General features: G+C 58.1%; 56 protein-coding genes and 10 pseudogenes (1 of these 66 running past the window's edge). 29 read left to right on the forward strand and 37 right to left on the reverse strand.

Annotated elements, in window-relative coordinates:
* Positions 1-611: 611 nt before the first annotated feature.
* From FHT78_RS28295 to FHT78_RS28365, 15 genes and pseudogenes are all read left to right on the forward strand, one after another.
* On the forward strand, positions 612-812 hold the full coding sequence (locus FHT78_RS28295) for a hypothetical protein (RefSeq protein WP_183749869.1): 201 nt from the start codon (positions 612-614) through the stop codon (positions 810-812).
* A 132-nt stretch (positions 813-944) separates the two neighbouring features.
* Positions 945-1,199 (forward strand): hypothetical protein, encoded by a 255-nt coding sequence (locus tag FHT78_RS28300; protein WP_183749870.1) that lies wholly within the window; start codon positions 945-947, stop codon positions 1,197-1,199.
* 86 nt (positions 1,200-1,285) lie between these two features.
* Entirely contained in the window at positions 1,286-1,660 is a 375-nt protein-coding gene (locus FHT78_RS28305) for a hypothetical protein (RefSeq protein ID WP_183749871.1), read from the forward strand.
* Positions 1,661-1,945: 285 nt separating this feature from the next.
* Complete coding sequence (locus FHT78_RS28310; protein ID WP_183749872.1) at positions 1,946-2,224, forward strand: hypothetical protein; 279 nt, start codon at positions 1,946-1,948, stop codon at positions 2,222-2,224.
* A gap of 719 nt (positions 2,225-2,943) precedes the next feature.
* The gene (locus FHT78_RS28315) at positions 2,944-3,210 is read left to right on the forward strand and encodes a DUF1488 domain-containing protein (RefSeq protein WP_183749873.1); all 267 of its coding nucleotides are present in this window, start codon (positions 2,944-2,946) and stop codon (positions 3,208-3,210) included.
* 733 nt (positions 3,211-3,943) lie between these two features.
* Entirely contained in the window at positions 3,944-4,897 is a 954-nt protein-coding gene (locus tag FHT78_RS28320) for a class I mannose-6-phosphate isomerase (protein ID WP_183749874.1), read from the forward strand.
* Entirely contained in the window at positions 4,894-7,176 is a 2,283-nt protein-coding gene (locus tag FHT78_RS28325; RefSeq protein WP_183749875.1) for a glycosyltransferase family 4 protein, read from the forward strand. Before FHT78_RS28320 ends, FHT78_RS28325 begins: the two co-directional genes overlap by 4 nt.
* 30 nt (positions 7,177-7,206) lie before the next feature.
* A complete protein-coding gene (locus FHT78_RS28330) occupies positions 7,207-8,505 on the forward strand; it encodes a glycoside hydrolase family 130 protein (RefSeq protein WP_183749876.1) in 1,299 nt (432 codons plus the stop codon).
* A gap of 387 nt (positions 8,506-8,892) precedes the next feature.
* Positions 8,893-9,126, forward strand: coding sequence for a DUF4167 domain-containing protein (locus FHT78_RS29720; RefSeq protein WP_210278581.1), 234 nt, complete (start codon positions 8,893-8,895; stop codon positions 9,124-9,126).
* Positions 9,123-9,628: pseudogene (locus FHT78_RS28340) on the forward strand (fatty acid desaturase); the annotation flags it as partial. The gene FHT78_RS29720 and the pseudogene FHT78_RS28340, both read left to right, overlap by 4 nt.
* 291 nt (positions 9,629-9,919) lie before the next feature.
* On the forward strand, positions 9,920-10,129 hold the full coding sequence (locus FHT78_RS28345) for a cold-shock protein (protein WP_183749878.1): 210 nt from the start codon (positions 9,920-9,922) through the stop codon (positions 10,127-10,129).
* A gap of 605 nt (positions 10,130-10,734) precedes the next feature.
* Positions 10,735-10,872, forward strand: coding sequence for a hypothetical protein (locus FHT78_RS28350; protein WP_167078042.1), 138 nt, complete (start codon positions 10,735-10,737; stop codon positions 10,870-10,872).
* 889 nt (positions 10,873-11,761) lie between these two features.
* Positions 11,762-12,217, forward strand: coding sequence for a response regulator (locus FHT78_RS28355; RefSeq protein ID WP_183749879.1), 456 nt, complete (start codon positions 11,762-11,764; stop codon positions 12,215-12,217).
* 163 nt (positions 12,218-12,380) lie between these two features.
* Positions 12,381-12,560: pseudogene (locus tag FHT78_RS29520) on the forward strand (integrase core domain-containing protein); the annotation flags it as partial.
* A 176-nt stretch (positions 12,561-12,736) separates the two neighbouring features.
* Positions 12,737-13,765: an IS110 family transposase gene (locus FHT78_RS28365; RefSeq protein ID WP_183749881.1), complete on the forward strand. Its 1,029-nt coding sequence runs from the start codon at positions 12,737-12,739 to the stop codon at positions 13,763-13,765.
* Between the two features lie 760 nt (positions 13,766-14,525).
* Here FHT78_RS28365 and FHT78_RS29840 read toward each other — a convergent pair.
* The 4 genes and pseudogenes from FHT78_RS29840 to FHT78_RS28375 all read right to left on the reverse strand — a co-directional run bounded on the left by FHT78_RS29840 (position 14,526) and on the right by FHT78_RS28375 (position 15,668).
* Entirely contained in the window at positions 14,526-14,867 is a 342-nt protein-coding gene (locus tag FHT78_RS29840) for an HAD family hydrolase (RefSeq protein ID WP_348644773.1), read from the reverse strand.
* Positions 14,844-14,992 (reverse strand): annotated as a pseudogene (locus tag FHT78_RS29525) (D-alanine--D-alanine ligase A); the annotation flags it as partial. The gene FHT78_RS29840 and the pseudogene FHT78_RS29525, both read right to left, overlap by 24 nt.
* A gap of 142 nt (positions 14,993-15,134) precedes the next feature.
* Positions 15,135-15,386: a hypothetical protein gene (locus FHT78_RS28370; RefSeq protein ID WP_183749882.1), complete on the reverse strand. Its 252-nt coding sequence runs from the start codon at positions 15,384-15,386 to the stop codon at positions 15,135-15,137.
* 75 nt (positions 15,387-15,461) lie between these two features.
* Positions 15,462-15,668 carry a hypothetical protein gene (locus tag FHT78_RS28375; protein ID WP_183749883.1) on the reverse strand — a complete coding sequence of 69 codons (207 nt, stop codon included), beginning with the start codon at positions 15,666-15,668 and terminating at the stop codon, positions 15,462-15,464.
* Positions 15,669-15,678: 10 nt separating this feature from the next.
* Here FHT78_RS28375 and FHT78_RS28380 point away from each other — a divergent pair, with 10 nt between their 5' ends.
* Positions 15,679-15,897 carry a hypothetical protein gene (locus FHT78_RS28380; RefSeq protein WP_183749884.1) on the forward strand — a complete coding sequence of 73 codons (219 nt, stop codon included), beginning with the start codon at positions 15,679-15,681 and terminating at the stop codon, positions 15,895-15,897.
* A 162-nt stretch (positions 15,898-16,059) separates the two neighbouring features.
* On the opposite strand, the gene FHT78_RS28385 is transcribed toward FHT78_RS28380, so the two are convergent.
* Positions 16,060-16,377: a hypothetical protein gene (locus FHT78_RS28385; protein ID WP_183749885.1), complete on the reverse strand. Its 318-nt coding sequence runs from the start codon at positions 16,375-16,377 to the stop codon at positions 16,060-16,062.
* A gap of 94 nt (positions 16,378-16,471) precedes the next feature.
* A complete protein-coding gene (locus tag FHT78_RS28390; RefSeq protein WP_183749886.1) occupies positions 16,472-17,008 on the reverse strand; it encodes a hypothetical protein in 537 nt (178 codons plus the stop codon).
* Between the two features lie 154 nt (positions 17,009-17,162).
* On the opposite strand from FHT78_RS28390, the gene FHT78_RS28395 reads away from it, so the two are divergent.
* Complete coding sequence (locus FHT78_RS28395; protein ID WP_183749929.1) at positions 17,163-17,798, forward strand: hypothetical protein; 636 nt, start codon at positions 17,163-17,165, stop codon at positions 17,796-17,798.
* Positions 17,799-18,207: 409 nt separating this feature from the next.
* Here FHT78_RS28395 and FHT78_RS28400 read toward each other — a convergent pair whose 3' ends face one another.
* Positions 18,208-18,741, reverse strand: a complete 534-nt coding sequence (locus FHT78_RS28400) for a GNAT family protein (RefSeq protein ID WP_348644771.1) — start codon at positions 18,739-18,741, stop codon at positions 18,208-18,210.
* An 83-nt stretch (positions 18,742-18,824) separates the two neighbouring features.
* Here FHT78_RS28400 and FHT78_RS28405 point away from each other — a divergent pair, with 83 nt between their 5' ends.
* Positions 18,825-19,436: a L,D-transpeptidase gene (locus FHT78_RS28405; protein WP_183749887.1), complete on the forward strand. Its 612-nt coding sequence runs from the start codon at positions 18,825-18,827 to the stop codon at positions 19,434-19,436.
* Between the two features lie 168 nt (positions 19,437-19,604).
* On the opposite strand, the pseudogene FHT78_RS29530 reads toward FHT78_RS28405, so the two are convergent.
* The 5 genes and pseudogenes from FHT78_RS29530 to FHT78_RS28425 form a co-directional block, all read right to left on the reverse strand.
* A pseudogene (locus tag FHT78_RS29530) lies at positions 19,605-20,094 on the reverse strand (GNAT family N-acetyltransferase).
* Positions 20,091-20,252, reverse strand: a pseudogene (locus tag FHT78_RS28410) (DUF1778 domain-containing protein); the annotation flags it as partial. The pseudogenes FHT78_RS28410 and FHT78_RS29530, both read right to left, overlap by 4 nt.
* A gap of 451 nt (positions 20,253-20,703) precedes the next feature.
* Complete coding sequence (locus FHT78_RS28415; protein WP_183749888.1) at positions 20,704-21,132, reverse strand: type II toxin-antitoxin system VapC family toxin; 429 nt, start codon at positions 21,130-21,132, stop codon at positions 20,704-20,706.
* Entirely contained in the window at positions 21,132-21,386 is a 255-nt protein-coding gene (locus FHT78_RS28420; RefSeq protein ID WP_183749889.1) for a type II toxin-antitoxin system Phd/YefM family antitoxin, read from the reverse strand. The genes FHT78_RS28415 and FHT78_RS28420 overlap by 1 nt, the downstream gene beginning before the upstream one ends.
* 319 nt (positions 21,387-21,705) lie before the next feature.
* Positions 21,706-22,029, reverse strand: a complete 324-nt coding sequence (locus FHT78_RS28425; RefSeq protein ID WP_183749890.1) for a hypothetical protein — start codon at positions 22,027-22,029, stop codon at positions 21,706-21,708.
* A 599-nt stretch (positions 22,030-22,628) separates the two neighbouring features.
* Between FHT78_RS28425 and FHT78_RS28430 the strand changes: the two genes are divergently transcribed.
* Positions 22,629-23,405, forward strand: a complete 777-nt coding sequence (locus FHT78_RS28430) for a nucleotidyltransferase family protein (protein ID WP_312858784.1) — start codon at positions 22,629-22,631, stop codon at positions 23,403-23,405.
* 308 nt (positions 23,406-23,713) lie between these two features.
* Here FHT78_RS28430 and FHT78_RS28435 read toward each other — a convergent pair whose 3' ends face one another.
* From FHT78_RS28435 to FHT78_RS28460, 7 genes are all read right to left on the reverse strand, one after another.
* The gene (locus FHT78_RS28435; RefSeq protein WP_183749891.1) at positions 23,714-24,643 is read right to left on the reverse strand and encodes an XdhC family protein; all 930 of its coding nucleotides are present in this window, start codon (positions 24,641-24,643) and stop codon (positions 23,714-23,716) included.
* A 697-nt stretch (positions 24,644-25,340) separates the two neighbouring features.
* Positions 25,341-25,475, reverse strand: a complete 135-nt coding sequence (locus FHT78_RS29725; RefSeq protein ID WP_281412890.1) for a hypothetical protein — start codon at positions 25,473-25,475, stop codon at positions 25,341-25,343.
* A gap of 296 nt (positions 25,476-25,771) precedes the next feature.
* Positions 25,772-27,304: an ATP-binding protein gene (locus FHT78_RS28440; RefSeq protein WP_183749892.1), complete on the reverse strand. Its 1,533-nt coding sequence runs from the start codon at positions 27,302-27,304 to the stop codon at positions 25,772-25,774.
* Complete coding sequence (locus FHT78_RS28445) at positions 27,301-28,029, reverse strand: response regulator (protein ID WP_183749893.1); 729 nt, start codon at positions 28,027-28,029, stop codon at positions 27,301-27,303. The genes FHT78_RS28440 and FHT78_RS28445 overlap by 4 nt, the downstream gene beginning before the upstream one ends.
* Before the next feature lie 504 nt (positions 28,030-28,533).
* Entirely contained in the window at positions 28,534-30,648 is a 2,115-nt protein-coding gene (locus FHT78_RS28450) for a xanthine dehydrogenase family protein molybdopterin-binding subunit (RefSeq protein WP_183749894.1), read from the reverse strand.
* Positions 30,648-31,661 (reverse strand): xanthine dehydrogenase family protein subunit M, encoded by a 1,014-nt coding sequence (locus tag FHT78_RS28455; RefSeq protein ID WP_183749895.1) that lies wholly within the window; start codon positions 31,659-31,661, stop codon positions 30,648-30,650. The genes FHT78_RS28450 and FHT78_RS28455 overlap by 1 nt, the downstream gene beginning before the upstream one ends.
* A gap of 3 nt (positions 31,662-31,664) precedes the next feature.
* Complete coding sequence (locus FHT78_RS28460) at positions 31,665-32,285, reverse strand: (2Fe-2S)-binding protein (RefSeq protein ID WP_183749896.1); 621 nt, start codon at positions 32,283-32,285, stop codon at positions 31,665-31,667.
* Between the two features lie 307 nt (positions 32,286-32,592).
* Between FHT78_RS28460 and FHT78_RS28465 the strand changes: the two are divergent.
* The 3 genes and pseudogenes from FHT78_RS28465 to FHT78_RS28475 form a co-directional block, all read left to right on the forward strand.
* Positions 32,593-32,757, forward strand: a pseudogene (locus FHT78_RS28465) (transposase); the annotation flags it as partial.
* A 51-nt stretch (positions 32,758-32,808) separates the two neighbouring features.
* Positions 32,809-32,997 (forward strand): type II toxin-antitoxin system HicA family toxin, encoded by a 189-nt coding sequence (locus tag FHT78_RS28470; RefSeq protein WP_053249526.1) that lies wholly within the window; start codon positions 32,809-32,811, stop codon positions 32,995-32,997.
* Between the two features lie 5 nt (positions 32,998-33,002).
* Positions 33,003-33,443 carry a type II toxin-antitoxin system HicB family antitoxin gene (locus tag FHT78_RS28475; protein WP_183749897.1) on the forward strand — a complete coding sequence of 147 codons (441 nt, stop codon included), beginning with the start codon at positions 33,003-33,005 and terminating at the stop codon, positions 33,441-33,443.
* Positions 33,444-33,645: 202 nt separating this feature from the next.
* Here the strand turns inward: FHT78_RS28475 and FHT78_RS28480 are convergent.
* Positions 33,646-34,129 (reverse strand): annotated as a pseudogene (locus FHT78_RS28480) (GSU2403 family nucleotidyltransferase fold protein); the annotation flags it as partial.
* 72 nt (positions 34,130-34,201) lie between these two features.
* Positions 34,202-34,723 (reverse strand): MarR family transcriptional regulator, encoded by a 522-nt coding sequence (locus tag FHT78_RS28485; RefSeq protein WP_183749898.1) that lies wholly within the window; start codon positions 34,721-34,723, stop codon positions 34,202-34,204.
* A 46-nt stretch (positions 34,724-34,769) separates the two neighbouring features.
* Here FHT78_RS28485 and FHT78_RS28490 point away from each other — a divergent pair, with 46 nt between their 5' ends.
* Both FHT78_RS28490 and FHT78_RS28495 read left to right on the forward strand, forming a co-directional pair.
* Complete coding sequence (locus FHT78_RS28490) at positions 34,770-35,975, forward strand: MFS transporter (protein ID WP_183749899.1); 1,206 nt, start codon at positions 34,770-34,772, stop codon at positions 35,973-35,975.
* A 125-nt stretch (positions 35,976-36,100) separates the two neighbouring features.
* Positions 36,101-37,360, forward strand: a complete 1,260-nt coding sequence (locus FHT78_RS28495; RefSeq protein WP_183749900.1) for an MFS transporter — start codon at positions 36,101-36,103, stop codon at positions 37,358-37,360.
* A gap of 47 nt (positions 37,361-37,407) precedes the next feature.
* Here the strand turns inward: FHT78_RS28495 and ftrA are convergent, their stop codons facing one another.
* Positions 37,408-38,457, reverse strand: coding sequence for a transcriptional regulator FtrA (ftrA, locus tag FHT78_RS28500; RefSeq protein WP_348644772.1), 1,050 nt, complete (start codon positions 38,455-38,457; stop codon positions 37,408-37,410).
* A 60-nt stretch (positions 38,458-38,517) separates the two neighbouring features.
* Between ftrA and FHT78_RS28505 the strand changes: the two are divergent.
* Positions 38,518-38,898, forward strand: a pseudogene (locus FHT78_RS28505) (nuclear transport factor 2 family protein).
* A 154-nt stretch (positions 38,899-39,052) separates the two neighbouring features.
* Positions 39,053-39,529 (forward strand): gamma carbonic anhydrase family protein, encoded by a 477-nt coding sequence (locus tag FHT78_RS28510; protein WP_246715440.1) that lies wholly within the window; start codon positions 39,053-39,055, stop codon positions 39,527-39,529.
* Between the two features lie 349 nt (positions 39,530-39,878).
* Here the strand turns inward: FHT78_RS28510 and FHT78_RS28515 are convergent, their stop codons facing one another.
* A complete protein-coding gene (locus FHT78_RS28515; protein ID WP_183749902.1) occupies positions 39,879-40,217 on the reverse strand; it encodes an antibiotic biosynthesis monooxygenase in 339 nt (112 codons plus the stop codon).
* Between the two features lie 109 nt (positions 40,218-40,326).
* On the opposite strand from FHT78_RS28515, the gene FHT78_RS28520 reads away from it, so the two are divergent.
* On the forward strand, positions 40,327-41,214 hold the full coding sequence (locus FHT78_RS28520; protein ID WP_183749903.1) for a LysR family transcriptional regulator: 888 nt from the start codon (positions 40,327-40,329) through the stop codon (positions 41,212-41,214).
* Positions 41,215-41,366: 152 nt separating this feature from the next.
* Here the strand turns inward: FHT78_RS28520 and gstA are convergent, their stop codons facing one another.
* Positions 41,367-41,984, reverse strand: a complete 618-nt coding sequence (gene gstA / locus FHT78_RS28525; RefSeq protein WP_183749904.1) for a glutathione transferase GstA — start codon at positions 41,982-41,984, stop codon at positions 41,367-41,369.
* Between the two features lie 99 nt (positions 41,985-42,083).
* Between gstA and FHT78_RS28530 the strand changes: the two genes are divergently transcribed.
* Together FHT78_RS28530 and FHT78_RS28535 are read left to right on the forward strand one after the other, a co-directional pair.
* Entirely contained in the window at positions 42,084-42,941 is an 858-nt protein-coding gene (locus FHT78_RS28530; protein ID WP_183749905.1) for a LysR family transcriptional regulator, read from the forward strand.
* 213 nt (positions 42,942-43,154) lie between these two features.
* A pseudogene (locus tag FHT78_RS28535) lies at positions 43,155-43,999 on the forward strand (helix-turn-helix domain-containing protein); the annotation flags it as partial.
* Between the two features lie 63 nt (positions 44,000-44,062).
* On the opposite strand, the gene FHT78_RS28540 reads toward FHT78_RS28535, so the two are convergent.
* From FHT78_RS28540 to FHT78_RS28600, 13 genes and pseudogenes are all read right to left on the reverse strand, one after another.
* Positions 44,063-44,560 carry an RES family NAD+ phosphorylase gene (locus FHT78_RS28540; RefSeq protein WP_210289959.1) on the reverse strand — a complete coding sequence of 166 codons (498 nt, stop codon included), beginning with the start codon at positions 44,558-44,560 and terminating at the stop codon, positions 44,063-44,065.
* 110 nt (positions 44,561-44,670) lie between these two features.
* Positions 44,671-45,345 (reverse strand): XRE family transcriptional regulator, encoded by a 675-nt coding sequence (locus FHT78_RS29535; protein WP_183749906.1) that lies wholly within the window; start codon positions 45,343-45,345, stop codon positions 44,671-44,673.
* Between the two features lie 194 nt (positions 45,346-45,539).
* Positions 45,540-45,825, reverse strand: a pseudogene (locus FHT78_RS28550) (type II toxin-antitoxin system RelE/ParE family toxin).
* Positions 45,822-46,130, reverse strand: coding sequence for a type II toxin-antitoxin system RelB/DinJ family antitoxin (locus tag FHT78_RS28555; protein ID WP_183749907.1), 309 nt, complete (start codon positions 46,128-46,130; stop codon positions 45,822-45,824). The pseudogene FHT78_RS28550 and the gene FHT78_RS28555 overlap by 4 nt, the downstream one beginning before the upstream one ends.
* 244 nt (positions 46,131-46,374) lie before the next feature.
* Positions 46,375-47,268 carry an amidohydrolase gene (locus FHT78_RS28560; protein WP_183749908.1) on the reverse strand — a complete coding sequence of 298 codons (894 nt, stop codon included), beginning with the start codon at positions 47,266-47,268 and terminating at the stop codon, positions 46,375-46,377.
* A 65-nt stretch (positions 47,269-47,333) separates the two neighbouring features.
* Positions 47,334-48,311 carry a substrate-binding domain-containing protein gene (locus FHT78_RS28565; RefSeq protein WP_183749909.1) on the reverse strand — a complete coding sequence of 326 codons (978 nt, stop codon included), beginning with the start codon at positions 48,309-48,311 and terminating at the stop codon, positions 47,334-47,336.
* A gap of 43 nt (positions 48,312-48,354) precedes the next feature.
* Entirely contained in the window at positions 48,355-49,365 is a 1,011-nt protein-coding gene (locus FHT78_RS28570) for an ABC transporter permease (protein WP_183749910.1), read from the reverse strand.
* Positions 49,362-50,864, reverse strand: a complete 1,503-nt coding sequence (locus FHT78_RS28575; protein ID WP_183749911.1) for a sugar ABC transporter ATP-binding protein — start codon at positions 50,862-50,864, stop codon at positions 49,362-49,364. The genes FHT78_RS28570 and FHT78_RS28575 overlap by 4 nt, the downstream gene beginning before the upstream one ends.
* Positions 50,865-50,874: 10 nt before the next feature.
* Complete coding sequence (locus tag FHT78_RS28580; RefSeq protein WP_183749912.1) at positions 50,875-52,134, reverse strand: TRAP transporter large permease subunit; 1,260 nt, start codon at positions 52,132-52,134, stop codon at positions 50,875-50,877.
* A complete protein-coding gene (locus FHT78_RS28585; RefSeq protein WP_183749913.1) occupies positions 52,131-52,661 on the reverse strand; it encodes a TRAP transporter small permease subunit in 531 nt (176 codons plus the stop codon). Before FHT78_RS28585 ends, FHT78_RS28580 begins: the two co-directional genes overlap by 4 nt.
* A gap of 26 nt (positions 52,662-52,687) precedes the next feature.
* On the reverse strand, positions 52,688-53,695 hold the full coding sequence (locus FHT78_RS28590) for a TRAP transporter substrate-binding protein (RefSeq protein WP_183749914.1): 1,008 nt from the start codon (positions 53,693-53,695) through the stop codon (positions 52,688-52,690).
* Positions 53,696-53,754: 59 nt separating this feature from the next.
* Positions 53,755-54,792, reverse strand: a complete 1,038-nt coding sequence (locus FHT78_RS28595) for a transketolase family protein (RefSeq protein WP_183749915.1) — start codon at positions 54,790-54,792, stop codon at positions 53,755-53,757.
* A protein-coding gene (locus FHT78_RS28600; protein ID WP_183749916.1) for a transketolase crosses the window boundary here: on the reverse strand, positions 54,789-55,118 show its 3' end. 510 nt of this gene lie beyond the right edge of the window; 330 of the gene's 840 nt are visible here — the last part of the coding sequence; its start codon lies beyond the right edge, outside the window; its stop codon occupies positions 54,789-54,791. The genes FHT78_RS28595 and FHT78_RS28600 overlap by 4 nt, the downstream gene beginning before the upstream one ends.

The raw sequence follows: 55,118 nt of genomic DNA on the forward strand, positions 1-55,118 counted from the left end.
TTATGATCTGGGATATATCGACCTGGAGCAGAGAACCTTGCAAACCATCGACAACCCGTTCGGCACGAGGTTGTCACCCATGTCTTAGGTACGTTTTGTTACCTATGTCTTCGGTATGGACATCTGGACGCCCCTTCGCCTTGAAAGGAGTTGAACCCTCGACCCCGCGCCTGGGGTTGGATGGCGTCATGTCGCGGGCGAGAAAAGTGGGCGCTTGCGACACTGCGCGGCTAAGCACCGGGTACGGGCGCCTGCTGGAGCCGGCCCATTCCAAAAACTTTAGTATTCTCGCAAATAAAAAAATATTTTCCGAAAAGAGTGATAAGATGCACCTTGTAGAATAATTTTTTTGAGAGGAAAAAACATGCAATATTATTTTCCAGGTCTTACGGGAAGGCAAATCATTATGTTTCTCATCGAAACCTCAGTGCTTATAGCTGCGCTAGCTGGCGTCCTCGTTGTTACCATCCCTATGATCTGAGCCAGGATGAGGAGCGTTGAGGTGTGTCGGCCTGCGCAAAACGTCCGGGGATTCGTTCGGCCGGATACACTTGCTCGGCTCCTCGTCACCGTCCCGACTTCACCTTCAATCAAGGACTGGCGTGGAACATATGGCAGATAAAGAGCTAGACCGGCTACTCTTCGACCGGATTTGGGCTTTGGGCGCCAAGGCAGTGCAGGACAATCAAATTTCCGCGCTCGCCGACGCCACCCTCAGTACCCCTACCTTGGAAGAATATCAGAACAGCCACGGCGAACGGATGAGCGATCTTATCAAGGTCATCAAACTGGGAATCGCGCAACTCCGGTAACGCCCGTCGCTGATCCTCGTGCTTTGAGGATCAGCTGAATTCGCTCACTAACATCGCGAAGCCGTACTGCGTCCTAGTCCGTCTGTTCAGGAACCGCGCATCGCCCAACTCACACCTCAGGGAGTCTTTCAGATGAATGACCGCAGTCAGATGGCTTTCTCGCCAATCAAGCAGATGAGAAATCACCGTTCCCAGAAGAAGGATCTAAGGTTCGCCGAAAACAGGATCGACAAGATAACAAAGCTTCTTGTCACTCAGACGGCGATTGTCAGCACGCGCCGAGCCAACTGGGGATTGGCGGAAACGGACAATGCGCTTCTCGCGAGGATATGTGATAGCAGGCGTCGCGCTATGGATTACCTGTTGCGTGTCCAGGCTTTTTGCTAAGCCACCATTCGATCGAAGTCCGAAATGGTGATGGAGCTGGCGATTTCCCTTGCTGTTTATCTTGAATATAAGCGCGGGGAGACGTCATGTCGAAACTCAATCGGGTATTGTTGGTCGTAATTGTGGCCGCCCAGCCCATCATCGCGCGAACCGAGCCACTCGAAACCCTCCACCTCCAAGACCGAATCGATGTCGTGGGGCAATCGTTGGGAACCAGTCGTTACTACAAAATCACCACTAGCACATCGCGAACAGTACTGTTCTCCGTGGTTATCGATGCATTCTGTCACTACACCATGCAGAAGGGAGGACGTAGAAACCTCCAGCCACGCGCCGACACGACTCCCATCGAATTTGCGGACAGAGCTTCGGTTGCCGAAGTTTATATTCTCTCCTTTTCTCAAACTCGCCCGGCCTGGCAGGCGAGCAGACCTTGCGCCTATTCATTTTCGCTCAAATGAGGGCGGGCTTGGAGGATCAGCCGAATTGATTCGCTAATACACCTGCTCTGTGAGCCTACTGTCTAGCTTGGCCGTTTGGTACCTGTTCCGGCATCTAAGCTTCTCGGAGCCCCCCACAACCCTGGGAGGGCTCCTTTTGTTGCGGGGAGGTAGGGGGCGGCGAAGTACTAAATCCAAACGCTTGCACCAAGTAGCGAACGCCCTAGTTGGATACAAGCTCGCCCGGAGAATGGTTGTCGCCACTTCTCGGTCATCTTTCGGACGGCCCCCTTAAAGGAGCGTGCCATGTCCACCAGATCGACCTTAGGGAGTATGAGTGCTGAACGGCGGGAGGCGGTCCTGCGCTCGCTCGTATCGATGCTGCAATACTCTGCGGGAGTAGCTAAGCTTCGAGAGTATCCGAGTTGGAACGAGATGGAAGTGTTGGCCGCAGAATTATCGCGAAACGCGGCCGCCATTGCTCAGGAAACCTCGGAAGCCGCCGAAACGTCTGTCGCACAGGCCATAAGGCTTTTGAGTGAGTTCGAGTTGCATCATCCCTCCACCGATTTTAGCTTTCATTAGAGTCGCTTCATCATCCGTTGATAACCGGCCATGGGTTAGCCCCTATTGGCGACTTGCACCCAAAAGCCTTTCTGAACCATATTCTCGCGCCGACATCTTGGAGCGCTTGACACAACACCCAACGGTCAACCGGGATACTAGGGGTCGGCGTCTGCCCACTTTCGGTCCGCTGAGGAAAACCGCCTCAGAATCGTGGAGTTTTCAAAGCGACGCGCGGCACTTTATAGATACGAGCGTGGCTGGCGCTGCACGTCCGAGAGCTTGACGATTATTGCATCTTGGCGCGACTTCGATCTTTTCTATCGAGCAAATTGCTCCGCGCCTTTTTGCCCTTGTAATTCAAAATTTCAGCACGACTTAAGATATTAGTGACGGCTCTTCTTTAGGGCGCTGTCATCAAGGGTGCAAAACCTTGCCCCAACAAAGGAGGATGTAATGTCTTCCAATCCAGCAGCACCGCATGTCGAGTCCGCCGGCTTCAAGCTGGTCAGGGAAGTCTTAAGGTCCGCCGGCCTCCGGGGATCTCAGTCGGACGCGAGTCCCGACATGAAACCTGACGCCTCGCTCTTCCTCTCAGCCGCGTTCCGTAGCGGTGTGAGGACCAAATCGGCTCTCCTGCATTCTCTCGCCAACCGCAAACAGTCGTCGACACGAGTATGTCTTGATCCCCAATCGAAGGGTAGCGCTGTTGATCGGTGGCAAGATGAGGGTGGGCGCTGATGGGCATCTTGTTCCCAAACGAAGCTCGTAGTTTTGACGACAGAAATCGCTGTGTCCGTTTCACCGGATACGACGGGATGTTCGAGATCAAGTTCTATGTGGCGACCGACGTCTTGGCCTGCGAGAAATCGCATCGAAATGCCAGCGAGGCAGACTACCTGACGGCGTTCGACGCGTTGCGGCCGCGAATTTTGAAAGCTGCGACCTCTGCTTATTCGAAAGTTCGATCCAGCGCAATTACGCTGGATCTCGCGCATTTTCGTTGAGCATACAGTGATCCTGAAAGGATACGATCGTGCATCATCGAGCCAAATCAGCTCCGGCGCTAGCACCAGGGGCAGCGAAAACTGTGCTTGTGAGCGAATTTGCGAAAAGGTTTCGCCTCGGTCAGGTGGAGGAGAACCGGTTGCGGAAGCTCCTGGGCCCCATCGCTAAGGAAATAGACCTCCTCAGAAATGCCGGCGGATAGAGGCATCGGCGGTATTATCGCCGCTTCCGCTCTCCTTGCCTGCCATAGAGCATTCCATTCTCCAGACAGAAGGTGCCATCATGAACACAACAGTGAAAAGCATCACTATCGTTCGACCGTTCCAGCTTCCCGGGATGGCGCAACCTCATCCACCAGGCATCTTCGACCTACAGATCGACGAGGAGCCTATCGACGTCTCATGGGAGGCTTATCATACGACGATGACCTTGCTCCTAAGCTCCAACGGGCGCACCGAGGCTTGGCCCGTGTCGAGGGAGGAATTTGAAAGGACGCTGGCGCCGTCTATTGCGCCTTGAGCGATCTCGCCTTCGGACCCGACGAACTGGCGACCGAGGAGATTTTTTCTGGGCATAGACACAATGGCGCCGAGCCGCGCGAGATAGCGGCTCCGCAAGCGCGTTCCCGCCTTTGCGGTTCTCAAGGTCAGTGCCGACAGCACAGGAGCGACAGCAAAAGACGATCCGATCTCAGGTCACCCCGATCTTAGCGGCAAGATCAAGGAGACCACTATGACATTCGACCGTGCCAGTGTGAGAACAACGCTCAAGCCATGGGGTCGTCTTGATCTCGGGCCATGGGCATCGGAGGAAAACCATCAGGATAGCCCTGTCGGCGAAATCTCGTTTGCCTATGACGAGGCGGGGGAACGGGATCGTCTGCTCCTCCTGAAGCTTCTCTTCACACGGGAAACTCTGTCGATACAGGTTCATCCAGATGATGCCGCCGCCAGGTCGATGGGGATGGAAAGCGGCAAGAGCGAAGCCTGGTATGTGTTGGCAGCGGAAGACGGGGCGCAGGTCGCCGTGGGCCTCAAGCGACCACTGACACAGCTCGAATTCAGGAAGGCCGCGATCGACGGATCAATCGAGGGCCTTCTCGACTGGCAGGCGGCCGCGGCCGGTGACGTGTTTTATGTTCCGGCTGGCACCGTGCATGCCATCGGTGCGGGTCTGGTCATTGCCGAGATCCAACAACGCAACGAGACGACGTTTCGCATCTGGGATCATGGACGCTCAAGAGAACTTCACATCGAACAAGCCATAGCCGTGGCACGGCTGGAACCAGCGAGCAGCAGAAAGCTGCCACGCCATATCACCGTCGAGCGCTCCGAGCTCATGTCCTGCCCATTCTTCACCCTCGAAAGGTTGAACCTCCCTGCGGACACCGTTTGGGAATTGATCGCGAGCCGAGAGAGCTGGGCGCTGGTCGTCGCGGGAGACGGAACGATAGGAACTTTGACGGCCACGATTGGCGAAGGGTTTTTCGCAGAAGCTGATCGTGCCGACATCCGTGTCGGGCCTGACGGAATCGTTTTGCTCATCGCCACCGCAGCGAGCGCGCCTGCGATCGGGCTCCTGCGCGAGGTGATAAAAGATAGACTGCAATCCGATTTTGCGGACGCGAACAGCGGTCCTGCGGGAGTCGACGTCACTCCATCCAGCCCGTCGGGAGCTTCGCTATGAACCAGCTCAAAAATGTAGCTTTCATCGGCAACTCCCTGCCACGCCGCTGTGGTATCGCGACTTTCACAACTGATCTGCAGCATGCCGTTTCCAAATCTCCAGCGCATGTTGCCACGGCAATCGTGGTCATGACGGACCACGGTCATGTCTACGATTACCCGCCGGAGGTCCGCCTCTCGATAGCCGATGAAAATCGCGATGATTATATTCGTGCCGCAGATGTGCTGAACTCCGGCAATTTCGACGTAGCCTGCCTGCAGCACGAGTTCGGAATATTTGGCGGCGAGAACGGGGAGCATATCGTTGCGCTGCTGTCGCGGTTGAAGATGCCGGTCGTCACCACGCTGCACACGGTTCTTGCTGAACCGAGCTCCGGCCAGCGTCGAGTCCTGAACAAAATCATCGACCTGTCCGACAAACTGGTGGTCATGGCGGAAAAGGGCAGGACTTTGTTGTCGGAGGTCTATCATGTAGCGGCCGAAAAGATAGAGGTCGTTCCTCACGGAATTCCCGACATGCCGTTTTTGGAACCGGCAGTCTCGAAAGCTGGCCTCGGGTTCGACGGGCGCTCGGTGATCCTGACGTTCGGCCTTCTCTCGCCCAACAAAGGCATCGAGGTCATGATCGATGCCATGCCCTTGATCTTGAAAAGTCGGCCCGATGCGGTCTACGTGATCCTTGGGGCAACTCATCCCAATCTCGTACGCGACGAAGGTGAGGCCTATCGCGAGAGCCTGGTGACGCGGGTGAACGACCTGGGCATCGAGGACAGCGTGGTGTTTCTCGATCGCTTCGTCGATAAGGCAACGCTGCTGGAGTTCATTTCCATGTGCGATGTCTATGCCACGCCTTATCTCAACGAAGCCCAGATGACATCGGGCACCCTGGCTTACAGCTTCGGTCTCGGGAAGGCAGTCGTCTCCACACCTTATTGGCATGCTCAAGAGCTGCTGGCTAACGATCGTGGTGTGCTCGTTCCCTTCGGTGACCCGACGGCCATCGGACGCGAGATCGCGTCGCTTCTCACCAATGACGCAAGACGCGACGTAATGCGCCGGCAGGCATACCAAACCAGCCGACCGATGACATGGCAAAAGACCGCGGAGCGCTATCTCGCATTGTTCTCACAGGTAGCGATTCAAAATCTCGCACGCCGGCCCGCAGCATCAAAGAATGTCGTGATGCAAAAGGCCCCTCCCCTGCCCGAGCTTCAGCTCGGCTACTTCATGTCGATGTGCGACGATACAGGACTATTCCAGCATGCCGTCTATTCGGTGCCTGATCGGGCGCACGGCTACTGTGTCGACGACAATGCCCGCGCGCTTCTCTTGTCGGTTGCCCTCAACGAGCCCGGCGAACGGCTTCTTCCGGAGGCGCTCCCCTCGCGCTTCGCTTCCTTCGTGCAGCACGCCTGGAACCCCGACGAGAAACATTTTAGAAACTTTATGGGCTTCGACCGACGCTGGCTGGAAGACAAGGGATCACAGGACAGCCACGGCCGAACGCTCTGGGCTCTCGGGGAATGCGCCCGTGGCGACACTAGCCCCTCCCGGCGCGCGTGGGCTACGGCCCTGTTCGCGCAGGCATTGCCAACCGTTGAAGGTTTCGGCTCCCCACGCGCTTGGGCCTTTGCGCTTTTGGGACTGGACGGCTATTGCGCGGCCTCGCCTCAGGACGTACTCGCGCAACACATTCGCTCGTCCCTGGCCGACAGGATGATGGATATCTTCCATCGCGTCGAGAGAACGGGCTGGACCTGGTTCGAGGAGAACCTGTCCTACGACAATGCCCGGCTGTGTCAGGCCCTGATCGTGACGGGACTGGGTGCTGCACGCCCCGATTATGTGGCGGCAGGCCTCAAATCCTTACGATGGCTGTTGACGATACAGACGGGGCCTGAAGGGCTATTCAGGCCGATCGGAACGGATGGCTTTACAGATCGGACGGGAGAGGTGAAGCACTTCGACCAACAGCCTCTGGAAGCATCGGCGACGATCGCTGCTTGTCATGCGGCATGGCGGGTCGGCCACGACATCACATGGAAAAAAGAGGCTGCAAAAGCTTTCGCCTGGTTCCTCGGCAGCAACGATCTCTCATTGCCGGTCGTGGATCTTGAAACAGGCAGTTGCCGCGACGGTCTGCATCCGACGCGTCTCAATGAAAATAGAGGCGGCGAATCCGTAGTCTGCTATCTCCTTGGCCTTCTCGAGTATCGCAAGCTTTCGCGCGCGAGTGGCCATCCATCGACATTCGGCCAGCTTCGCGCACTGACGGCATGAATCACAGCCTCAAATCAGATCGAGATCATTGTGTCACAGACAGCATTTCTCAACCGCCAAGCACTTTTCCTACGACCGGATCCTACGCGCGTCGTGGTGCGGCCCTTCAAGCCAGCCGCGGAACCGCGAGATCTCAAGCCGACGGACAAAACGCGTGCCAATCACATAGTCGATCGTGTGCTCGGCCTCGACATCGAGGTCGCAAAGCAGCAACTTGCAGAGATTCTCGAAAACTTCGAGGGCCGACACCGTAATCTGCTGGCAACGTTCGAAAAGCGCGCTTATGAAATGGAAGAGGCGTTCGCACCGCATATTACTTTCACCAAGGTGCAACGCCAACTCGTCGGTGCCTTCTTCATGCACGAATATTCCTTCGAGGCATCCGCTCTGTTCAACCCAAGCATTGTCGCCCATGCGGATCAGTCAGGGGTCCCAAGCGGCAGCAAGCGCTTTGTCTTGAGCCTGCGTGCGGTCGGCGAAGGACATGTTTCGTCTCTCACCTTTCGATCGGGAATTGTCGACCAGGATGGCACTGTGGATATCGAACCTACGGCGCGACTTGCGTCCATTCCCGTTGTTGAAAATCCCCTATCCACATCTCCCGACGAGCCTTTGGAACTGAGGTTTTTCTCCGAGCAGCCAATCAGTGAGCGGGTGATTTTTCCAGTCAGCGCTGCGCAGTCGAACGGCATCGAAGATGCTCGCTTCGTCGAGTTCGAAGAGGCTGGGCACAAAACCTATTACGCCACCTACACGGCCTATAATGGCAGAGACATTCGCTCTGAACTCCTCGAGACTAAAGATTTTCTGTCGTTCCGGATGACACCTCTCATGGGGACAGCTGCAAAGAACAAGGGGATGGCCTTATTCCCGCGAAAGATCGACGGCCAGTTTGCGATGATCGGCCGTCAGGACAATGAAAACCTTTACCTGATCCGTTCCAATGACCTCCACGTCTGGAATGGCGGCGAGATCATTCTCGGGCCGAAATTTCCGTGGGAATTCGTGCAAATGGGCAATTGCGGATCGCCGATCGAACTCGACGAAGGCTGGTTGCTTCTCACGCATGGCGTCGGACCCGTGCGAAGATACGCAATCGGCGCAGCCCTTCTCGACAAACGTGATCCGTCCAAGGTTCTCGCCCGCTCGAAAGAGCCGCTCGTTCACCCGGAGCCGTCGGAACGCGAGGGATATGTACCGAACGTCGTCTACACATGTGGCGCCATGCGTCACAACGATCAGATCGTGCTACCATACGCCATCTGCGACACGTTCTCGAACTTCTCGACCATTAAGATTGCCGATCTGCTGGACACGTTGACCGGCTGACTCTCTGCTTTGGGTTATAATCAGCAACGCGGTGAAGGTTAAAGCCGGCCGAAGCCAAGCCATAGCCGCTGTGCCCTCCTATTCAGAATACCCCTGCAGCATCAGGCCTGTTTACGGGTACTGCTTCAGTCGGGCAACAAACAGCCCGAGCCAAGATATCGCATTGGGAACTCGCCCTTCGAATCTAGGCCGCCTTCAACTGTTTGGTGCCGACACCGGGAGACCAGCAACATCAAACGGCCGTAATGCCGCGGTACGCTACCTTCAACTGCGATGCCGCCCCGAGGGGCGATACCATTGGCGAGTTCGCCTAGATTAGTCGCCGTCAATCATTCCCGAAATTACGACCTTTATGGAGCAGGCCTCATGCAGGCTTGAATTGTTGTTTTGAAATCACCACGCCGAAATTCTACTCCGTTTGCCAGCAGCCGTGCTCGAGCCACCGCAGATAAAAAAGTAATATCGAGCCCGCAGAACTTAATGAGACGATATGAACAATATATGGTTTCAGCCCGAGAAGCCGCCCATGCCGGTGACGGGGTCGAGGCGGAGAACCTTTATCAGCACGCTGAACACTTCTATCTCGCGGCAGCCCTGGAGAAAGCCGGCATGCAACGATGATCGCGGAAACAAAGTCATCCATGGAACGAGGTTCGGACGAAAAAGCCTGGCTCAAAATCCTTGCGAAATATCGCAAGCCGCATGCGGGCCGCAGCGTGTTCGAGTTGACGCCCTTTCGTCGCCTTCTGGACGCTGACTTGGCTCGCGGTTCATTTCGGCTTCGCGCTTCGATGACTGGACAGGACGCGTTCTCGGCGTCCTTACCCTGACGCCTCATGACTATTGGCGCAGGGCGCATGCTACGCACCACGCGTCGGCCGGCAATCTCGATGAGCGCGGCGTCGGGGATATTACCACTCTTACCGTCACGGAATACTATGGTCGGTCCCGGTGGAGACAGATTGGATATCGCCTTTATCGGCATCCGCTGGTGATGTTTCGAATAGGCCCTGCCCGGCTCTTCCTGTTTCAGCAACGGCTGCCGATGGGGATGATGCGCGAAGGTGTGCTTCCATGGATGTCGACGATAGCTACCAACATCGCGGTGATGGTGATCGCCAGCGAAAGCTCCTTTGGAAAATTCAGGGTCGCACGCTGGAGACCGGAATTTTGTCGAACGCACGAGAGACTGGTTGCGCGACACAGGTTCGATACGACCAACACAGCAGGAGCTTAGAACAAAAACCAGATAGGTATTGCAAAACCAAAAATTGAGCTTATATGTTGATTATCGACCAATGCTTGTGACGTCGTTCCAGAGCTTTATGCTCCCGTCGGATTTCCTCTCAAATAATCGATCTTATTCCGCAAGGCATCGCGGGAACCACAACGATTGCTTAGAAAGGAAATCGTTATGAACACTGGTACTGTAAAGTGGTTTAACTCCACCAAAGGCTTCGGCTTCATTCAGCCTGACAATGGCAGCACGGATGTGTTCGTGCACGTGTCTGCCGTCGAGCGCTCCGGCATGCGTTCGCTCTCGGATGGTCAGAAGATCACTTATGACATCGTCCAGGACCGCAAGTCCGGAAAGAGTTCTGCCGACAACCTTCAAGCGGCGTGATAAGGTCATTCGACCGCTGACCACGGATGTACTGGCAGCAAAGCTGAATGACTGTGAGAGGTCGGGTTCATGCCCGGCCTTTTGTTTTTCCCGCCACAGAGATTGGCAATTTTAATCTCCGAAGCGTCCGCAAGGACGGGTCCGGTTTCAACCGCTGCAATATCCGGCCCGAGCGGCATCGCAGGCACAAATGACAATAGCCTGCCCAAACGGCGAGGCAGGCACGTGGCAGACGCAATAGCCGCATCATAGGCATCGCTGTCTTTCCGACGGCCTTACCAAAACGAGAGGAGGACACGATGTCTTCCAACGAGTATTCCGGCTACGTTTCACAAAATCTGGCCCGTTCGAGTCCATTCGGATATCATGAACAAGCGACCCTTCGCGCGCTTCTCGAGACCGCGGCCACCCGAGCCGCTCAGCGAAACCTGCCCCTGGCGGCGATGAGTGCCTTTCTAAATTTCGGCATCGACGGAACCCGCATGCGGACGATACTTCAAGGCAGGACGCTCCTCCCAGTTTAGCAAATTTGCTTCGAGACAAACGCGGACCCAAATCACTCCAGCTCAAACAGCGCCGACATTTAGGCGCCGAAGGATAAACCCATGGCCAAAGGCCAAACGCGTAGCAACCGCGAAATCCGTAAACCGAAAAAAGACAAGACCGCAACAGTGACACCCGCGCCCTCTGGCTCGCAGGTCAAGCTCACGGGCGGCCACACCGCGAGTGTCAGCAAGAAATAGCTCGTCGTTGTCACGCCAATACCATCGCAAAGGGCGCGATAGCGCGCTCATTCTTCGAGGACAAAATGACAAGCTACACCACCCGAAAATCCGCAGAAGGGCTGTTTCGTGCACCTGCCGCCGAAGCCGGTTCCAGTGCCGAAAAGCTCTTCAACCTTCGAAAAGGGATGCAGCTGCGCCAGCGCCAACTGCGCGATAGCGAACGGACCGTGCGAGATGCCGCCCGTCGCCTCCGTCATCCTGTCGCAACCGCGAGGGCTCAAATGTGACCCGGTTCGATTATACGGGCGGAGCTGGACTTTACGCCGGCAAGTCGAAAGGTGGAACAAGCGGCCCTCGCTATCGGCGGTTCGAGACAGCTGCCGAAGCCCTGCGTTTCGCCGTAGAGGACATGCCAAACAGTCAGCAGCGTGGCTCTATGTTGGAGATTGACGAGGCGCGTTTTGATCAGAACCAGATTCGCGCGCTCTATGACGCGCCGGGCTACCCACTTTCACGCCGCTCGCCTGACCGGCGACAGGTCTGACGGACTCTTGAGACGTCGGCATAAGCTTTGATCTGCGACGCTCAGAGATCCGGGGCCGGAGCCGCGAGGCTATAGAACGATCGGACTGAGGTGGCTCAATTGTCACGTTGTGGTGCTTCTTCGATCTCGAAGGGGTGAGAACCATCAGCCGCCTTCTCGATGAACATCTCCCCTGTTCACCCGCGCGTGTCGAACACCTGTGCCGGAAGAATGTGCGGCTCAGGACGCTGCCTCTTGCCCTGACTAATACCGTCCTCCATGGATTAAGGATGGACTTAATACAGAAAAGCTCTACGTATCCCTCATCGTCAGCAATGAATTCGTAGGCGCTGGCGGCTGAGGGCTAAGAGCTCCCGCCTGCCAATGCAGGACGCGCTCGTGGTCGATGATTGCGCCGAGACTTTTCAGAAAATCATCAGCGAAGACAGTAGCAAGCTGCTTGTTCTCATCGCTGAAGATGAATTACTCATCAAACTAAGTCTCGAAGACGTCGTGACGGAAGCAGGCTTCGAGCACCGCGCCGTATCGGATGCGGATGAGGCTATTCTTGCTTTGGAAGAGGACTCTGCTCGCTTTTGCGCCTTGATAACCGACGTGAGGATGCCAGGACAAACAGACGGTTGGGATTTGGCTCGCCGAGCGCGAGAATTGCAGCCGCTTATCCCAGTGATCTATATGACAGGCGACAGCGCCAAGGAATGGGCAGCTCAAGGCGTTCCCAATAGCGTTCTGCTTCAGAAGCCTTTCGTCCATGCCCAGCTCGTCACCGCATTAACCACTCTGCTGAACGATGCTGCCACGAGCGGGATTGGCCAATAGCTTGTCAGCATGAAAGACGAGATCGGCTCGGGCGCTCAATCTTTTTGCTTGGCCTCCTCGGCGGGCGCTGTGCCAAACGGCTGCGGTCTGCCTGCCGTCCCGGCCTTTGCCCAGCCGGCGGTCTCACCGCCATTCGCAATCCATCGCCGGGTGGCCACTCGACCGCGGCGGCAATCCGTACGATAATGCCAAGGCCGAAAGCTTCATGAAAACGCTGAAGGTCGAGGCGGTCTATCCGATGGCCTTCGAAACCTTCGAAGACATCACTGAACACCTTCCCCACTTCATCGAGGAGGTCTACAACAAGCGCCGGCTCCATTCAGCACTCGGCTACCTGAGCCCCCAAACAGTTCGAGGATCAACACATCCGGCAGACTGGCAAATCAGCAGCCTGATCATTGTCCACCCCGAGGGGCGCACTCCAATTAGGGGTGAATTTTGGACACCATGACGTAATTGCTCGCCTTAGTTCTTGGAATGACGCTCAATATTTGAGCCCCATCCTCGAAGGAGACTCGCATGAAACACTATGTTGGCCTGGACATATCGCAACGGGAAACAGCCGTTTGTGTCGTGGACGAGACCGGAAGACTGATCTTCGAAGGTAGAGCTAAGTCGAATCCCGGAGCCCTGGCAGAGCTGATCCGGAGGAAAGCGCCGTTTGCGGAACGCATCGGCTTTGAAACTGGAGCTATGTCGAGCTGGCTGTGGCATGAGCTCAGGCGTATCGACTTACCTGTCGTCTGCATCGACGCACGGCACGCGAAAGCCGCATTATCGGTGCGCATGAACAAGAGCGACGAGAATGATGCCCGAGGCTTAGCGGAGCTGGTTCGCATCGGCTGGTACCGGGAGGTGAAGGTCAAGAGTGCCGAGAGCCAGCAGGTTCGCTCCCTGCTCGTAAACCGCTCGCGCCTGATCGAAATAAGACGAGCGATCGAAAACCAGATACGAGCGATGGTGAAGGAGTATGGACTGTTCTTCGATCGCGCCATTGGGTCGATGTTCCGGCGTAAGGTGGCGGAATTGGTCGATGCCGAACACCCTCTCAAAGATGTCATCGCCCCGCTGCTTTCCATTCATGAACAAGTTTGCGGCGAACAGGAAAAGCTCGACAAGCGGATCGCCGCTCTTGCACGCGCCGACGAAACAAGCCGTCGGCTGATGACCGTGCCAGGCATCGGCGTCGTCACAGCGCTGACGTTCCGTCACACCATCGACGATCCGAGTCGGTTCCGATCGGCCGCGACAGTTGGCGCATATCTCGGTCTGACACCCAGGCGAAAGCAATCTGGGGAGAGCGACACGAACGGCAAGACATCGAAATGGGGCGATCGACTGTTAAGAACGTATCTGTTCGAGGCCGCGTCGGTCCTGCTGCACAGGACGAAGAAATGGTGCACATTGAAGGCGTGGGGGCTGCGGCTTGCGAAGCGCATCGGGATGAAAAAGGCCAAGGGCGCCGTTGCCCGAAAGCTCGCTGTCATTCTTCACTGCATCTGGGTCGACGGCACCACCTTTGAATGGAATGCTCAGAAAACCGCTTGAACTAAACCTGAGTTTGCAGGCCCTAGACGGGGTCTGCAATGTCCCCGCCGGGACGGTGGTTGCGGTGACTTCGGTCAATCGGCTGATGGCCCAACAGGCACATCGATGGACACGTTGAAGCACTCGACCCGAACAACATCATGAGGCAACGACCTCGGAAAGGACCATGACCCCGGCAAGGATGTTGCAGGCGCTTGACAAACACCCGCAATTAAAGGGCTGTTTGACACGTATCGCCCAAATATTTGCGGCGTCACGCTGGCGTGGATCGCTGAACCGGCTGGGCGTCTTTCGCATCGAATGTGCGGGAAAACGGAGCACAACGTAGTTCGGGAACTTTCGTTCCAGAAGGCTAAGTAACCTGCCGTCACCGTCTCTAGGACCGCTCACTTACGGGGCCTCTAATACGGGGCGGGGCGGAGTTTTCGGCAAGTCTGGCATATGCGGTCGAACGGCGGATTTTGCTCTTTGGTGCTACAGCGGATCATCCCGGCGGCGCCCTGCGCTGTTTCACCTCGTTGAGTTCGCGTTCAAGGCACTACTAACATGACACATTGACTCCTCCGCCTACCTTTCGGGGGTTAGGCTGGGCGACGCCGGCCGCCGCCAGACGCGCCGGGATGAGAGTTCTGGGTTTCACAGGTGGTGGACATGCCTACAGTGGTCTCGCTTCCCGCCTAACGGATGCCGGGGGCGGAACAGGTTTGCGGCGCCGGCAACGTCGTACCGCCGGTCCCCGACCATGACGCAGTGATCGCGCTCAAGGCCATTCTCGCACATGGGCGATCAGTTCCGGCTTATGGTCGATATGGCCGTCCGGCGTCGATCCGTAGATACCGGCAAACAACCCATCCAGCTCCTTATTCTCAAGGATCCTGCGTGCGAATGTCTCGCGCTTCGACGTAGCCAGGTACAGTCTGGCAGATTGTCTCATCGCCAGCAGAGCATCAGGGATACCGTCGTAAACCTCACTGAAAAGCAGGCCTCGAGCGCCGTAATCCTGCCGGTAGGCGTCGACCGCTTCCGTGACTCGATCGTCCCCTAATTGTCGGAGAAGGGTAACGCATGACGTGAGAGGATCCGCCGGAAGCTTCGCCGGAATGCTCAGCGCCGCCCCATCCTCATCGGTATATTTCGCATCGTAGCTGTAGAAACCACAGCTTCGGCCGGGATGATCTCACCCCGGCGGGATACGAACAGACCGCCCTTGGTGTCCTCAAGCACGCTGCGCGGGCAGATCCCGGAGCCAATCCTAACCGGTGATGAGCTGGCCCGCCTTATGGCACCGGCAAGACACAATAGTAAATGGCCGGTGCTTCCGCATACGGCCTTTGCCCCTGAGAAGTCGAGACTTGTGATGGAGCCTTCCCTACCGCTCGACCGGCTTGGCGGGGGCTTCGCTCTTGGATGCTCTTCGATCTGCGAGCAACGAGTCCAAAGCCTGATGTTCCGGACCAAACGGCCGCTGATTCAAGAATGAACTCACTGGGATTGTCGTTTCATGCCCACCGGAGGATGGGTTGCCACGATGAACAACGACTTCGCTGTTGGTGGCAGCGTCAACGCCGAGAAACCACCGATCGCCATTCGTGCTTGAAGCAAACTCTTTGAGATTTTCCAAGTTCGGACTCCTTCTGGAATCAGAGGTAGCGCGCGCAACAGGAATTGCGAGAAAGTATCCCTCCGTTTGCAAGAATCATGCGTCCTGGTCGTCGCTTGCCAATAAACGGAACTTCGGCGCCCGAGCCATGTTGTAGTTCTCATGAGCGACACCGAACGAAAAGCCAGCAAAGGCATGATTAAGTTCGTGCTGACGATATTCGTCATCGCGATCATTGTTGCCGTCGCTTACATGGCTTTGTTCACGCCCGGAAAGGCTGAGCCGGCTTCGCCAGTGGTCCAAGGAGGCCCCAATGCGATACTATGTCTATGCGATACACACCGACGACACACGCAATCGGCTACACGAGGTGTTTGATAATTTAGCCGAAGCCGCAGCTATTGAGCGAGAACTGCAAAGCCGTACCCAACCGGGAGACAACTATTTCGTCAGGATGTTCCCTGCGCAGAACGTCGAGGAAGCGCGGGTAAAAGCTGATCGGATGCGAACAGTCCCCCTGATGCTCAACTGACCGGAGCGTAACGATGGCCTTGGTGATCGGACGTAGACGTCGAGCCTGGAGCGTGCAAATGGGTGAACGAAATGAGCAAACACTTCAGCGCCATGGAGACTTTCGCTATTTATGGCGAGAGCGAGACGACGGTTACGGTTACGGTTGTACTCGACAACTTGTCTACCGAGGAAAAGACCTATCCACCAGCGAAGGTCCCGTTATCCTCACGGGCGTCAATTTCACGACGGGACGGCTTCCTAGGACGAAGGGCTTTTTGAAATTGTCCACCCGGCCGATGACAATGCCACGCACGCCGATCACCTTCAGACCGTCGTCGCTTCCTGTCTTCAGAGCGGCAACCCTGAGGTTTTTCCGCATGCGTCTGAGCGCGTCCGGATCGAGAAGCTCGCGTCGTTCCTGATTGGTGAGGCCGTCGTCCGGGGCGCTCCAACTCATCCAGAATTCGCTCAACTTCGTCGCGATGCTGTTCGACGTCATCAAGGAGGCGAACAAATCAGGGACACGGCGCGACTGCTTATAAAAGAAGACGTCCCACGTTAGACGCTCAGCTTTGGTCAGTCCGGGGCAGCTATCACGCTGCGCCGCATCGATAGCTTGCGGGTGACGGGAGCAGCTCGCTTTCCAGATCCGAGAAGATTTCTCCAGTGAGGGTCTTTTGTGCGTTCCGGATGGATATAGCTATGGAGATGCCCTCGAGAAACAGGTTTTCATACGAGCTACGCCAAATACCCCTCCCCCTGTTTCGGCTATCGAACGTCCAGAGGCGGTCGTCTTCGTCGACGAAGTTCTTCTGCAACATTTCAGGGACGTAGTGGTGCCGCTTAGGGAGTATCATCGTCGTGCGTTTCTTGGGGCGCGGATCCGGTTGCCTTTTTACTGAGGTGTTCAGAATTTCCTTCACGGCTTTCCCATTCGAAAAGGCGGGTGTCGAAGTCGCCGTTGCTGAACTGCAAGTTCGACTTGATGGAGCGGATATTTCCGCCACCATCTTATTTTCCGGATCTGCCTCGTGCGTGTCGTCTCTGCGGACGATCGCTGCCGGCGCTTCAAAGAAGCTAGAAATTCCAGCAGGCGAGAGTGTTGAACGGGCACCCTTGTCACTCGGCATTTGATTATATTGTACAAATTCAACGGCGGCGGTGATGGAGGCGGCACAATGGGCTCATTTGGCACAGACATCGGGGCTCCACCTGCTGCGAGAACGTAGGAAATCACGCAGAGTTCCGTTGACGCTCTGCCCCTTAGACACCATTTGCTGCGACATGCCTAAGACGAAGAAGAAGAAGGAAAGCAACGATCCCGAACTGATCAGTGAGTGGCCGCTTCCAGTTGCTGTGACCCTCGGATCCGGTGTCCGAGTGAAGGGAATTCTGCAGGAAATCCGCTCACGACTACCATCTCCGGTCCGCAAGTCGCTGAATATGCACGCAGGCGGGCTCATCCTCGTCATGCCAGAGACTTCGAAGACAGCATTCAGAGCAACGGCATCGGCCGTTTCCAGTGCGCTCGACGACATCGCAGATCTTCCGATCATTCCGCGTGAGATCGAGGATATCCTGACAATCACGGCAGCAGAGCGGAAGCGCTGGCTCGAAGACGGTCGCCTGCCAAGCGCTGGAACGCGAACAGTCAGGCTGCAAGGGCGTGCAAGGAAGATCACCTTTCACGTATTCGACCCCCGAGTTGTTGAGGATCTGCTCGATCGCGGCGCCGTGGACGAATGGAGGGAGGAAGACGCTGCGGCGAAAGCGGAAAATCGCAGGCGGGCCGCATACCAGGCGAAGCTGACCCGTTCGCTGAAGAAAAAGGAAAAAGCCGAACAAACTGAACGCGCGGAGGAAGCCGCGACCAGGCTAAGTGGATGGGACGAGTTCGGACGCGACGGCCTCCTTCGGTAGGACTGGCGTCTCTCTTCGGATTGCTGCGGCACGACCCCGATCAAAGCAATCTTGCCAAGAAAGTCATATTCGGATCCCATACGTCAGTTAGAGACGCATCACTTACGTCCGATATCTTGGGGTTCTCTAAGGGCACTTGCGAGCTAGACCGTCAGCTAACCGGCATACGGTGCAATGGCTACGGCCGGGTACGAACCGCGAAAGACATAGCCGCTGAAATCACCCCGCGGACAACGCTGAAGGAGAGCCAAAGGCGAGAAAGGTTACCGGTGTCGCACCATTACCAAGTTCTTCAAAAACCGTCGCCTGACCACCGTGTCATGCGATCCCGAGTAGCCGGATAGGCGAGCTCCTTGTGATGCGAAGGGCCGGCAGGGGTTCGGCCCGAAGCCGACATCTTCGGCGACGGCTACGCCTGAAATTCTCTGGAGAGTATGCCGATTATTAGATCGTCATGCCACACACCGTCTACGAAGACGGTTTCTCGTTCCCGTCCCTCAATCACAAATCCACACTTCTGGTAGGGCCTGATTGCTCGCTCATTGTAAGCAAGAACCCTTATGCCAATGCGGTGAAAATTCAGCTCGGTGAAGGCGTGGTGCAAAAGCAGGCGGATGGCTTCGCTTCCATGTCCCTTTCTAAGCTGCATGGGATCACAGATTGCGATTGCCATTGACGCTCTGCGATCCTGCGCATGAATGCCGTGGAGTTTGATTTCTCCTATCAGCCGTCCCGCAAGTTCAATAATCCAAGCGTAAGGATTGGTCGCGTGGCCGCGAGCCCACGCATCAGCCGCATCCATTGTCACAGGTTTCGTGTCGGAATGGCTGACGCCGAACATCCTCACAATGTCGGCGTTGTTTCCCAGCGAAAAACGAGCTGCCGCATCGTCAGGCGAAGCGTGCCGTACCCGCAAGCTTGGGCCTTCCGAGCAAATCATCATGGCCGTTCATAGTGTTTTTATGCCATAGTGCCGCCACAGACATTCTGCCCAATCATGCTTGTATAACAAGCGGATGGCATAAAATGAGATTGCTGGTTCTACTGGCTGCGAGCCTCTTTCTGACAGCGGCGCATGTCCAAGCCCAGGTTTACGCGCCGTATGATGGATACGACGAATACGACCCGTATGGGTATGAGGACCCCTACAGCCCCTATCCCCCACCTCCCTACTACGAGCCCCAACCTGGCTATCGGGAACCTTTGCAGGAACGGCGCGAACCATCGACGCGAACTGGCAGGGGAACCATCGTGATCGCCACACGGGAGCACACCCTTATCTACACGACAGCAAGCGGAGAGCAGTTCGCTTACCCGATAGCTGTAGGTCGTGAAGGCAAGCAATGGTACGGAACAACCCGGGTTGTATCCAAGCGGATGCATCCCGAATGGCGGCCAACGCCGAGCATGCGACAGAAGAACCCAAGGCTTCCAGAGGTCGTGAAGGCTGGGCCTGCCAATCCGCTTGGAACTCGCGCAATTTACCTGGCCGACGGCCTGCTGCGCATACACGGCACCAACGACCCCTCTTCTATCGGCACCAATGCATCGAGCGGATGCTTTCGGATGTACCGCGAGGACGTCGAAGAGCTTTACGAGATGGTGCAACCGGGAACCAGGGTGATCGTCCAACGGTGACTTGCGCTACGCCCGTTGAGCGTCTACTGCCGACCGATTTCGCGATCACTACGCGCCCCGGCAAGCGGCAGGAACCTCAATCGCACACGTTCTGCGGTCCTGAATTGCCTGCCCCTCTCCCGGACGGGCGGCAAAGATCCGCGGCCTTAACGCCCGCGTCTTACGGACTCAAAGGAGACCTTTGGCACGCAAGTCGGCCGCGAAGGTGATGAGCGGCATCACAGGAAGCGTACCAGTTGGCGGCTCGCTCGCCTTTGGCATCGATGATCAGTAGAAGTCCCCCGCCCTCTCCTGCAAGTCGCAGGCAGCGGAGCGCTGCGGCGGCTAGGAGCCGGCCTCCCAGTCCCTGCCCGGCAACCGCGCGGTCGGTAGCCAGTCGCGCAAACCTGAAGCCCGGCACATCATCGCGGGCAAGACCGCGTGTCATTGCATCTGGCACAGTCGCATGCTCGACTGCCGAAGGCGCGATCGTATAGAACCCAAGAATCCGGCCGGGCATTGCGTCGTCGATAGCACAGAAGGTTTTCGACGCATTCTGCTCATGGCTCTGTCGGGCAAAGCGGAGCAGAAACTCGTTCATTTGACTGTCGCCGCAATCGAAGGCCGCCCGACCGTGAGACTTGGCGATCGGTTCCTCATGCCATGGAGGTAAAGTCATAGGCTGTCGGGCAAACCGGCAATCGCCGCTCGAAGCTTGGCGTTGGGTTTGGGCGGATTTTCTAGAAGCTCAAGAATACGAAGATGATCGCGTTCTGACACTTTGATCGTCTCGGCTTCTTCAATGACAGCCTCTGCTTCTCGCAGGGCGGATTGCGACGGAATATAGGCGAAAATCCCTCATCCTCAATGGCGTGCGTCTTCAAGGCGTACAGATCGCCAACGCGCACTTCTCTATCTTCTTGGCTTGCCTCAGGGCGCGCAGAACATTGGGATCACCTGTCAGCTGGCCAGCGATTTGCAGACCATCACGCACGCCCTCAGGGGCAACGGGCGTTCGATCTCGCCAATTTCGACGTTGCTATCAACCTCAGGTCAAGCGCCTCAAATATCTGACTAGTCTGACTGACTAGAAACGGAAAGCTGGGGCTTCGAACACAGCCCTCCGCGACAGATACGGGCTCTTTGATTTTGAAACAACGCTAGCGTTGATCCAATTCGACTTCTTCGGCTAATCGTGACCACGCCTGGTATTCATGGCCTTAGTGCAAACCCTCGGTCGAAACCACTTTGGCTGCCTTGCCGGCGCGATCCTACGCCGACTGACACATCAGGCGAGTGGAGCATCCCAGGGATTTTTAAGTGCGACCCCGAGGGTCTCGAAATCTTTGACGTTGCGTGTCACCAGCGTCATTCGCCGCGTGAACGCCGTCGCTGCGATGTAGGCATCGTTGATTGGCTTGGGGTGAGGCACATGCCATTTGGCTGCCTGACGGGCGGCCGACTCGTCAAGGGGGAGGATACGTCCGGAAAACGCGGACAACACGGCATTTTCCAACCAATTCCGCATCACCTTCCCGGCCGCAGCATCATTGTGCTCCACCAGCCGGACACCAATCTCGAGTTCATGCAAAACGACAGATGAAATAAAAGTCTCTTCCGGATCTACGGTTTCGTTCCAAACCACGACATTGGGATCGGCCCTGCCGCTTGCGACCTTGCGCAACTCCGACACCACGTTGGTATCGAGCAGCAGCATCAGGACAGGTCAACCGGCTGAGCATGTTCCGTGCGCGACACGAGCGGCAAGTCGACGTCCTCCGCACCCGGCGCCGCGAGCATATCGCCGAGCGTGCGCGTTTTGCCGGTAAGCCGCTTGTAATCCTCGAACGACAAAAGGACATGCGCGGGCCGGCCCCTGTCGGTGATGATCACAGGCCCTTCCTGGGCGGCTCGCTTGGCGCGACCTAAATCTTGATTAAGTTCTCGGCCCGAAAGTGTGGTGACGCTCATAACAAGCCTCCCATGATCGTGGTTACGTAACCACATTTAGTTCATATGGGGCTGATTTACAAGGACTCCCGCCGGCGAGGAGAAACGCTCTGGCGCCTGACCTCGAAATCGCGCGCAAATAGGCTTAGCAAAACGGGATTTTCCATTAAGCTGCAATATCGGGCAATGGCATGCCGTGAGGCGCTCGCAGGGCTTACTTATCCGATCACCTAAGCCGCTCTTCTTTGCTGGTGAGGTGCGCTCAAGGCCGCGCATTTAGAAATGCTCTCCGACCCAGGGCGGAGGCCCGGTGAATACGCGATCAAGGATCATGATTGCCTCATCGGACCCATCGAGGCCGCCAGTGCGGCGAAGGAACGCGGCCGACCGAAACCCCAGAGGCTGCGATGCTGATCGTTTCCGATGCTTGGTGATCTTGGCTGACGGACGCGACGCCGTCGATGATCGAAACCGAAAGATGTTCTATTTCCTGACCGTGGATCTCCAGGCTGAAACGCGTGTCGGCGCACGTGTACCCCCTGCGCGAAAGCGCCGCGGCGGGATCCATCAGTTTGAGCAGAAATTCCTCTTGATGGACAAGATGCCAGCCCTTGTCGGGCAGCGCAAAAACCAATAGATCGTGGGGAGCGCGGTGCCAGCGCACGCGCGGATAGACCGTCGAAAAGACCCAATAAACTTGAGGCACACCAGCTTGGTCATCCAAACAGCAACCAAGGCAAGTGCTACGAGGTGGATAGCTGCGCGGAGTTCAGATCACTGGCCTTTCAAATAAGGATTTCGAAAGTCTTAGGAAGAGGTCAACGCCCGCCTGAGCACACTCGGCGTCTTGCGCTGGTGTGCCGGAACTCAAACCAACGCCACCAACAACTTCGGCATCGATGCGCGGCGTTTCCCATTCTCGTGTTTTTGCCCACGCCCCAGTCTTTTGCTGAGAAAACCTACGACATCGTGCATTGGACCGATATGGTGAGAGCCGGCATTTAGCCGCCCTAGAAGAGCCGACCTGATTCTGGGCGACCTACAGGCCTTCATCGCGAACGTATCGGGAGAGCGTCCCTGAGGTCGGAAATCTCTCCTTACGCCGTCACGGCGCCGTTTGGGTGTTCCTAGAACCGAGAGCCTTCGACACAATTTGGTAACGGCGCGACACACTCTTACGACAAAATAATGATAGCATTTTCGTTGGGATCGTTTGCCTAAACATCGGCTCAGGAGCACACCGGACCCAGCGAGGAGATCGATATGACGGAGCACCAGGAAATTGCGGCTTCCTGCAAATGCCTCATTCCCGCCGATCGATCGCAGCGAAAGCATTGTTCCGGTGAATTTCAGAGCGACGTCAGCGCACCGCCATCGGCAACCCCTTGGTGGCCTGAGGCTGAAAATTCGATGCAGGGACGATCAAACCGACCGATTTCCGTTGCTGTTGTTCTCCTTGCGGCGGGACAATCGAGCAGAATGGGCACGATCGGCGCCCATAAGTTGCTTGCGGAATTTGATGGGATGCCGCTCATCCGCCGCTCTGCGATCACGGCGAGCAATTCCAACGGCCGCCCGGTGATCGCAGTGACTGGCTATCGACACGTCGATTTAGAGCGCGCCATTGAAGATCTGCCGGTCACAGTCGTTCGCAATGCTGCGTTCTCATCGGGGATGGCAAGTTCGCTTGCCCTCGGCGTCACAGCCGCCGAGGTAGGAGCCCCGGATGGCATTATGATCATGCTCGCCGATATGCCTGCTCTCACGGTGATGGACCTGGAAATTCTTATAACAGCGTTTCGGGCCGCACGCGGCAAATCGATCATTCGTGCCGCCGCGCGAGGCAAGCCCGGCAACCCGGCCATTATTCCTGAAGCGCTTTATAGCCGATTGAAGAATTTGAAGGGGGACAAAGGCGCACGTGAGTTGATCAAAGGCTCAGGCCTTCCCATTGTCGATGTCGAGATTGGTGACAGCGCTCTCATCGACGTCGATACGCCTGATGCAGTTGAAGCCGCGGGAGGGATTTTGCGCACGTAGAGTTTGCAGCCTGCGAACCTGTTGCTTTCCAGGACCAACAACCGTCCTACCGCAGCGATCCATATTGAGAATATCCAACCACGGCGGCAGGAAAACATCAAGCGGCATCAGAGCGCTCGGCTTCACCGCCCCGATTGTAAGGCGATTTCCCCACCCCACATTGTCTGCAGTAGAAGCGCCACTCCTAGAGGCGCCAAGCATGACCGGAGGGCAAGCAACTGCTAGCGCATTAGCCAAGGAAATGCGGAGTTGTCGCAAAGCCCTTCTGCAAAGGTGGCTACGACCTGGATCGCAGCGACTTTATTGCATTATTGTTCGCCTATGTCCTGCCGCACAGCAGCGATCTCGGCAAGCACGGAAAGCGCAAGCGAAGCTGAATCGCGCGCTGGTCCGAACAATCCAATCGGAGCCTTAATCCGCTCGATGTCAGCCTTAGAAACGCCGGAACTTGCCAGCATCTCGATACGCTTGGCATGTGTCCGCGTGCTGCCGAGAGCGCCGATGTAAAAGGCCGGCGAAGCGAGCGCCGCTGCAAGTATCCGCTTTTCTGCATCGAGATCGTGGTGGAGTAGCACGACAGCCGTATAAGCATCGATCGCTCTTGCGACATAATCGCCATCCGCGCTTTCCAGCCGGGTGACATCAAAGTCGAGAACAGTTGCACAGCGAGCGAGCATCTGCGCTTCCAACGAACGCCCCGAGATGACCACGCGCGTGCGCGGACGGTAGGCGGATAAGAAGTCCTCCTCAATCCAGCCCGATTGAGCAGGCGGGTCGGTGGGTGCAAGAACCTGATTTCGCGGCGAGTAGCGAACGCCCGCCGGCTGCCTGCGCTCAAGTCGCTCGAGTACAAATCGGAGGACTGAGGCTGTACGCAAGACATGGATTGCCACGGTGAGCCCTCCTCCGCATGGAAGAACAATGTCGAAAAAGGGGGAGCCCTGGCCGAACATTACTACGCGATCCTTTCCTTGAGAGATCGCGAGCAAAGCCTCGAAGGCCACCGTGGATTCAATGCATCCCCCCGATACAAAGCCGCAGTAGCTGCCGTCAGCTGCGACTGCAATGAGCGATCCAGGAGAGCGCGCTGCCCCACCCCGAATGCTGACGAGCATCGCAACAGCAACCGCACCTCTTTGAAATTGCTCTTCTGCAAACCGCAGGATCTCGATCGGATCGTCGGTCGCCTTCGCCTGAATGGGCGTCGGAAATTTCTCTATGAATACGGTTTCGTTCATATTGGATCCTCGAAATCAACCTGAAGACACCCGCAGCTTCGCGTTATCCGGCATCGCCATCCAAGGCAGGCTGTCGATGCCGTGGAGCTGGACTTAGGGTAAAGGGGTCTCGCTCGACTGGATCGTAGCTTGAACTTGTCGTGTGTGTTTGTCAGGAATCCGGGGAATTGTATCAATCTCTCGGCTAGCAAGGCGAAGGGAAATCAGGGCGCAGGCGGCGGGCGCTCATCCCGGCATTCCTTCGAAAACTGGCCGCCACAGGTCTCCACGCCTCATCGGCGTACGCAGACGCGCCGGTTGATCGGCGCCGATGCCAATCAGAAGCCCCGTGGTCGGTTTCGCCACCTGGCGGGCAGACGTCGGTCGCGAGAAGCATGCGGCCGAAGACTTTAAGAAGGCCTACAGTCAACACCAGCACGTTCAGCGGGCACTGGAACGGCGTCGGCCACCCCGCAGCTTCACATCCGTACATGGCGAAAGATGCGGCTGCGACGCGCCAAACCACGAAGCGATTGCGGTGCCGCCCCTGGACAGGTGCCCTTCGCATATCGTTCTCCTCATGCTTGCATCGTCATCAACCATCGCGCCGCTTTAAACGCCCTCGGCCTCGTCTGAACGGCGGCGGAAAGCTGCACCGGCTCTGTCGCACGGGCATACCGAACGCCGCCAAAACTGTCGCCGGCCGAACCGATCCCGATCAGTCTCCGGTCAGGCTCATGAGTGCCGTCAGCGCGATGATGGAGGTGAAGAGGATGATATCGGCAAGCACCCCTTCAATCATCGTCGGGACGATGTGTCTTTCGAACCCGTAGCTGCTGAACTCGTGTGCCATGAGTTTTCCTTTCCTTGTCAGCCATCCGATCAACCGCAATGGACGTTGCAAATGTGCTTGCGCGCCTCACAAATCGGTTGGTTGGCGGAATGTCAGAGACACCGCTCGCTTTGATCATGATGGAAAGGTTAGCTTTGCCATGTCGCAGAGCTGTGTCGAAGGTGAAGCAAAATGTAATCGATTGTCACCGGCCTCTAAGTGATGCCGAGACCGTGCCACGAGTACGCCAGTATCAGCAGGACTTCTGGGTATTAAGGATGAAGATGGCAAGCCGGGGTGCGAAGACAGTGCCGGAATTACTGTTGTGTCCGCGGCTTTGACTGTTTTTCAGCAAGGTTCTGGGTGCGCGACCCAATCGATCCTCGCAGGAGCTTCCAATCGCGCCCCTTCTTGACCTTTGACGGTTCCACGCGGCCGTCCCGTGGCAGGGAAAGAACGGCTTGCATGCCGCCATTGCGTGTTATGAACGAAATGTCGCCACCATGCTGCCTAGCAACCGCCCGCGCGATGGAAAGGCCCAACCCAATCCCGCCGGTATCTCGATTGCGAGACCCCTCAAGCCTGAAGAAAGGTGCAAAAACCTTTTCCTGCATGGGCTCAGGGATACCTGGGCCGCGGTCTTCGACAATAATATCGACGGTTGCAGCCGTTGGTCGGATGAAGACGCGTGCCTCTCCGCCATAGCGGATGGCGTTTTCAACGAGGTTTCTCACGGCACGTCTGAGGCCATCCGGGCGGCAGCGGTAGGTCAACTTTGCGCCTTCAACGAAATCGACTGGCTGGCCGAGATCTGACTGATCGTCACAAATGCTTCCGACCAGCGCTTCGAGATCAATGTCGCGCGTTTCTTCTTCGGTGGATTCTCCACGAGCAAAAGAAATGGCGGCTTCAGTCATTGCCTGGAGCTCATCGATAGTAGACAGCATTTTCCGCTGGATCTCCTCATCCGTAACGAACTCAGTCCTCAACCTCAGCGTCGTCAAGGGTGTTCGCAGGTCATGTCCGATGGCGGCAAGCATCTTCGTCCGGTCCTCAACGAACCGGTGCAACCGGCTTTGCATCTTATTGAAGGCCTCGGCGGTGCGCCGGACTTCTTCGGGTCCTTCTTCGGAAATCGGCGGCAAGTTTTCTCCCCTCCCCAAGGCCTCGGCTGAGGCCGCAAGCTGTCGCAGCGGCCTTGAAATGCGGCTGGCAAAGAACACACCGATCAACGCCAGGACGACGGCCGTCAGGCAGAGCGAGGCCAGCGACGTGGATGTCCACCATCCTCCGGTCTGGCGCATATAAAATGCCGCGTTCAGCCAAGTGCGATCATCGACCTTGATAACCAAGCCATAGCCCCTCGACCCATCGAAATAGATATATTTGATAGGCTGCGGGAGCGCCCAAAGACTTTGCATTGGAACGCGCCACCCCTCACCGAGGTTTGACACTGCCACTCTTTTCGCATCAGGGATTTGAGTCCTGGCTGAACCGTCTTGAAAAATTCTGACGAGGTCTACGAAGTTTTCCAGAGGGCGGGAAAATTCCGCTGCAGCCGTCTGACGCCATGCCCCAGCGTCCTCCGCCTCGCGGTCCGTCACCCAAAAACGCGAATCGCTTGTCTCGCTTGCCAGCAGCGCCTGCCTTTGGTACTCGGCCGGAACCGTTTCTACGAGACGGGTCATCGTGCGCGCTCGACTGAGGAACTCGCTCTTGGCTGCTGCGTCAAGTGCTCGGGAGTGCTCTTTCCACGAAATCAGAAACGTCAGCGCCTGGGAAACGAGCAAGGCCGCAAGGGTGAAGGCGATAAGCTGCGTCGCGAGGCTTCTGTTCCAGACGTGACTCATTCGATTGCTACCTCAGCAGCAAGACTATAGCCGCCACCCCAATGCGTCTTGATAATCGATGGGCATTTTGGATTCTCTTCGATTTTCTTTCGCAGCCGGCTGACCTGATTGTCGATGCTGCGATCGAAGATATCTGCCGTCCTGCCGACGGTGAGATCGAGTAGCTGCTCGCGGCTGAGGATCAGTCCCGGCCGTTCGATAAACACCTTAAGCAATCGGAATTCGGCAGTGCTTAACGGAATGCCGACGCCATCCTCACCAGATATTTCCTGACGGCCCATATTCACGCGCCAATTGGCGATGCGCACGGTTCTCTGCTGCTGAGTGATGCGCTGTTGTGTCAGCGGATTGGCGGAACGCCGAAGGACGGCTCTGATTCGAGCGAGAAGCTCCCGCGGATTGAAAGGCTTCACGACATAGTCGTCGGCACCAAGCTCCAATCCGATGATGCGGTCGGTATCTTCCACCAAAGCGGTCAGGAAAATGATTGGAATATCGGTGGCAGCACGCAGCTGGCGACAGACGGACAATCCATCCTCACCCGGCATCATGACGTCAAGAATGATCAGGTCAACGACCTGCCGCTCGCGATCGAGCAGGCGTCGAAGCGCAGCGCCACTTTCGGCAACGCTCACCCTGTAACCTTGCTGCTCAAGATACTGCCGAACCAAATCCCGGATTTCGCCGTGATCGTCGACGACCACGACATGCGACGTGTTCTGCATCTGCCTAACCTCTGAACCTATTGTTGCAGACGCTTGGGGTTTGCGCATCGAAAAAAGTGTAACAAAGTTTCACAGCGCGATCGGCCCTATCAATCCCGGCTCGGCTCCGGCCTCAAGTGATCGCCCTGACCATAGCCCTCGTCTGCTCTTTCGGAGGTCATGATCAAATTGCGAAAGTCGCTTTTGGCGGTTGGTGCAATAGTTTCACATAGCGACGTCACGCCAAACTATGTCCCATTCAACAGCGCGTTATTCGCAGGTCGTGTCAACCGTGGTCCGCCTTTAGGTGCTAAGTTCCACTCTGCTGACAGTGCGCGAAGCGAGTTGCCTCCAAGCGCACGGGAGCGGATCGGATCCCTGGACGCCGTGGCCAAAACGCAGAGCCGCTAATAGCGGCTCCCGTCCTGTCATTGTTTTAGATGGTCACAATGACACTAAGGCCGAGCGGTGTGCAATGACGCAGTTCCAAGCTGCCTTGATGATTTGGTCGGGAGCTGCCGTCGATCAAAGGACGTCCTCTATTCGGATTGGCAGCTTTCTGACGCGCTTGCCCGTCGCGTGATAGATCGCATTCGCGATTGCAGGAGCGGTGCCGATCATTACGAGCTCGCCCATTCCCTTGACACCCGCCGAATTGACCATCGTGTCTGGTTTGTCGATGAAGCCGACCTCCACGTCACCGATATCGGCATTAACTGCCATTAGATAATCGGCCAGATCGTCGTTGAGGTAACCGGAAAAACGCGGGTCGATCTCTGTCTCCTCTCGAAGCGCTGTGCTAAAGCCCCAGACAATCCCGCCATACATCTGCCCGCGGGCGGTCACCGGGCTGACGACCTTTCCGATATCGGCAATGCTGACGGCCCGCGGCATGTGAATGCGGCCCGTCGTCGGTTCGATATGGATTTCCACGAACTGAGCAATGTAGCTCATCGACGTAAATCCGGCGTACTCGGGGCCGGCGCCTGCACGCCCCCCTGTTCGAAAGGCGTCAAGAGCCGAGGCATCCTGGCCGGGCGCGAGCTCCGAAACGACGACTTCGATCTGGAGACGTTTCAGGCGCGCCAGTTGCTCGTGTAAATTGCCAGGCGGTGGGTTCGGTCCCGCAAGCTCGTCAAAGCGGGCGCGCAAAGCCCTAACAGCCTTCGCGGTGACAGGAATGATGCTGGCCGTGCCGCGTTCACCGACCGTCATCATCTGCGGTCCCACGGTCGTGTCCCCAAGCAAAATCTCGAGACGATCGGGATTAATATCAAGCCCTTGGATAATCGTGTTTGCGACAGCCGTCCGGATACCCTGCCCCATTTCATGCCCGGAGGAGATCACCCGTGTCGTACCGTCGGCACGAACCCGCAGCGTTGTCTCGGCGGCCGATCCCGACGCGCCGAAGATGCCGCACGCAACACCGTAGCCGACCATCGTGCCGTCATCCAGCCGCATCGACATTGGCTCGGGTGACCGCTGGCTCCAGCCGAAGCGTCTCGCACCCTCCCGCAGGCAGTCATTGAGAAAATGCGGCGACAACGGCTGACCGGAAATGATGTCTTTCTTTGCTTCGTGGTCAAGGCGAAGTTGAACGGGATCTTTGCCGAGCTTGTAAGCCATCTCGTCGATCAAGCTTTCCAGCGCGAAGCCGGCGGGGAACGGATGCGTCCCGCGCGTGTGGCGCGGCATTTGGCGATCGATATGGATATCGCCACATGTGGCTCGAAAATTTTCGATGGCATAAAGACGGGCGATATCCTCGTGGTAGCCGCTTGAGCGGAACCCGCCGTCGGGGATATTTTCTTGCACCACATCATAGAGTACGCCGTCCAGCCGCCCCTCAGCATTGGCGGCGAGTCGCATGGCGTGGACACTGCGCGGCCGGTAATTCGCGATGTGAAAAAGCTGCCCACGAGGCGTCACCAGTTTAACCGGCCGCCCGGCAAGCTTGGCAGCCTGTGCAACCAGGGCGGTTTGAGGCTTGGGAGGAGACTTCTGGCCGAATCCGCCGCCGACATGTTCAGATCGGACGACTACCTGGTCCGGCGAAAGCCCAAACGCTTTGACAAGCGCGCCCTTGGCCGCCTCAATATTCTGGCAGCCCTCGTGAACCGTCAGCCGTCCATTAGACCACTCTGCGACCGTCCCGAAGAGTTCCATGGCATTGTGATGCTGTGTCGGTGTCTCGAAAGTACCCTCGACGGTAACCGCTGCCTGTTGAAATGCGTTGTCGACATCGCCTGTAGTGAAGCCTTCTGCCGCAAATCGTTGTGCGCCGGGACTGGTCATCAAAGCGAGGAACGGCGCCTCTTCGTAGACAGCGGACACCGCTTCGGCACCCTCTATCGCGGCCTCGATGGTCTCAGCGACAATCAAAGCGATTGGTTGCCCTCTGAACGATATTTCTGGGCGGAGGGAGGGAAAGTCACCGATGGACAAAACATGAGTGACACCGGAGATCATGGCCGCGGCGGTGATATCAACTTTGGTTACCTTACCTTTTGCGATGGAGGCGGGAACGAGCATCGCATACAGCATGCCCGGTAGCTGCGTATCAGCTGCGTACTGCGTCCGGCCCTGTACCTTATCCCTGGCGTCGACCCGAACGATTTCAGCGGAAACTTGTGACGGCATTAAGCACTCCTTTCGGCGGCGATCATCAGAGCATCGGCGATAACCCGGGCTCCTAGGTCGGATTTGAAGCCATTGTGCTGACCCGGACGAGCATCCCCAAAGGCGGTCCGTCCGGCTTGAAGCGCCAGATCAGGCGTCAATTGCTTCCCACGCAGCGCCTCTTCAGCACTGTGCGCTCGCCACGGAACCGTCGCCACTCCGCCGAGCGCAATGCGCGCTGTTCGGACAATGGCGCCCTCCATTTCGACAACGACGGCGGCGGACGCCAGCGCGAACGCGAAACTCTCTCGATCTCGGATCTTATGATAGGTCGACGATCGGCTCGGCGTCTTTGGAACGCTAATCGCGGTGATGATTTCGCCGTGGTCTATATTAAATTCCAGATGTGGCGTATCGCCCGGTAGTCTGTAGAAATCGGAAATTGGGAGCGTTCGTGTTCCCGCGGGTCCATGGATCTCGATCGATGCGTCCATAGCCGTCAATGCCACCGGCCAATCGCCCGGTGATACCGCGACACAGGCATCGCTGACGCCGAGGATTGCATGGCCTCGATCCAAGCCGCCGATTGCGGCGCAACCGGAACCGGGGACGCGCTTGTTGCAGGGATACACACCCACTGTCGACGAAGATCCGGCGCCGTTGCGGAAATATGGACACCGTGTTCGCTGAAGCAGGTTGCCACCGACTGTCGCCATGTTGCGCAGTTGCTGCGAGGCTGCTTTCAGCAAGCTCTCGGAGAGAACCGGGTACTCCTCTCGCACAAAAGGTGTGTAAGCGACCTCGTTCATCAGTGCCAAGGCACCAAACCGCAGCACATCTCCGTTTGTGTCAATCGTGTTGAGGCCAGTGATCCCGCTGACGTCGATCAGATGCGTCGGTTGCTCCACGCGGAGCTTCATAAGATCATAGAGCGTAGTGCCGCCGGCGATGTAACGCGCATCCGCCCCAACCGCGGCGAAGGCTTCAACGGCTGCTGCGATGCTGTCGGCGCGGGTGTAATCAATGGGTCGCATTGGTCAGCCTTTCCTCGAATTTGCCGCAACACCTTCAATGGCAGCGACGATCCCGGCGTAAGCGCCACAGCGACAAATATTTCCGCTCATGAATTGTCGGATCGAGGTCCTATCCGTGGCATGACCATGTCGAACGCAGGCGACTGCCGACATGATCTGACCCGGCGTGCAATATCCGCATTGCAACGCGTCGCAATCAATGAATGCGGTTTGCATTGGATGAAGCGAAACTTCATCTGCGAGCCCTTCGATGGTCATCACATGGCGTCCATCGACTTTCGCCGCAAGCGTAAGACACGACACGACAGCTTGCCCGTCCAGATGGACCGTGCATGCACCGCACTGACCGTGATCACAGCCCTTTTTTGTTCCCGTAAGCCCGACACGCTCGCGCAGCAAATCAAGAAGCGATGCCCGTGAATCGATCTCGAGGACGATGTCTCGTCCATTCACAGTCGTAGATACAGAAAGCGTCCTGCCCGTTTCCTTGAGAGAAGGAGTGTCCTGGGCAATTGCGGGCTGCATTGGAAGTATGGTCGCGACCGCAACGCCGGCGCCGGTACCGAGGACGGTGCGTCGCGTCACGCCGACGCCACTAAAATTAGCGGAGCTCTCTTCTGTCATCTGTGCTTTTCCTGTCCTCAAAACGAAATGCACCACCGCAGCGGCGATCTAAAACTAGCCAGTGGGTGTCGCAAAACTGTGCCGCGGAGTGGAACTTTTGTAACAAAATGTCGCGACAACGCCTGCGCGTCAGAGGACGTTTGGACGATTGATGACGTGGCAGTTTACCTGCGCAGACCAGATGGAAGTTTCGGTCAATGTGCGGAGCGGCGGTCCAGGCAGGCAGTTTCGACGTGAAACCATCGCCTTAAAGTATCGTGACCTGCTACGGGTATCATTAGAGTCCGGCCCATCAAAGGACGGACGAATGAAGAAGCAGAGATTTACTGAAGAGCAGATTATTGCGGTGCTGAAGGAGCAGGAGGCTGGCGCGAAGGTGGCCGACCTCTGCCGCAAGCATGGGATTTCGGACGCGACATTTTACAATTGGAAAGCCAAATACGGCATGGAGGTTTCCGAGGCGAAGCGCCTCCTCGGTACGCCGCACTTGCAAAAATACACATCAGTGTGTATTGTAAGGCGCATGAAGAGTGGCGATATCATTGTGGCCTTGCAGAAGGATGGCTGGTACGAGGTCGCCACCAAGGGCAGCCATGTTCAGTTTAAGCATCCCGAGAAACCCGGGCGCGTCACTGTTCCACACCCGAAAAGAGATATCCCAATCGGAACGCTGAAAAGTATCGAGAAGCAAGCCGGACTCAAACTGAGGTAACGAACATGCGCAATTATATCGGATTGATCCATAAAGATGCCGACAGTGATTACGGTGTATCCTTTCCCGATTTTCCTGGCCTGATCACTGCTGGAATTAACCTCGATGATGCGCGAGCTATGGCCGAAGAAGCCCTAGCTCTACACATCGAAGGTCTAACCGAAGACGGCGAAGCAATTCCTGAACCCTCCACACTGGAGGCGGTGATGGCAGACGCGGAGAACCAAGATGGCGTTGCAATTCTAGTTGGCGTCAAGACGGAAGCCAAAAGAGCGGTTCGCGTCAATATCACTCTGCCGGAGGACGTCCTAAAGGCAATCGATGCGTTCGCTGAAGCCCAAGGGCTGACCCGATCAGGGTTCTTGGTTCGAGCTGCCAAGCATGAGATCGGCCATGCAAAAGACGACCCCAATGATAACTACGCAGATACGCGGCTAGGGGCTTAAGTGGAACATAGTCACGCTCGCTCGTTTCTTTAACAACGCTGATTGTCTTGCGCGGGCGCAGGCCCGAAACTAAAGTATCTGGATGTGGCCTCACGGCCGAAAGTAGATCATCTCGCCTTGAGCGGAATCGAACTCTCGGCACCATGTTTGTCTCGCCCCTTCAGTCAAATCAACTGCTCGGCTTTACGGAGCGGAATACAACCTAATCTTCAGACGGGAGCTTTATGTTTTCCCGGTTTTTCCGTGCCCCACGATCAGGAACCCCTTGAACCGCTCGGCATCTAGTTCCGGCAGCATTCCCGCCCCGGTTCGAACACCCTCTTGCCACGCGGGCCCGCGTTCCCAAGCTTCGTTGCAAACGAGCGCCAGGTCGGCAGATCGCCTCGTCTGCTGCAAAGCTTCAACGAGCGGAGCAGCTTAACGAATGTCTCTCTCGCTTCGCCGGCCCCTGCACTTCGGTGTGTCGTCGGCTGGCGACAATGAGCTTGAGGACCGCATACTGGGACGATCAGGGTCAATGACCTGACAGGATCCCTGATCAGGAAGTCGAGAAAGCGCAGTGGATCCGCGCTGGCACCGCCGGGCGCGGGCATCTTTGCCGGCTGGTCGACATAGTCGTCGGAGCCACGGTTCGACGTCAGAAATTCAACCCGATAGCCCTCGGCATTCTGAAACGCTGACGACGCAGGATTTCAAGATAATCTTCGCACGCGGCTCACCTCAGCTGTGTGCCTTCCGACGAATCGCTCCTAGCGCACTCACCGTTCTGGCAGGTACTTTAGGCCTGCGAGAAGTTTGACCGTTAGCGCATTGAACTGCTCCTGCTCGAACTTTGTTAGTCCCGCCAACGCGGAGCGTTCGTTTTCGACGTGCTCTGCGAGCATCGCATCGATCAATGAAAGTCCTTTTGGCGCCAGCGCCACCAATGTGCCCCGTCGGTCAGTGGGATGGCGCCTTCGCACAACCAAGCCATCCCGTTCGAGGCGGTCGATGCGAGCGGTCATCCCGCCCGATGAAAGCATGGCGGCTTCGTAAAGTTGGGTGGGCGTGAGTTCGTACGGCACTCCTGACCGCCGCAGCGTCGCCAGGACGTCAAACTCCCCGCTTTGCAAGCCGTGCTGCACAAAGAAGGGGTTGAGACGATCGCGCATGATGATGTGCGTAATTTCTCCCAACCGCCCCAGCAACTCCATCGGAAACGGATCGATATCAGGGCGCTCCTGTCTCCACTGCGCTGCCGCAGACGCTGCCCGATCAAGGTCCTTGAAAACTTCTGCCATAAGAGATATCTCGATATTAAGATTCTTTCTGTTGAGATAATATCATATGCATATTTCAGACATCGATCAACCACGCATTGGTCGGCCGGTTCGCGCTTCGAACGCCCTTGCAACCATCGCCGTTGTCGCCGTTGCCCTAAACTTGCGGCCAGCTCTCGCTGCATTGGGTCCCGTCCTTGACCGGATTGAAGCAGCATCAGGCCTTACATCGACCGGCGCGGGCGCGCTAACGACCCTTCCGGTTTTTCTGATGGGTCTCGGGGCGCTCGCCGGCTCTTCCCTGCAGCAATGGATTGGGGATAGACGCGGCATTGCTCTCGGAGTAGCGATCATCGCTCTTGCCTGCATAGCGCGGCTCTTCTGGTTTTCCAGCGGCGGGCTTCTTGCCAGTGCGGCAGCATGCGGTCTTGGCATCGCTGCCGTTCAAGCGTTGATGCCGGGATTTATCAAGCGGGTCTTTCCCTCCGACGCAGGCCGCATCATGGGATTGTATTCAACCGGCATCATGGGGGGCGCAACGGTCGCAGCCGCGACAGCGGCTGGTTTGTCCCGTTTCGTAGGCTGGGAAGCGATGCTGGGACTGTGGGGGCTGCCTGCTCTCCTTGCCCTTGTTCTGTGGAAAGGAGCATCCTCTTCGGAGGCCACCCTGAAACAAATGGCATCCCGTCAAACCGTGGGTCGATCACGGTTGAAAAGCGGCAAAGCCTGGCTCCTGCTTATCTTCTTTGGCGTCGGTACGGGCGCCTATACGCTTGTCCTGGCATGGCTGCCACCTTTCTATGTTCAACTGGGGCGCAGCGAAGATATTGCCGGTTATATGCTCGCGGGTCTTACGATGATGGAGGTTGTCGCCGGTCTTGCTGTGTCGGCGTTCATCAACCGCTTTCCTGATCGGCGGGGACCGCTGGCCGTCGCTCTTTTCGCCATTCTCGGGGGCCTGATCTGCCTCATCACCATGCCGCTGACTATGGCACTTCACGCAATGATCCTGCTTGGACTGGGGATCGGCGCTCTGTTTCCTCTATCACTGATCGTGACGCTCGACCACGCCGACGAACCTGCGAGTGCCGGCCGCCTCCTGGCCTTCGTCCAAGGAGGCGGCTATATCATCGCAAGCATCATGCCCTTTGCAGCCGGCTGGCTGCGCGGCCATTCAGATGACTTGTCACAAGCCTGGGTCATGATGGCTGTCGGCATCTGCCTGCTCATCTTGCTCGCGACGCGTTTCTCTCCCGAGGAGCGCGTCATTTGACTGGATTGGCGACAAGCAGACCGCAGTGCTCTACGTTGCAAAAGTCTCTGTTTCATTTGATTTAAGAGATGGGAAGTTCGCGAGTGCGGTTATGCCGCCTCGATTACAATAGTGATGAGGGTGCAATGAAGCAGGAAAAACAACGACTGAACTACGTCCTGTTTCTGGTTACGGGATCAGGACTGGTGACCGTCGCACGCGCAATGACGCTCTCGTTCCTGGCCATCAAGCTGCAACAGTCGTTCGGGCTCGGTCCTGCCATGATTGGTGCGCTCCTGGGGATCGGTCCGCTGTTGGGCGCTGTCGCGGCTCCTTTCGCAGGTTCCCTTTCGGATAGAATGGGGCGCAGGACTATGCTGACGCTTACCCTGCTTTCCATGGCGCTTGCGCTGATCGGTATGGGATTGGCCGAAACAGTTCTCACCTTTTGCCTTGCCCAGATCGTGGCCGCAGTTGCGCTCGCGATCTATGAGCCGATCTCGCGCGCTCTGATGAGCGACGTGTGCCCGCAGCCACTGCGCCTCAAATATTTCTCATGGCGCTACACTGCGACGAATGCGGGCTGGGCCATCGGACCGCTGATCGGCATTGCTGCGGGCGCGGCCTCCACCACTCTTTTCATCGTTGCAGGCGCTGTCTATGTGGCGTTTGCGGTCGCCTTACACCTGTTGCACGTGCCCATCCGTCAAAGTGATGATGTTCCTCAGGCGACCGCGCCCGTCCCGTTGCTGACGAGCCTTAGGGCCGCGATCCTCGATCCCCGGTTGGCCTTCTTTGTCGGCGGCGGCACCCTGCTGATGGCGGTTTATGGCCAGTGGTCTGCGACGCTCGCTCCGTACCTCACCAGCCATGTCGCTGGGGGTATGGAAATTTACGCCTATCTCGTTTCGATCAATGGCGCAGTTGTCCTGATCGGGAATCCATTTGCCCGCCGGTTCATCGAGCGCACAGCCGCAATCCACGGCCTCGTGATCGGCTGCATTTTGTTTGCCTTGGGTGAAATCGGCTTCATGAGCGCCGCCGGGTTTTGGGGGCTGGCGATCTCGATGGTTGTCTTCACACTAGGAGAGATTCTGGTTGTGCCCTGCGAATACATGCTGGTCGACCGAATTGCGAACGACCGAAACAGAGGCAGCTACTTTGGTGCTCATTCGTTCTCAACCGTCGGCAACTTCATCGGACCGACACTCGGCGGCGCCACGCTTGGTGCTTTTGGTGGAGCTGGCATGTTCCTGCTGTTTGCCGGTTTTGCGGGTCTCAGCGCCATCTTGTTCGCCGTTGGCACCCGCATGCCGCCTCCGAAAGTAGCAGCACCGCAATCCTCGGCGGGCTCGACGGAAGCTACGATCGGACCACATATTCGCGGCGCATGTCTTGTCGCATGAACCGTGCAGCCGCGGGGACCGTATTCACCTCAATCAATTGGAGAAGTTCAGTTGGCGCCGTTGAGGCGCGTCTGGTCACCTGCTGGCAGTTGGGCAAAACGATTGCGGTAAGTCACGGGGCTGACCCCATAATGCCGACCAAATTGAAGCCTCAGGTTTTCGGCGCTTCCGAGTCCGGTCACTCTGGCAATCTCATCGGGTGCGGTAGGGCTCGTTTCAAGCAGGATGCGGGCTTGCTCCAGCCGCTCCCTCAGGATCCACTTGAGCGGGGACAAGCCGGTCAGGGACTGAAAGCGACGCTGAAAAGTGCGCTCGCTCATGCCGGCGTGGCGGGCAAGAGAACTGATTGTGTGCGGATTTTGGAGGTTGGCCAGAATGTGATCGAGGATCGACGACAGGCGGTCAGCCTCTCGCCTCAATGGCACGGGCCGCTCGATGAACTGGGACTGGCCGCCCTGGCGATGGCTGTACATCACCAGGCGACGCGCCACCGTATTGGCAAGTTCCGCCCCGAAATCTGAGCGAACGATATGCAGACACAGATCGATGCCTGCTGAACTGCCCGCCGAAGTCAGAATGTCACCCTCATCGATATAGAGACAGGTCGCGTCGATCTCTATCGCGGGATAGCGGCGGGCCAGGTGCTCGGCGAAACGCCAATGGGTTGTGGCACGGCGGCCATCAAGCAAGCCCGCGGCTGCGAGCACGTAAGCACCTCCACAGATGGAGATGATCCGGGCGCCACCCCGATGAGCGCGGATTAGGGCGTCGCAGATCGGATCGGGCACAGGCGCATCGGGCCCGCGCCAACCGGGGACGATGATCGTTCCGGCCTGATGCAGATCGGCTTCACTGCCTGTCGCTTTGACCATCAGGCCGCCGCAGGCATGAAGAACCTGTTCCTCGAGCGAGACCGATTTGAACTGATACCAGTTTGGTCCGGCTTCAGGGCGGTCCAACCCAAAGATTTCGGCCGTGATCCCGAACTCGAACGTGCAGAGGCCATCATAAGCGAGGCTGACGACACGCCTGTTTACGGGCAAGGATGGGATCGCTTTTTTTGGCATGAATGCCGTCTTATCTGGCAATCCTGCCACTGGCAACTCGGCTTGTTGGCGTGCGACAGGGTGACTCTCCAACAACCACGAGGAAGCGCAATGAACCGCGATACCGAGCTGCTAGACGCCATACAGACCTATTTCGATGCCCTCTACGCCTGCGATCTCTTGCTTTTCGACCGCGTCTTTCATCCGGCCTGCAGCCTGTTCGACGCTGACGAAGGCGCCATTACGGTCGACCCGATTGCCGACTATCGCCAGGTGATCGCAAAGCGTGAATCCCCCGCAAGCCGCTCGCAGGGACGCGAAGACTAGATCATCCTGATCGACTGGCTTTCGCCGGCTGCGGCCACCGTCAAGGTGAGATTGCGGATCCACGCGAATGTCTTTGTCGATCATCTTTGCTTCGTGAAGGGCGTTGACGGCTGGCGGATCGTTGCCAAGGTCTGGCATCTCGAAACTGTACGGGCATCGTCTTAGTGGCCAGAATAGAGGCAGAAGCGCAAGAACCATGATTTTGTCGTACGAAGAAAGGTCGCCATCAATCGATGCGGATGCTTGGGTTGCTGAGGACGCAACGGTCTGTGGCGATGTTGCGATCGGTGCAGGTAGCAGGATCATGCATGGCGCTCGCATGGTGGCGGAAGCTGGCGGCTCCATCCGCATCGGACGCAATTGCATCGTGTTCGAGAATGCGGTTATCCGCGCCACCAGTCGCCACGACTGCTCCATTGGGGACCACTGCATCGTTGGTCCAAACAGCCATGTGGTTGGCGCCCAAATCGACGCCGAAGTTTTTGTCGCCACCGGAGCCGCCGTGTTTCACGGGGCGCAGATCGGACAGGGGTCGGAAGTCCGCATCAACGGAACCGTGCACCTTCGAACGCGGTTGAAACCCGGCTCGACCGTACCGATCGGATGGGTGGCTGTCGGTGACCCCGCGCAGATTCTGTCGCCGGATCAGCACGAAGCCATCTGGGCAATCCAGAAGACACTGGATTTTCCTGGCGTCGTCTATGGCGTTGATAGGACCGCGCCCGATGTGATGAAAACGATTACGTCGCGCTTGTCCGACGCTCTTGGAATTCATCGAAGCGAAAGCGGTTGTTGATGTCACGGCACCCGACCGGGTGGCACTCGCCTTGGCTTACGGGATGCTGTTGCCATAACAGGCTGCACTGGCGAGGCGCCGGTTTCATCTGACAGGCCGGCGCCCAACGAACAACGTCGATCCGGTCGCGCAGGCAAGCAGAGCGATACCGACCAATGGCAATCCGCCTGCCCCTGCTTCGTGTCGCCGAGGTAATTGGGATCGCCGCGAGGAGCGATCCCAACAAATAGACGCTGAACTACTCGCCGGCCATTGCCCCGCTCACATGTATTAGGGCCTCAGGATGGTGAGAAACCGGCAAGGGCCGGTACGCACAGGAGCGATAGGGGCAGTCGTTCGATCCCGGCCGTCACGCTGGGGCCTTCGGCAGCACCAGGTCGCCAACGGTGTAGGTATGAAACTCGCTCGACGAGACGGTGTCGAGCTTGCGGAACTTTTCGACGAATACCGGATCGGAAAAGAAAATCTCGACGTCGCCAGCATCGGAGATCGCCTCGATATTCACGACCGTCAGCCCATCCGTGCTCTTGGAGAGGTTGCTCCATAAAAAGCCCGGCTTGCGCTCGGCGACATCGTGGACGACATCCTGGATCAGCCGAAAGGCTTCCTCCTGCTTGCCGGGGTGAACGTGAATGACGTTGACGATGAATGTCGTTGGCGCGGGCTGGATCGTGAAGGCGGGGATCATGTGCGTCTCCTTGGGTTTTGGAAGGCCGAGAGATAGCGGACGGTTTGCTGCGGAAAAACAGGCTGCGCTTCCGATGACTACGGAATTAAATTCTTGTACCAATGAATGCATGGACAAACTCACTGCGTTTGACGCCTTCGTACAATCGGCTGAAACCGGCAGCTTCGTGGCGGCCGGCCGCAAGCTCGGCCTTTCCGCCTCTGCGGTTGGCAAGGCGGTGGTTCGGCTGGAACAACGGCTGGACGTGCGCCTGTTTCATCGCAACACGCGCAACATCGCGCTGACCGAAGAAGGGAAGCTGTTCCTTGAACGATGCCGCCGCATCTTCGAGGAAGTCGACGCAGCGGAAGCTGAACTTGCACGTTCCAATCGGACGCCTAAAGGGCGGCTGCGGGTCAGTCTGCCGCTGGTCGGCATGCTGCTGGCGCCGGTGATGGCCAAGTTCATGCGCGCCTGGCCAGAGGTGCAACTCGATCTGGATTTCAGCGATCGGCTGGTGGACGTGGTTGAGGAAGGATTCGATGCCGTCATGCGCACCGGGCAACCATCGGATAGCCGGTTGATGAGCCGCAATCTCGGCCGCTTCAAACTGAAGATCGTCGCTTCACCCGACTATCTGGCAAGATGCGGCGTGCCGGAAACCCCTGACGATCTCGCACAGCACCAATGTCTTCATCAACGCTCTCCCACCACCGGCAAGATCCGACCCTGGCCGTTTGCTCGTGGGGAACGGCAGGGAAAGATCGTGCTCCCGGAGCGGATGAGCGCGACGGCGGTCGATCCGCTGGTCGAATTGGCGGTCGAAGGCTTGGGAGTTGCCTGTCTGCCGCCCTTTGCAATTCGTGACGAGATCGCGGACGGCCGCCTAGTGTCCATACTGGAAGAGTGGGTTACCGAGAACGATCAATTCCATGTGCTCTGGCCGGCAAGCCGCCACATCACACCGAAACTAAGGGCCTTCATCGACTTCATGGCAGAACATCTGCAACCGCAATAGGCGCCGCGCCGCGCCACGCGGCAGCACCCGGCTCGGATCGGAGATCCAACTCCAAAACCAGTCTCACGGATCCCCCGCCATGCCTTCAGTCCCCATAATCCGGCAGAACAGGCGCAGGTCTCGGTCCTTCGGCTATTCTTCCAGGCTGTTGTTCACGCCACAAGCGCGACTGCGGCTTCCCGTTCCAACGCCGCCGCGACCGAAGGGCGAACCTCAATCCTCCGTATGTAGGCTGTGAGTTTCGGCCAGCGGCCGAGATCGATACCAAAGCCCTTCATCCAGCCGAGAACCGTGAAGAGGTAGGCGTCCGCGACCGTGAAGCGGTTGCCCATCAGATAATCTTGCGTCGCGAGACCGGCTTCGATGAGATCGAAACGCCGCGTCAGCTTCGTTTCGAAGAAGTCCCGCACCGTCTCCGGCAGGCCTCTGTTGAACAGCGGGCTCGATCCAGCATGGATCTCGCTGGTGATGAAGTTGAGCCATTCCTGAAGCCGGGCGCGCTCCAGGGTGCCATTGGCTGGGGCCAGACCCAAATCCGGCTTCAGGTCCGCCAGATACTGAAGGATCGCCGGCCCCTCGGTGAGAACGTCACCGGTGTCGAGCGCGAGCGCCGCCACGTAGCCTTTCGGATTGATGGTCAGGAAACCGCCCGGCTCTGACATGAGTTTAGTGCGGTTGTCGACCCGGACGAGATTATAGGACAGGCCCAATTCCTGAAGCACGATGTGGGGAGCGAACGAGCAGGTGGCACTGGCGAAATAGAGTTTCATAAGAGGGTTCCATTCTTATCGGCTGTTGGGCGGACATTGACAGATCCCGTGGAATAAGAAAAATTACTGCCTTAGAATTTTGATATAAGCTTTGCTACTATGAACCTGACCCAAATTCGTAGCTTGATTGCAGTCGCCGAAGCCGGGAGCTTTACTGCGGCAGCGACGAACGTCGGCGTCACGCAATCGGGCGTGAGCCAAGCGCTGGCGATGCTGGAGGAAAGCCTGGGCGTGAAGTTATTGGCGCGTCACCGGCATGGTGTCGAACTCACTGCTTTCGGAGAGCGGGCGCTCGACCATGCCCGTGCTGCCTTGGCGCATCTGGACGCCATTCGAAAAGAGGCTGCCGAGGCCGCCGGGGAGGAAGCCGGCTCCGTTCGAATCGCGGCCTTTCCCAGTGTTTTCTCCACTGTGTTGCCGCCTCTCCTGCGACGCTTCCGCTCCCTCCATCCAGGCATTGAACTGATTGCACTTGAGACGGATGATCGGGAGGTCGAGGCCTGGCTTGAGGCCGGATCCATCGACCTCGGCGTCGTCCTGAACCCGCGAGCCGAGAGCGATGCCGTAGTGATTGGACAGGATGCATGGGTCGCTGTTCTACCAATGGCGCATCGCCTAGGCCGACGTGAAACCATCTCCCTTGCTGACCTGGCTGCGGAACCGTTCGTGCTCGCGACCGGTGGGTGCCACGTCCATGCGCGCACGCTCGCCGAAGCGGCCGGCCTATCACTCGCGGATGTGCGAATGGAGGTGCGGGACTGGACCAGTGCGATCGCGCTGGTCAGGGAAGGCGTGGGCGTCAGCCTCGTTCCGGAATCGACGCTACCCGAGAAACTGAAAGGCCTGCGGACGGCACGGCTTGATCCATCATTGTCCCGCCGCTTCGGCTTGGTAGCGTCTCACAAGCGCAAGCATGGGCGGGCGGCAACCCTGCTGCTTGAACTCGCCCGGCGATGAGAGCCCAACTGGTCTGGCGGTCTTCAAGTTCACGCTAGCCCTACCGAGATCGTTGTCCTTAATGGCGAAGATTGCCAGGACCGAGCCCTAGCATTGGCGCTCATATAGCTCGCTATCCTAGCGTTCAATGCTGAATGTGCCCGGCCTGAGAGATAGGTGACGTTTTGTACCGGAGACGTGGGTAACACTTTTCGCTTTTGGCGGGAGGTGTTGATGCCGTGGAAAGAGACTTCGGTGATGGAGGAACGTCTAAGTTTTGTCGCCCGGCTGCTTGAGGGCGAAGGCATGAGCGATGTGTGCCGGGAGTTCGGCATCTCGCGCAAGACTGGCTACAAAATCTTCAACCGCTACAAGGATGACGGCCTGGAGGCGCTGACGGATCGGTCGCGCCGGCCGGTGCGTTCCGCCAATCAACTGCCTGAGCCGGTCGAGGCGATGATCATCTCGTGCAAGAAGAATAAGCCGCATTGGGGTGCTAGGAAGATCAGAGAGCTCTTGGTGCGGCGCTTGGCCGGCGATGTGCGCGTGCCGTCCAAGAGCACGGTGCATGCCGTTCTCGACCGGCACGGGCTGGTCGCTCATGCCCGCAGGCGACACCGCTTTTGGGCTGAGGGAGCCGCTCTATCGCAAGCATTGCTGCCGAACGATCTGTGGTGTGCCGACTTCAAGGGCGAGTTCAAGCTCGGTGACAGCCGATACTGTTACCCGCTGACGGTCACCGACCAGATGTCACGCTACCTGCTTGCCTGCGAGGCCTTTGAATCGACAAAGGAGGTGGGTGTGTTCGAGGCGTTCCGCCGATTGTTTGCCGAACAGGGCCTGCCGAGCGCAATCCGCAGTGACAACGGCCTGCCGTTCGCCAGCCCCAACGGGCTCTACAATCTGTCGAAGCTATCGATCTGGTGGCTGCGGCTCGGCATCGGCCTCGAGCGCATCAGGCCGGGCCATCCGCAAGAGAATGGCCGGCATGAGCGCATGCACCTGACCCTGAAAAGGAGGCGACGCGCCCACCCGGCAGAAATATCCTGCAGCAGCAGGCCCGCTTCGATGTGTTCGTCAAGATGCGCCTGCGGCAGAGATCAAGGAACCACTGGAAGGTTCGTGCCTCTGTCGCTGGTTTCTCAAATCAGACTGACTCGGAGGTCATTGATCACAGCGGCAAGGCCGGTCGCGCCTATCAAGGGCACGATCCGTACCGGATCGAGTTTTGAGACGGCGCGTCCGAATACCGCGATGTTCGTGTGTCCGTTGAGCCGTGACGGATAGATGATGCCGTCCGGTAGGGATTTGTGTTCGTGGAATGCCAACGACCACGCGCGCGCCAAGCTTTGGCGCGAGGATTTAGCGACGTCCGTCGGAACTCCCATTCTGACAGCATGATCATCGCGCAGGTCGACAAGTCGAAGTTCTTCTGTCGTTTCGATCTCGGCGAACCGCCGTGCATGAATTTCGTTCTCCTCAATCGGGAGATCTCCGATCAGACCGTCGCGGCGGTCGCGAAGCACGGCCTCCAGAAAGCAAACTTTGAGCGTATCGCCCAAATAGAGCACACCGAACCGCTTTGCGGCGTCACGCCGGCGTGGATCGCTGAACCGGCTGGGCGTCTTTTCAAAGCCCAACGGGTCGGGAAAGACGCTGCATAGATCCGGCCGAAACGAGACCCTGAGGGAAGGACTTCGAGATCGAGCGACGAATGTTCGAAACCGGCAGGCGGCTTGATGCCGGTCATTTAGCGAAAGTCACCGCGGGCGACACTTTCGGCTACGGCGATCGCATCGGCGTCCCGACCTCGCTTCAAGGCATCGAGTCCCGTGCGACCGTCAAGCGCCCCATGTGGCGAGACCAGAAAGCGGTAGACCGCCCAGGCTCCTGCCAAGATTTCATGCAGTTTCGGGAGCGCGGCATAAGGGCGACCGTCCTGATCGAGTTGCCACACAGGGAAACGATAACCACGTTTGGCACCATCCAGGCCAAGCACCTGTCCGCTTTGTCGCTTCGTGTTGACCGTGACCCGCGAAACGCCCAAGAGATCCGAAAACGCGTCTGCGCTCAGCATATCATCCTCGCCCAGGATCTCCGCTACGCGACGGCGACCTCGTTCTCGTGCAACTGCCAAAGCGGCGGAGAGTTCTTCGTCCGGTTTGGAAGCCTCTTCCACAGGGAACGCGTGTTCAGCTTCCGATGGGTCTTCCTCGACAACCGAAATTGTCTGCGCTCCGGCGAGTGGATCAACAACAACGCGGAAGCTAACTTGGTGACCAGCCTTCTCGCTGAGTTCGACGGCCCTGGTATACTGCCTGAGGAGCGCTTTCTCGAAGTCGGCCTTTCGGGGTAATTTCATCGAGAATGCGATGCTAGGAGCTTTCCCTTGGTGCTGGCTTGCTGTCGTTTTAATGACGGGCATGACAACCAACCTTTCTTGACCTAAAGATAGGCAAGATGAGACAGTTGGTCAAGTTCGTTAAGTCTGTAAATCCATATAAGGACTTTTACATTCACATAGCGGTCTTTCGCGAGACGGCCTCGTAATTCGGCAGTTGCACGCCTTGAACCAGTTCGAACCACCGACCCGTTAATTCTCAGCACCGAGAACAAAGCCTAGCTCGTTGGCAAAGTGTCTGGCCATTCCTGCGCGCCATGGAGGACGCGAAGAATACGGATTGCTGATTGCATAAGCCGCGACGTACGGCGTACCGTTAATTACCAGTTCGCGGGTTCCAGCAATTCTACCAACACGACCGCTCGCGGGAAAATCTATCAACCGACGAACGGCAGCAACGATCCGTTCGTCGACCAGAATAGCGGCTGACGGATTTTCCGCTTCTATGTATGTAAATATGGCGTCGCGATCCGATAATGCGAAGACAGACCAGGTAAGCTTCACGATTTTCGAGAATCCGCTTTAAGTCGGGCTGCCGCTCGACGTGCGGCAAAATGTGCCTCGGCTTCGTTATCCGAGACGTCTGGTCGAGTATCGTTCAGCGCTTCAAGCACCTTGGTGCGAAACCACGCGTCATGCGCCTCGCTGCCTGAGAGAAGCTCGAGTGGCAGCGCACCCTCATTGGCCGTCCGGGTGAGCAAGATACGAACCGCGTCCGATACTGTAAGCCCCATGTTTTCAAGCACTGCGGAGGCCCGATCCCGGACTTCGGCATCAATACGAGTTTGCACGAGTGCATTTGCAGCCATAGCTATCTCCACTTTTCGGTACGATGGTAATGCAAATGAATGACAAATGCCATAGCGCATTTTGAGCAGCCTTCGCCCCTCTCGTTTCTTTTAGTTGCTCTTGAATGTATCTGAGCAGACGGCGTAATCAGGTGGGATAATGCCGATTTATGGAACTGCATTGAACTGCATCATTAGCGGCTTGGCGTTTAGCCGCTGTCGGATGCAGGTAGTGGCCGACATTTACGCTGGCTCCGAGAGGCCGCTATAACCGATAGAAGCGCGCGGCGTTGTCGTGAAACAGTGCGAGGCGCTCGTTTCGAGAATAGCTGGCGGTGATGGACTTGAAGCCGTCCATGATCTTGTCGTAGCTGCCGAACAGCTTGTCGACCGGGAAGTTCGAGGCGAACATGCACCTCTCGATGCCGAACGCTGCGATCGCCTCCTCGACATAGGGTCTGATGCTTTCGACCGTCCAGGTCCAATCGCCCATTCCGAGACCTGAGATTTTGCAGGCGACATTGGGCGCCTGCGCAAGCACGCGCATCCCACTTCGCCACCCCTCGAAATGGCTTAGTCCGTCTACCTGCATGCCCGTGTGGTTCAAGATGATCTGTACATCGGGAAAATCGCGGGCAAGATCGAGAAATTCTTCCATCTGCCAGTAGTAGAGCTGAAGGTCGAAACTGAGATCCCGTCGGGCAAGTTCCTTGAAGCCCCTGCGCCATTCCGGCGTGCGGCTAACGCCAGCTTCGGTAAGATAGGTCTTGGCGGGATCCTGGTGATAGTTCATCGACTGCCGGATGCCGCGGAAGTTCGCGCACGACATGTGCTCGTCGAGCAGATCGGCGACGTCGGGCTTGCGGAGGTCCGCATATCCGACGATGCCGTGAGGAAAACCATGCTTGTCGGCCACGCCCTGCAGCCACCGCGTCTCACCGGCCGGATCCTCAGGATCGTATCCAACGTCAAGATGGACTGCCTTTACGAGGTTCTGATTTTTGGCGTCGGCCAGAAAGTCGTCGATGAGGTAGGTCTTGTTGATGGCGGTATAGTCGCCGAAGGCAGACGGTTTCACGCCGTCCGACAGCCACGGATAATAGTTGTTGTCGAGATCCCACAGATGAAAATGCGGATCGATGATCGGGAGGTCTTTCATGCCTGCTGCCCTTCAAGAGATCGCTGAAAAGGACGCCGGCCAGAACAGCCGGCGTCCGCATCACCTTAGTTGGCGGGCGGGAACACCCGTGCGATGACGGCCTTCGCTTCCGGCGAGTCGACTTTGTCAGCCGTCACCAGCGGCATGACGAGAGCGAGGTCTTTCTTGACCGGCGCACCCGAAATTGCGTTGAACACCTGCTGCGTCCCGTCGATTCCTTGTCCGACCGCCTCCTGGAAGAAGATGCCCTGGATGACGTTCGACTTCAGCAACGAGATCGTCGTCGGGCTACCGTCTGCAACCGCAATGCCGACCTTGCCGGTAAGGCCGCGGGTCTGCAGCACTTTCGCGGCACCTGTGCCGGCCTCATCATACATGCCGTAAATGGCCTTGATGTCAGGATGGGCGGTGAGCATGTCATTGGCCTGCGTGACCGCCTCGTTGACGGTAAGGCCCCTGGTCTCCAGCATCTGCGCCAGATCGCAGCCGCTCGCCTTGAACGCCTCTTCTGCACCCTTCAGATATTTCTGGGCGTTCTCGCGGTCCTGCGGCAATGAGAGCATGCCGACCTGGTTGCCGCCGCGGTCCTTGGCAAGCTTGCAGACGAATTCGCCCTGCGCCTTGCCGGTCTCGTAATTGTTTGCCGTTACCGACGACGTATAGTCGGTTTGGCCGGGCTGCGGGCCGATGCCGGCGAAGGCGATCGGGATGTTCTGCGATTTTAGATATGCGAGAAGCGGCGGCGTGCTAGTCGAGCTCACGGGGCCGATCACGATCGCGTCGACGCCCTTGGTCACGGCAGTGCGGGCATTGTCCATCTGCTTGGCCGGCGAATTTTCCGACGTGTACTCGACATAGTCCATGCCGAGTTCCTTGGCCTTCTCCTTCACGCCGTAGCCGACCCACTGCCAGTAGGAGATGTCAAGCGACGGCGCGAGGTACGCCACTGTCTTCTTTTCCTCAGCATGGGCGGCAGCCGAAAGTGAAAGGGCCACCATTGCAACGCCGGCAAATAACCTCACTGCGTGTTTCGTGCTTTTCATTTTCATTCCTCCTCCAAAAACCGGCTCTCGGGCCGGGTTGTTGTCAAACGGCCCCCCGCCGCGACTTGCTGAAGCGGTCGATGAGGACCGCGATGAGAATGGCGACGCCGGTGACCGACCCCTGCCAAAAGCTGTTGATGCCGATAAGATTGACGCCATTCTGGATGACGGTAATCATCAGGGCTCCGAGCACGGCGCCGACAGCGGTGCCCGTGCCGCCGAGCAGGCTTGCTCCGCCGATCACGACCGCCGCGATGGCCTGGAGCATCAGGCTCGACCCAGCCGTGGATTCCGCGTTCAGAATGTAGGAGATCGTCAGGAGGCCGGAGAACGATGCCAGCAGCGACGACGCGACATAGGCCATGAATTTTGTGCGCTTGACCGGGATGCCAAGCAGATAGGCAGCCGTCGAACTGCTGCCCACAGCATAGAACCAGCGGCCCGCCACCATCTTCTTCAGGAAGAGCTCGATCGCGATCAAGAGGATTACGCAGAAGAGGATGTAATTCGGAACGCCTGGTATCAGGCTGCCGCTGTTGAGGAGCCAGAAGTCCGGATCGCCGATCGGCATCGAGCGTCCGTTGGTGACGATGAAGGCCAGCGAGCCGGCAACGGCAAAGGTGATGAGCGTCACCACGAACGGCGCCAGACCGGCGATCGTGACGAGGAAGCCGTTGATCGATCCGAAAACAAGTCCGACGCCGAGACCGACCAGGCTTGCCGAGATGCCGCCAAACCCGTTTGCCATCGCCTGCGCGGTCACCATCCCGGTCAAGGAGAAGACCGAGCCGACGGATAGGTCGATACCGCCGGTGATGACGACAAGCAGGACGCCCAGCGACATGATGATAAGAGGTGCACCGGCCTGGGTGATATTGGCGAAGTTGCCCCAGGTGAGCGCCTGCGGAACCTGCGAGCCGACTGCAAGGGCCAGCAGCACGATGGCCAGAGCGATCGCGATCTCTGTCCTGTAGACGCTAAAGAGGCTTTCCCTCTGTCTGATTTGTGTTGCCGGCGCCTCAGTCGGCGCGATGTGTGCCCGTGTCCCAGTCATGCGGCCATTCCAGTCAAGGTAACAAGTTTCTCTTCACCAAAGTCGTCGCGGTCCATCACGCCGGCACACCGCCCCTCGGTGTCGAAGGCGATGATGCGGTCGCAGACTTCCAGCAGTTCGACATTTTCCGTGGACCACCAGACGATCACTGTGCCTGAAGCGGCCATCTGTCTGATGAGCTGATAGATCTCTCGCTTGGTCCCGATATCGACACCTCTGGTCGGTTCCTCGAGGACGAGCAGCCGGGAGGGCACGCCTAGCCAGCGGGCAAGCAGCAGCTTCTGCTGTGTGCCGCCGCTCAGCGTGCTCGGCAGATCCCAGACGGAACCGGCCTTCACCTTCAGGGCCTTCAGCAGATCGAGGCATTCGCCCCCTTCAGAGCCGCCGGTGAGGAGCGCGCCTCTGGTCACACGGCGGGACGCCATGACGTTATCGATGATCGGAAGACTGTGGAGGACACCCTTGTGTGCCCGATCGCCGGTCACATAGCCCGCTCCCATGCGTGCGGCCTTGCGCGGCGAACGGAGCTGGTCCGGCCATCCTGCACGCGCAACCGTCCATCGCTTCTTCCGGGCGGCGCCCGTCAGCGCTTCGATCAGTGCTGCCGGTCCAGCCGGTGCGCCGGCCACGCCGAGCACGGTGCCTGGCTGCAGTTCCAGTCTGAAACCTGCCTCCTCGATGGCAATAGTGTCCGTCGCAGCGGAGGCGTCCGACCGGTAGTCGGGCCGCGGCGCCCGTTGCGGTGCATGAGAGGCTGCCACCTGCCCCATCCTTTCGATGATGCCGGCGTCCGTCAGCTCTTCCATCGGCTGATGATCGACCACCGTGCGGCCGTCGCGGATGATCGTGCAGACATTGGCGATCTGCCTGATCTCCTTCATTCGGTGCGAGACGAACACGACCGACAGACCAGTATCCCGGGTGAGACGCCTCAGGACCGCAAACAGTCTCTCCGTCTCCAGAGCTGTGAGATTGGCAGTCGGCTCGTCGAGGAGGATCAATTCCGCACCCGATGAAAGAGCCCGGGCAATTTCGACCATCTGACCTTCGTGGAGGCTGAGGCTCCCCACCAGCCTGTGCAAAGACCTGGCCGCAAAATCCTGGTCGATAATCCGCAGTGCGTCGTATGCTTGTCCCGCCGCCGCCGCACGCCGAAACAAGCCCGCGCCTCTCCTGTGATGCGGCAGGGCAATGTTTTCGGCCACGGTCAAATGCGGCAGGAGCGCGAGTTCCTGGTGCACGACCGCGACCTTCGCCCTGCCCTCGGCCTCGCTGCGTTCGCTGCCCTCGCTGTCGAAGAAGCGTATCTCTCCGTCGTTGCGCGAGGCCGCGCCCGTAATGATCTTGATCATCGTCGACTTGCCGGCGCCGTTACCGCCAAGCAGCGCATGAACCTCCCCTCGAGCAACGGAGAAGTCGACGCCTTTGAGGACCGAGGTTGCACCGTAGGACTTTGTAAGTCCTCGGACGGTGATGACGTTCTTCGACGTTTCACTCATCGAACGCTCCTCAGTAGATCGTCAGCGCGGGTACGAAGCTGACCGCGAGGAGGAGGAGCATGGCCATGCCGAAATACGGCCAGAGCTCGCTGGTCGTCGTTCCCAGCGGCGCCTTTGCGATCGACGACGAGATGAACAGGGTCGTGCCAATCGGCGGCGTGTAGAGCCCAATCCCGAGGTTGATCACCATCATCAGTCCAAGCTGGACCCGGTCGAGACCGATGGAATCGGCCAGAGGAACGAAGATCGGTCCGAGCAGGAGGATCGCCGGCGGCATGTCGAGCGGCATGCCGACCACCAGCATGATCAGGTTCATCATCAGAATGATCACGATCGGGCTGGAGATGTGCGTCGAGACCCATTCGGCCATGTGCTGCGGGGCCTGATCAAATGTCAGAACCCAGCCCACCGCCGCACTGCCCATGATCACGAGCATGACGACGCCCGTCGCGACGCCCGCCTCCACCATGTTCTCGCAGAAGCGTTTCCAGGTCAGGTCACGGTAGAAGAGGATGCTGAGCAGCAGCGAGTAGACGACCGACAGGACCGAGACCTCTGTCGGCGTCGCTAGGCCGGAACGCAGAAAGACGATGATCAGGATCGGGAGCAGGATTGCCGGGAAACTTTGCAGTGCCAGCCGCGCCAGCTCGCGCTTGCGGACCTTCACGGCCTCGGCGGCATACCCCCGCCTCACGGAGACGTACCAGCAAACGAACACGAAGCTCGCCGCCATGATCAGCCCCGGAACGATGCCGGAGATGAACAGGTCACCGACGCTGACGCCGCTAATCAGAGCGTAGAGGATCATCGGAATCGAAGGCGGGATGAGGACGTCGATGACAGCGGAGGTCGCGTTGTTGGCGGCGCAGAGCGCCGGCGGGAACCCGTGCTTCTTCTGCCAGGGGATGAGGACGGAGCCGAGCGCACTCGCATTCGCCACGGCCGAACCGGATACGCCGCCAAAGACGACCGAGGATACGACGGTGGTCGAGAGCGGTCCGCCTCGCCACCGCTGCATGGCGCGCGAGGCGAGCTCCAGGAGCTGACGACCCAACTCGCCGCCAAGCATCAGCGTGCCCGCCAGCATGAAGAACGGAAGCGCCAGCATCGGGAAGGACTGGGTCTGGTCGTAGACCTGCTGGGCGACCACCGAGAGCGGAACGTAACCGTTGAACAGGACTCCAAGCCCCGCTGCAATGATCAGCCCATAGCCGACGGGAACGGCGAGGACCATGAGGATGCAGAAGGAAACGATCATGACGAGTGTCATAGCGCGATCTCCTCGGGCTTGATCTCGAGGCGGTGATCCCAGCCCAAGCGGAGAACGCGGACGGTCGCGGCGATGGTGACGATGGACACCAGCACCGCGCCGATCGACAGCGAGTAATAGCCGATACTGTTCGGAAGCTGCAGAACGGGGCTGTGTTCTGCCCCGGCAATCTCGGCCACCACGGTCGCCTGATATGCCAGCACCAGAAATGCGGCGACGCTGATCGCGTTTGCTGTGATGAGGGCCGTCGTCCGACCACTGCCGTCGAGCTTTTCGTAGAGCCATTCGACGGCCATATGCCCGCCCGCATGGGCCGCAATGATGATCCCCGCGATGATGAACCATGGAAACATCAGCATCGGCAGCTCCTGGGCGAAGGACAGTCCTCCGCTCGCCGACGCATATCGGGCAACGACATTGGCCGTGGTGACCACCGTCAGCGCGATGCCACTGACGATGATGACCATGCGCGCAAAGATAACGATGATGCCGGCGACCAGATCGACGGCTGAATAGAACCTGCTCATGGGGCCTCCGGATCGTGAGAGGAGCCTCAGCCCCTCGCAGCCGCTTCCACCTGGGTGACAAAATCGCCGAAAGGCTTCTTCTTCCAGCTGTCAGCGACGGACGCTGTCGCCTTGACGAAAGCGTCATGGTCGACTTCCACAACCTCGACGGCGGAGTTCTTCTTGAAGTTCTCGAGCACGTCAGCGGCCTTCTCGCTCGAGAGCTTCCGCTGAAGAGCACCTGCCTCCTTTGCCGCGGCCTTTACCGCCTCTAAATCAGACCCCAACCGGGCCTGAGCGATCTTCGACATCAGGAACGGTGTGGATTCCCATTTGTGGGCGGTTAGGCTGATGTATTTGTTGACCTCGTGAAGTTTCGAGCTCTCGATATTGGCGAGCGGATTCTCCTGCCCATCGACAACGCCCTGCTGCAAGGCGATGTAGAGCTCGCCGAAGGCGATTTGTTCGGTGCCTGCTCCCAATGCCTGGAAGATGTCGATGGTCATCGGATCGGCCGGCGTCCTGATCTTCATGCCCGCCAGGTCGGCAGGCGAAGTCACTTTGCGCTTCGAGTTCGTCAGGTGCCGGATGCCGTTGTCCCACCAGTCCAGGGGAACGACGCCCACCGCCTCGAACCGCTTGTTGAGTTCGGTCCCGACCGGGCCATTGAGCACGGCTATCGCTTGGTCGGTGTCCTCGAACAGGAAGGGTAGGCCGAGCGCGCTGAGCTCCGGTACGATCGCGGACGTGGCACCCTGGCTGTTGGCCGTGAAATCAAGCGCGCCCGTCCTGAGGCTGGTGAGCATCGCGGAGTCGCTGCCAAGCGTCTCGGCGCCTGCGACGTTGATCTGGATACGACCTTCGGTCTTCTGCTTGAGGAGTTCCGCGAACTTATCCGCGGCCACGGCTCTGGGATTGCCGGGAGCCGCGCCATGGCCAAGGGTCAAGGTCGTGGCGGCAGCGCTGGCGGATCGGCTTGAAAGAACGATTGCCGGGGCCGCGAGCGCAGCAGTGGCGGTCGCCAGGAAAAATCTTCTGTTCATCTGCAAGCTCATTTCATCCTCCATCATAAGCTTGTTTAAACGGCCGGCATCTCCTCAACCGGCCGAGGTCGTCAGGTCGAGAGCCAGGCCTTCACCGCCTCCGTCACCTTCAGGGTCGATAGCCCGTATTGGTCATGGAGCGTCGGCAAGGCGCCCGCCTCCAGGAACTGGTCGGGCAGGCCGATCTGGCGGAAGGCCGGCGGTGCGACGCCGGCGCGCAACAGCGTCCCGGCGACTGCCTCTCCAAGGCCGCCTATGACGGTATGGTTCTCCGCCACGACCACCAGCCGTCCGCCTTTGCGGCACTCGGCGACGATCGTCGCCTCATCGAGCGGCTTTATGGTCGGGACGTGCAGGACGGCAACGTCGACGCCGTCGTTTCGAAGCTGCGTGGCAGCCTCGAGCGCGCGCATCGTCATCAGGCCCGACGAGATGATGAGCGTGTCCTTGCCATCCCGAAGGAGCTTGGCCTTGCCGAGTTCGAACTTGTAGCCGTATTCCTCCAGAACCAGCGGAACGTTGCCGCGCAGCAGGCGCATGTAGACTGGCCCCTTATGGGCGGCGATCGCCGGAACTGCCTGCTCTATTTCGCTCGCGTCGCACGGATCGACGATTGTCAGCTTCGGCATGCCGCGGAACATTGCGAGATCTTCCGTCGCCTGGTGGCTCGGCCCATATCCCGTCGTCAGGCCCGGAAGGGCGCAGACGATCTTCACATCAAGCATCTCCTCGGCGATCGCCAGGCAGATGAAGTCGTAGGCCCGTCGGGACGCGAAGACGGCATATGTCGTCACCCAAGGCTGAAAGCCTTCGCGCGCCATTCCCGCCGCCGACATCATCAGCAACTGTTCCGCCATCCCCATCTGATAGAAGCGGTCGGGATGGGCAGCGCGGAACACATGAAGGTCCGTGTATTTCGCAAGGTCGGCGGACATGCCGACAACACGCTCGTCCTTCCGCGCCAGGGCGGCAAGCGCGTTGCCGAAGGGTGCCGGTCTCGTCGGCTGATCGGGTCCGGCGATCGATGCGATCATCGCCGACGTCGTGAGCCGGGGCTTGTCGATGCCGCTTTCAAGATGCGCAGGCCGGATGTACTTCGAACGCCTCATGCTTCCGCTCCCGCATCGATGATTCTGAGGGCCTCGGCCCATTCGTGGGGTTCCACGCGCAGGAAGTGGTTTCGATCGCGTGCCTCGAGGAAGGGCACTCCCTTCGCCATTTTCGTGTCGCAGATGATGATGCGGGGCTTGGCCTCGGCGTGATGACGAGCTGCGTCGAACGCCTTTACGAGCGCATTGAGATCGTTGCCATCGACCCGCTGGACGAACCAGCCGAAGGCCTCGAATTTGGAGCCGAGCGGTTCGAAATTGAGGACGCCGATCGAGGGCCCGTCGGCCTGCATCTGATTGACGTCGACGATGCCGATCAGATTGTC

Source organism: Rhizobium sp. BK196, assembly GCF_014193255.1.
Lineage (GTDB): Bacteria > Pseudomonadota > Alphaproteobacteria > Rhizobiales > Rhizobiaceae > Rhizobium.

What these genes read in the sequence shown, in the direction of transcription:
- FHT78_RS28295 (WP_183749869.1), top strand. Translation starts at nt 612, where the DNA reads ATGGCAGATAAAGAGCTAGACCGGCTACTCTTCGACCGGATTTGGGCT.
- FHT78_RS28300 (WP_183749870.1), top strand. Translation starts at nt 945, where the DNA reads ATGAATGACCGCAGTCAGATGGCTTTCTCGCCAATCAAGCAGATGAGA.
- FHT78_RS28305 (WP_183749871.1), top strand. Translation starts at nt 1,286, where the DNA reads ATGTCGAAACTCAATCGGGTATTGTTGGTCGTAATTGTGGCCGCCCAG.
- FHT78_RS28310 (WP_183749872.1), top strand. Translation starts at nt 1,946, where the DNA reads ATGTCCACCAGATCGACCTTAGGGAGTATGAGTGCTGAACGGCGGGAG.
- FHT78_RS28315 (WP_183749873.1), top strand. Translation starts at nt 2,944, where the DNA reads ATGGGCATCTTGTTCCCAAACGAAGCTCGTAGTTTTGACGACAGAAAT.
- FHT78_RS28320 (WP_183749874.1), top strand. Translation starts at nt 3,944, where the DNA reads ATGACATTCGACCGTGCCAGTGTGAGAACAACGCTCAAGCCATGGGGT.
- FHT78_RS28325 (WP_183749875.1), top strand. Translation starts at nt 4,894, where the DNA reads ATGAACCAGCTCAAAAATGTAGCTTTCATCGGCAACTCCCTGCCACGC.
- FHT78_RS28345 (WP_183749878.1), top strand. Translation starts at nt 9,920, where the DNA reads ATGAACACTGGTACTGTAAAGTGGTTTAACTCCACCAAAGGCTTCGGC.
- FHT78_RS28350 (WP_167078042.1), top strand. Translation starts at nt 10,735, where the DNA reads ATGGCCAAAGGCCAAACGCGTAGCAACCGCGAAATCCGTAAACCGAAA.
- FHT78_RS28355 (WP_183749879.1), top strand. Translation starts at nt 11,762, where the DNA reads ATGCAGGACGCGCTCGTGGTCGATGATTGCGCCGAGACTTTTCAGAAA.
- FHT78_RS28365 (WP_183749881.1), top strand. Translation starts at nt 12,737, where the DNA reads ATGAAACACTATGTTGGCCTGGACATATCGCAACGGGAAACAGCCGTT.
- FHT78_RS28380 (WP_183749884.1), top strand. Translation starts at nt 15,679, where the DNA reads ATGCGATACTATGTCTATGCGATACACACCGACGACACACGCAATCGG.
- FHT78_RS28385 (WP_183749885.1), bottom strand. Translation starts at nt 16,377, where the DNA reads ATGACGTCGAACAGCATCGCGACGAAGTTGAGCGAATTCTGGATGAGT.
- FHT78_RS28390 (WP_183749886.1), bottom strand. Translation starts at nt 17,008, where the DNA reads ATGCCGAGTGACAAGGGTGCCCGTTCAACACTCTCGCCTGCTGGAATT.
- FHT78_RS28395 (WP_183749929.1), top strand. Translation starts at nt 17,163, where the DNA reads ATGCCTAAGACGAAGAAGAAGAAGGAAAGCAACGATCCCGAACTGATC.
- FHT78_RS28400 (WP_348644771.1), bottom strand. Translation starts at nt 18,741, where the DNA reads ATGATGATTTGCTCGGAAGGCCCAAGCTTGCGGGTACGGCACGCTTCG.
- FHT78_RS28405 (WP_183749887.1), top strand. Translation starts at nt 18,825, where the DNA reads ATGAGATTGCTGGTTCTACTGGCTGCGAGCCTCTTTCTGACAGCGGCG.
- FHT78_RS28415 (WP_183749888.1), bottom strand. Translation starts at nt 21,132, where the DNA reads ATGCTGCTGCTCGATACCAACGTGGTGTCGGAGTTGCGCAAGGTCGCA.
- FHT78_RS28420 (WP_183749889.1), bottom strand. Translation starts at nt 21,386, where the DNA reads ATGAGCGTCACCACACTTTCGGGCCGAGAACTTAATCAAGATTTAGGT.
- FHT78_RS28430 (WP_312858784.1), top strand. Translation starts at nt 22,629, where the DNA reads ATGACGGAGCACCAGGAAATTGCGGCTTCCTGCAAATGCCTCATTCCC.
- FHT78_RS28435 (WP_183749891.1), bottom strand. Translation starts at nt 24,643, where the DNA reads ATGAACGAAACCGTATTCATAGAGAAATTTCCGACGCCCATTCAGGCG.
- FHT78_RS29725 (WP_281412890.1), bottom strand. Translation starts at nt 25,475, where the DNA reads ATGGCACACGAGTTCAGCAGCTACGGGTTCGAAAGACACATCGTCCCG.
- FHT78_RS28440 (WP_183749892.1), bottom strand. Translation starts at nt 27,304, where the DNA reads ATGAGTCACGTCTGGAACAGAAGCCTCGCGACGCAGCTTATCGCCTTC.
- FHT78_RS28445 (WP_183749893.1), bottom strand. Translation starts at nt 28,029, where the DNA reads ATGCAGAACACGTCGCATGTCGTGGTCGTCGACGATCACGGCGAAATC.
- FHT78_RS28450 (WP_183749894.1), bottom strand. Translation starts at nt 30,648, where the DNA reads ATGCCGTCACAAGTTTCCGCTGAAATCGTTCGGGTCGACGCCAGGGAT.
- FHT78_RS28455 (WP_183749895.1), bottom strand. Translation starts at nt 31,661, where the DNA reads ATGCGACCCATTGATTACACCCGCGCCGACAGCATCGCAGCAGCCGTT.
- FHT78_RS28460 (WP_183749896.1), bottom strand. Translation starts at nt 32,285, where the DNA reads ATGACAGAAGAGAGCTCCGCTAATTTTAGTGGCGTCGGCGTGACGCGA.
- FHT78_RS28470 (WP_053249526.1), top strand. Translation starts at nt 32,809, where the DNA reads ATGAAGAGTGGCGATATCATTGTGGCCTTGCAGAAGGATGGCTGGTAC.
- FHT78_RS28475 (WP_183749897.1), top strand. Translation starts at nt 33,003, where the DNA reads ATGCGCAATTATATCGGATTGATCCATAAAGATGCCGACAGTGATTAC.
- FHT78_RS28485 (WP_183749898.1), bottom strand. Translation starts at nt 34,723, where the DNA reads ATGGCAGAAGTTTTCAAGGACCTTGATCGGGCAGCGTCTGCGGCAGCG.
- FHT78_RS28490 (WP_183749899.1), top strand. Translation starts at nt 34,770, where the DNA reads ATGCATATTTCAGACATCGATCAACCACGCATTGGTCGGCCGGTTCGC.
- FHT78_RS28495 (WP_183749900.1), top strand. Translation starts at nt 36,101, where the DNA reads ATGAAGCAGGAAAAACAACGACTGAACTACGTCCTGTTTCTGGTTACG.
- FHT78_RS28510 (WP_246715440.1), top strand. Translation starts at nt 39,053, where the DNA reads ATGGTGGCGGAAGCTGGCGGCTCCATCCGCATCGGACGCAATTGCATC.
- FHT78_RS28515 (WP_183749902.1), bottom strand. Translation starts at nt 40,217, where the DNA reads ATGATCCCCGCCTTCACGATCCAGCCCGCGCCAACGACATTCATCGTC.
- FHT78_RS28520 (WP_183749903.1), top strand. Translation starts at nt 40,327, where the DNA reads ATGGACAAACTCACTGCGTTTGACGCCTTCGTACAATCGGCTGAAACC.
- gstA (WP_183749904.1), bottom strand. Translation starts at nt 41,984, where the DNA reads ATGAAACTCTATTTCGCCAGTGCCACCTGCTCGTTCGCTCCCCACATC.
- FHT78_RS28530 (WP_183749905.1), top strand. Translation starts at nt 42,084, where the DNA reads ATGAACCTGACCCAAATTCGTAGCTTGATTGCAGTCGCCGAAGCCGGG.
- FHT78_RS29535 (WP_183749906.1), bottom strand. Translation starts at nt 45,345, where the DNA reads ATGCCCGTCATTAAAACGACAGCAAGCCAGCACCAAGGGAAAGCTCCT.
- FHT78_RS28555 (WP_183749907.1), bottom strand. Translation starts at nt 46,130, where the DNA reads ATGGCTGCAAATGCACTCGTGCAAACTCGTATTGATGCCGAAGTCCGG.
- FHT78_RS28560 (WP_183749908.1), bottom strand. Translation starts at nt 47,268, where the DNA reads ATGAAAGACCTCCCGATCATCGATCCGCATTTTCATCTGTGGGATCTC.
- FHT78_RS28565 (WP_183749909.1), bottom strand. Translation starts at nt 48,311, where the DNA reads ATGAAAAGCACGAAACACGCAGTGAGGTTATTTGCCGGCGTTGCAATG.
- FHT78_RS28570 (WP_183749910.1), bottom strand. Translation starts at nt 49,365, where the DNA reads ATGACTGGGACACGGGCACACATCGCGCCGACTGAGGCGCCGGCAACA.
- FHT78_RS28575 (WP_183749911.1), bottom strand. Translation starts at nt 50,864, where the DNA reads ATGAGTGAAACGTCGAAGAACGTCATCACCGTCCGAGGACTTACAAAG.
- FHT78_RS28580 (WP_183749912.1), bottom strand. Translation starts at nt 52,134, where the DNA reads ATGACACTCGTCATGATCGTTTCCTTCTGCATCCTCATGGTCCTCGCC.
- FHT78_RS28585 (WP_183749913.1), bottom strand. Translation starts at nt 52,661, where the DNA reads ATGAGCAGGTTCTATTCAGCCGTCGATCTGGTCGCCGGCATCATCGTT.
- FHT78_RS28590 (WP_183749914.1), bottom strand. Translation starts at nt 53,695, where the DNA reads ATGAGCTTGCAGATGAACAGAAGATTTTTCCTGGCGACCGCCACTGCT.
- FHT78_RS28595 (WP_183749915.1), bottom strand. Translation starts at nt 54,792, where the DNA reads ATGAGGCGTTCGAAGTACATCCGGCCTGCGCATCTTGAAAGCGGCATC.